General features: G+C 71.3%; 48 protein-coding genes (2 of these 48 only partly in view). 14 read left to right on the top strand and 34 right to left on the bottom strand.

The genetic code is table 11. The annotated features are described in order from the left end of the window. The 11 genes from AB0O93_RS15780 to AB0O93_RS15730 form a co-directional block, all read right to left on the bottom strand. A protein-coding gene (locus tag AB0O93_RS15780) for a branched-chain amino acid ABC transporter permease (protein WP_363344967.1) crosses the window boundary here: on the bottom strand, positions 1–795 show its 5' portion. 81 nt of this gene lie to the left of the window's left edge; only the first 795 of its 876 coding nucleotides appear in the window; the start codon lies at positions 793–795; its stop codon lies beyond the left edge, outside the window. Further along, the gene (locus AB0O93_RS15775) at positions 792–1,511 is read right to left on the bottom strand and encodes an ABC transporter ATP-binding protein (protein WP_363344965.1); all 720 of its coding nucleotides are present in this window, start codon (positions 1,509–1,511) and stop codon (positions 792–794) included. The genes AB0O93_RS15780 and AB0O93_RS15775 overlap by 4 nt, the downstream gene beginning before the upstream one ends. Continuing rightward, complete coding sequence (locus AB0O93_RS15770) at positions 1,508–2,272, bottom strand: ABC transporter ATP-binding protein (protein ID WP_363344963.1); 765 nt, start codon at positions 2,270–2,272, stop codon at positions 1,508–1,510. The genes AB0O93_RS15775 and AB0O93_RS15770 overlap by 4 nt, the downstream gene beginning before the upstream one ends. A 23-nt stretch (positions 2,273–2,295) precedes the next feature. Further along, entirely contained in the window at positions 2,296–3,495 is a 1,200-nt protein-coding gene (locus tag AB0O93_RS15765) for a substrate-binding domain-containing protein (RefSeq protein WP_363344961.1), read from the bottom strand. 233 nt (positions 3,496–3,728) lie between these two features. Further along, entirely contained in the window at positions 3,729–4,502 is a 774-nt protein-coding gene (locus tag AB0O93_RS15760; protein ID WP_363344959.1) for a carboxypeptidase-like regulatory domain-containing protein, read from the bottom strand. 153 nt (positions 4,503–4,655) lie between these two features. Next, the gene (gene rocD / locus AB0O93_RS15755) at positions 4,656–5,855 is read right to left on the bottom strand and encodes an ornithine--oxo-acid transaminase (protein ID WP_363345017.1); all 1,200 of its coding nucleotides are present in this window, start codon (positions 5,853–5,855) and stop codon (positions 4,656–4,658) included. A gap of 20 nt (positions 5,856–5,875) precedes the next feature. Beyond that, a complete protein-coding gene (gene ddaH / locus AB0O93_RS15750) occupies positions 5,876–6,778 on the bottom strand; it encodes a dimethylargininase (RefSeq protein ID WP_363344957.1) in 903 nt (300 codons plus the stop codon). Between the two features lie 131 nt (positions 6,779–6,909). Further along, a complete protein-coding gene (locus tag AB0O93_RS15745; protein WP_363344955.1) occupies positions 6,910–7,893 on the bottom strand; it encodes an NAD(P)-dependent alcohol dehydrogenase in 984 nt (327 codons plus the stop codon). 3 nt (positions 7,894–7,896) lie between these two features. Continuing rightward, positions 7,897–8,112: a helix-turn-helix transcriptional regulator gene (locus AB0O93_RS15740; RefSeq protein ID WP_363344953.1), complete on the bottom strand. Its 216-nt coding sequence runs from the start codon at positions 8,110–8,112 to the stop codon at positions 7,897–7,899. After that, positions 8,112–8,540 (bottom strand): hypothetical protein, encoded by a 429-nt coding sequence (locus AB0O93_RS15735; RefSeq protein ID WP_363344951.1) that lies wholly within the window; start codon positions 8,538–8,540, stop codon positions 8,112–8,114. The genes AB0O93_RS15740 and AB0O93_RS15735 overlap by 1 nt, the downstream gene beginning before the upstream one ends. Positions 8,541–8,641: 101 nt before the next feature. Beyond that, entirely contained in the window at positions 8,642–12,418 is a 3,777-nt protein-coding gene (locus AB0O93_RS15730) for a proline dehydrogenase family protein (protein WP_363344949.1), read from the bottom strand. Between the two features lie 137 nt (positions 12,419–12,555). Here AB0O93_RS15730 and AB0O93_RS15725 point away from each other — a divergent pair, with 137 nt between their 5' ends. Further along, positions 12,556–14,493: a diguanylate cyclase gene (locus AB0O93_RS15725; RefSeq protein ID WP_363344947.1), complete on the top strand. Its 1,938-nt coding sequence runs from the start codon at positions 12,556–12,558 to the stop codon at positions 14,491–14,493. Positions 14,494–14,540: 47 nt separating this feature from the next. Here AB0O93_RS15725 and AB0O93_RS15720 read toward each other — a convergent pair whose 3' ends face one another. Further along, complete coding sequence (locus tag AB0O93_RS15720) at positions 14,541–14,843, bottom strand: hypothetical protein (RefSeq protein WP_363344945.1); 303 nt, start codon at positions 14,841–14,843, stop codon at positions 14,541–14,543. A gap of 58 nt (positions 14,844–14,901) precedes the next feature. On the opposite strand from AB0O93_RS15720, the gene AB0O93_RS15715 reads away from it, so the two are divergent. Next, a complete protein-coding gene (locus AB0O93_RS15715) occupies positions 14,902–15,153 on the top strand; it encodes a hypothetical protein (RefSeq protein WP_053547045.1) in 252 nt (83 codons plus the stop codon). Here the strand turns inward: AB0O93_RS15715 and AB0O93_RS15710 are convergent. Then, the gene (locus AB0O93_RS15710) at positions 15,138–15,950 is read right to left on the bottom strand and encodes an EAL domain-containing protein (RefSeq protein WP_363344943.1); all 813 of its coding nucleotides are present in this window, start codon (positions 15,948–15,950) and stop codon (positions 15,138–15,140) included. The two genes, AB0O93_RS15715 and AB0O93_RS15710, sit on opposite strands and share 16 nt — an antisense overlap. Before the next feature lie 117 nt (positions 15,951–16,067). On the opposite strand from AB0O93_RS15710, the gene AB0O93_RS15705 reads away from it, so the two are divergent. After that, positions 16,068–16,406, top strand: coding sequence for an ATP-dependent DNA ligase (locus AB0O93_RS15705; RefSeq protein ID WP_363344941.1), 339 nt, complete (start codon positions 16,068–16,070; stop codon positions 16,404–16,406). A 63-nt stretch (positions 16,407–16,469) separates the two neighbouring features. After that, positions 16,470–17,837, top strand: coding sequence for a DUF222 domain-containing protein (locus tag AB0O93_RS15700; protein ID WP_363344939.1), 1,368 nt, complete (start codon positions 16,470–16,472; stop codon positions 17,835–17,837). A gap of 11 nt (positions 17,838–17,848) precedes the next feature. On the opposite strand, the gene AB0O93_RS15695 is transcribed toward AB0O93_RS15700, so the two are convergent. After that, complete coding sequence (locus AB0O93_RS15695; protein WP_363344937.1) at positions 17,849–18,388, bottom strand: GNAT family protein; 540 nt, start codon at positions 18,386–18,388, stop codon at positions 17,849–17,851. Between the two features lie 25 nt (positions 18,389–18,413). Then, complete coding sequence (locus AB0O93_RS15690; RefSeq protein WP_363344935.1) at positions 18,414–18,974, bottom strand: acyl-CoA thioesterase; 561 nt, start codon at positions 18,972–18,974, stop codon at positions 18,414–18,416. Positions 18,975–19,104: 130 nt separating this feature from the next. Between AB0O93_RS15690 and AB0O93_RS15685 the strand changes: the two genes are divergently transcribed. Both AB0O93_RS15685 and cofE read left to right on the top strand, forming a co-directional pair. Next, entirely contained in the window at positions 19,105–19,611 is a 507-nt protein-coding gene (locus AB0O93_RS15685; RefSeq protein WP_301133969.1) for a GNAT family N-acetyltransferase, read from the top strand. 16 nt (positions 19,612–19,627) lie between these two features. Then, entirely contained in the window at positions 19,628–20,431 is an 804-nt protein-coding gene (gene cofE, locus AB0O93_RS15680; protein WP_363344932.1) for a coenzyme F420-0:L-glutamate ligase, read from the top strand. 766 nt (positions 20,432–21,197) lie between these two features. Here cofE and AB0O93_RS15675 read toward each other — a convergent pair. From AB0O93_RS15675 to AB0O93_RS15655, 5 genes are all read right to left on the bottom strand, one after another. Next, complete coding sequence (locus AB0O93_RS15675; protein ID WP_363344930.1) at positions 21,198–21,872, bottom strand: response regulator transcription factor; 675 nt, start codon at positions 21,870–21,872, stop codon at positions 21,198–21,200. Continuing rightward, the gene (locus AB0O93_RS15670) at positions 21,860–23,137 is read right to left on the bottom strand and encodes a histidine kinase (RefSeq protein WP_363344928.1); all 1,278 of its coding nucleotides are present in this window, start codon (positions 23,135–23,137) and stop codon (positions 21,860–21,862) included. Before AB0O93_RS15670 ends, AB0O93_RS15675 begins: the two co-directional genes overlap by 13 nt. Positions 23,138–23,248: 111 nt before the next feature. Next, entirely contained in the window at positions 23,249–24,919 is a 1,671-nt protein-coding gene (locus tag AB0O93_RS15665; RefSeq protein ID WP_363344926.1) for a cytochrome b/b6 domain-containing protein, read from the bottom strand. 2 nt (positions 24,920–24,921) lie between these two features. Further along, entirely contained in the window at positions 24,922–25,896 is a 975-nt protein-coding gene (locus AB0O93_RS15660) for an electron transfer flavoprotein subunit alpha/FixB family protein (RefSeq protein WP_363344924.1), read from the bottom strand. A gap of 1 nt (position 25,897) precedes the next feature. After that, positions 25,898–26,686, bottom strand: a complete 789-nt coding sequence (locus AB0O93_RS15655; protein WP_363344922.1) for an electron transfer flavoprotein subunit beta/FixA family protein — start codon at positions 26,684–26,686, stop codon at positions 25,898–25,900. 75 nt (positions 26,687–26,761) lie between these two features. Between AB0O93_RS15655 and AB0O93_RS15650 the strand changes: the two genes are divergently transcribed. Continuing rightward, entirely contained in the window at positions 26,762–27,298 is a 537-nt protein-coding gene (locus AB0O93_RS15650) for a MarR family transcriptional regulator (RefSeq protein WP_363344920.1), read from the top strand. 22 nt (positions 27,299–27,320) lie between these two features. On the opposite strand, the gene AB0O93_RS15645 is transcribed toward AB0O93_RS15650, so the two are convergent. The 4 genes from AB0O93_RS15645 to pulA all read right to left on the bottom strand — a co-directional run bounded on the left by AB0O93_RS15645 (position 27,321) and on the right by pulA (position 36,442). Continuing rightward, entirely contained in the window at positions 27,321–28,097 is a 777-nt protein-coding gene (locus AB0O93_RS15645) for an enoyl-CoA hydratase-related protein (protein WP_363344919.1), read from the bottom strand. After that, a complete protein-coding gene (gene mmsB, locus AB0O93_RS15640; RefSeq protein WP_363344916.1) occupies positions 28,094–29,038 on the bottom strand; it encodes a 3-hydroxyisobutyrate dehydrogenase in 945 nt (314 codons plus the stop codon). The genes AB0O93_RS15645 and mmsB overlap by 4 nt, the downstream gene beginning before the upstream one ends. 1 nt (position 29,039) lies before the next feature. Next, a complete protein-coding gene (locus tag AB0O93_RS15635) occupies positions 29,040–30,221 on the bottom strand; it encodes an acyl-CoA dehydrogenase family protein (protein ID WP_363345015.1) in 1,182 nt (393 codons plus the stop codon). A gap of 152 nt (positions 30,222–30,373) precedes the next feature. Next, positions 30,374–36,442: a pullulanase-type alpha-1,6-glucosidase gene (gene pulA / locus AB0O93_RS15630; protein WP_363344914.1), complete on the bottom strand. Its 6,069-nt coding sequence runs from the start codon at positions 36,440–36,442 to the stop codon at positions 30,374–30,376. A gap of 337 nt (positions 36,443–36,779) precedes the next feature. Between pulA and AB0O93_RS15625 the strand changes: the two genes are divergently transcribed. Then, positions 36,780–37,805, top strand: coding sequence for a DUF1731 domain-containing protein (locus tag AB0O93_RS15625; protein ID WP_363344912.1), 1,026 nt, complete (start codon positions 36,780–36,782; stop codon positions 37,803–37,805). 103 nt (positions 37,806–37,908) lie between these two features. Continuing rightward, positions 37,909–41,358 (top strand): choice-of-anchor I family protein, encoded by a 3,450-nt coding sequence (locus AB0O93_RS15620; RefSeq protein ID WP_363344910.1) that lies wholly within the window; start codon positions 37,909–37,911, stop codon positions 41,356–41,358. A 59-nt stretch (positions 41,359–41,417) separates the two neighbouring features. On the opposite strand, the gene AB0O93_RS15615 is transcribed toward AB0O93_RS15620, so the two are convergent. Continuing rightward, positions 41,418–42,596: a thiolase family protein gene (locus AB0O93_RS15615; RefSeq protein WP_363344908.1), complete on the bottom strand. Its 1,179-nt coding sequence runs from the start codon at positions 42,594–42,596 to the stop codon at positions 41,418–41,420. A gap of 77 nt (positions 42,597–42,673) precedes the next feature. Between AB0O93_RS15615 and AB0O93_RS15610 the strand changes: the two genes are divergently transcribed. Further along, a complete protein-coding gene (locus AB0O93_RS15610; RefSeq protein WP_363344906.1) occupies positions 42,674–43,621 on the top strand; it encodes an ROK family protein in 948 nt (315 codons plus the stop codon). Positions 43,622–43,640: 19 nt separating this feature from the next. Here AB0O93_RS15610 and AB0O93_RS15605 read toward each other — a convergent pair whose 3' ends face one another. From AB0O93_RS15605 to AB0O93_RS15585, 5 genes are all read right to left on the bottom strand, one after another. Next, positions 43,641–44,834 (bottom strand): bifunctional 2-methylcitrate synthase/citrate synthase, encoded by a 1,194-nt coding sequence (locus AB0O93_RS15605; RefSeq protein ID WP_363344904.1) that lies wholly within the window; start codon positions 44,832–44,834, stop codon positions 43,641–43,643. 32 nt (positions 44,835–44,866) lie between these two features. After that, the gene (gene prpB / locus AB0O93_RS15600) at positions 44,867–45,766 is read right to left on the bottom strand and encodes a methylisocitrate lyase (RefSeq protein WP_363344902.1); all 900 of its coding nucleotides are present in this window, start codon (positions 45,764–45,766) and stop codon (positions 44,867–44,869) included. Positions 45,767–45,911: 145 nt separating this feature from the next. Further along, positions 45,912–47,432 carry an MmgE/PrpD family protein gene (locus AB0O93_RS15595; protein ID WP_363344900.1) on the bottom strand — a complete coding sequence of 507 codons (1,521 nt, stop codon included), beginning with the start codon at positions 47,430–47,432 and terminating at the stop codon, positions 45,912–45,914. Further along, the gene (locus AB0O93_RS15590) at positions 47,429–48,085 is read right to left on the bottom strand and encodes a GntR family transcriptional regulator (protein WP_363345013.1); all 657 of its coding nucleotides are present in this window, start codon (positions 48,083–48,085) and stop codon (positions 47,429–47,431) included. Before AB0O93_RS15590 ends, AB0O93_RS15595 begins: the two co-directional genes overlap by 4 nt. Before the next feature lie 106 nt (positions 48,086–48,191). Continuing rightward, positions 48,192–49,766 carry a DUF2252 family protein gene (locus AB0O93_RS15585; RefSeq protein ID WP_363344898.1) on the bottom strand — a complete coding sequence of 525 codons (1,575 nt, stop codon included), beginning with the start codon at positions 49,764–49,766 and terminating at the stop codon, positions 48,192–48,194. A gap of 89 nt (positions 49,767–49,855) precedes the next feature. On the opposite strand from AB0O93_RS15585, the gene AB0O93_RS15580 reads away from it, so the two are divergent. Together AB0O93_RS15580 and AB0O93_RS15575 are read left to right on the top strand one after the other, a co-directional pair. Continuing rightward, positions 49,856–50,782 carry an ABC transporter ATP-binding protein gene (locus AB0O93_RS15580; protein ID WP_363344896.1) on the top strand — a complete coding sequence of 309 codons (927 nt, stop codon included), beginning with the start codon at positions 49,856–49,858 and terminating at the stop codon, positions 50,780–50,782. Continuing rightward, entirely contained in the window at positions 50,779–52,410 is a 1,632-nt protein-coding gene (locus AB0O93_RS15575) for a polyketide antibiotic transporter (RefSeq protein WP_363344894.1), read from the top strand. The genes AB0O93_RS15580 and AB0O93_RS15575 overlap by 4 nt, the downstream gene beginning before the upstream one ends. Before the next feature lie 4 nt (positions 52,411–52,414). On the opposite strand, the gene AB0O93_RS15570 is transcribed toward AB0O93_RS15575, so the two are convergent. Further along, a complete protein-coding gene (locus tag AB0O93_RS15570) occupies positions 52,415–52,882 on the bottom strand; it encodes an NUDIX domain-containing protein (RefSeq protein WP_363344892.1) in 468 nt (155 codons plus the stop codon). Between the two features lie 35 nt (positions 52,883–52,917). Between AB0O93_RS15570 and AB0O93_RS15565 the strand changes: the two genes are divergently transcribed. Beyond that, a complete protein-coding gene (locus AB0O93_RS15565) occupies positions 52,918–54,447 on the top strand; it encodes a carboxylesterase/lipase family protein (protein ID WP_363344890.1) in 1,530 nt (509 codons plus the stop codon). A 27-nt stretch (positions 54,448–54,474) separates the two neighbouring features. On the opposite strand, the gene AB0O93_RS15560 is transcribed toward AB0O93_RS15565, so the two are convergent. From AB0O93_RS15560 to AB0O93_RS15550, 3 genes are read right to left on the bottom strand one after another with little or no spacing between them, the layout of a single operon-like run. Next, positions 54,475–55,488 (bottom strand): aldo/keto reductase family protein, encoded by a 1,014-nt coding sequence (locus AB0O93_RS15560; RefSeq protein WP_363344888.1) that lies wholly within the window; start codon positions 55,486–55,488, stop codon positions 54,475–54,477. A 52-nt stretch (positions 55,489–55,540) separates the two neighbouring features. Continuing rightward, the gene (locus AB0O93_RS15555) at positions 55,541–56,482 is read right to left on the bottom strand and encodes an aldo/keto reductase (protein ID WP_363344886.1); all 942 of its coding nucleotides are present in this window, start codon (positions 56,480–56,482) and stop codon (positions 55,541–55,543) included. Beyond that, positions 56,479–57,348, bottom strand: a complete 870-nt coding sequence (locus tag AB0O93_RS15550) for an aldo/keto reductase (RefSeq protein ID WP_363344884.1) — start codon at positions 57,346–57,348, stop codon at positions 56,479–56,481. The genes AB0O93_RS15555 and AB0O93_RS15550 overlap by 4 nt, the downstream gene beginning before the upstream one ends. Before the next feature lie 102 nt (positions 57,349–57,450). On the opposite strand from AB0O93_RS15550, the gene AB0O93_RS15545 reads away from it, so the two are divergent. Further along, positions 57,451–57,671: the 5' portion of a LysR family transcriptional regulator gene (locus tag AB0O93_RS15545; RefSeq protein ID WP_363344882.1), read on the top strand. The gene runs 760 nt beyond the window's last position; only the first 221 of its 981 coding nucleotides appear in the window; it begins with the start codon at positions 57,451–57,453; its stop codon lies off the right edge, out of view.

The following is a 57,671-nucleotide window of genomic DNA, read 5'->3' as shown; positions in this document are numbered from 1 at the left end:
GCCGTCGAGGTAGAAGTTGGCGAACTGCTGGAGCACCGCCACGAGGACGGAGGCGATCGCGGCGCCGGTGAGGGATCCGAGCCCGCCGATGACGGTCACGATGAACGCGAAGATGAGCAGCGTCGAGCCCAGGTGCGCCGAGACGAAGGTGAAGTAGTGCATCGCGAGCACGCCGCCGATGCCGGCGGCCGCTCCGCCGATGGCGAAGACGAGCGTGAAGGAGCGGCGCACGTCGATGCCGAGCGCGGTGACCATGGAGCGGTTCTCCACCCCGGCGCGGATGATCATGCCGTAGCGCGTCTTCTGCAGGAACAGCACCAGCGCGGCCAGCACGAGGACGGCGGCGATCATGAGCACCCAGTAGGTGTTGGGGATGCGCGCGCCCAGCACCTCGGTGGTCTCGCGCAGCCAACCCGGCCCGTTGATGTTGATCGGGTCGGTGCCCCAGATTCCTTCGAAGAGCGCGACGGCGGCGAACGAGAGGCCGACCGTGATGAGCACCTGCTCGATGTGGCGCTCGTAGAGCGGCCGGATGAGCACGAGCTCGGTCAGTGTCGCGAAGACCGCGCCGACGACGGCGCCGACGGCGACCGAGGCGAGGAACGACCCCCACGAGTCGGTGCCGAGGGTCCGCGCCACCTGCCAGCCGATGAACGCGCTGAGGGTGAGGAACGCGCCGTGCGCGAAGTTCAGCACGTGCATGAGGCCGTAGATGAGGCTGAGTCCCGAGGCGACGAGGAAGTACAGGGCGCCGAGGCCCACGCCGGTGATGAGGATGAGGACGACGCCGCTCATGCGTGCACCTCCCCACTCACGCCCAGCAGACGCATCGTGAGCGCCCGGTCGTCGAGGATCGACGCCGCGGTGCCGGTGTGCACGACCCGGCCGCCGGCGATGACGACGGCGTCGTCGGCGAGCCGGCGGACCACCTCGAGGTTCTGCTCGACGAGGAGGATCGGTACGGTCTTCGCCGCCTCCCGGAGGGCGTCGGCCACCTGGGCGACGATCTTCGGGGCGAGGCCCTTCGTGGGCTCGTCGACGAGGAGGATGCGGTTGTCGTTGAGCAGAGCGCGGGCCACCGACACCATCTGCTGCTGGCCGCCCGAGAGGGTGCCGGCCATCTGGCCGCGGCGCGCGACGAGGTCGGGGAACAGTTCGGCGACGAACTCCCGCCGCGGATTCTTGGTGCGCTCGGCGAGGGCGAGGTTCTCGGCGACGCTGAGCTTGGCGAAGACCTCGCGGTCCTCCGGGACGTAGCCGACGCCGCGCTGCACGATGCGATGCGTCGGGAGGGTGTCGATCCGCTCGCCGGCGAGGGTGACGGTGCCGCGTCGGGAGATGAGCCCCAGGATGCCGCGCAGCGTGGAGGTCTTTCCCACGCCGTTGCGGCCGAGGACGGCGGTGATGCCGACGGAGGGCACCGAGAAGGACACGTCCTGGACGACCTGCTGCCCGGCGATCGATCCGGAGAGGTGCTCGACGGTGAGGATGGGCTCGGCGGCGGCGCTCACGCGGCGGTCCCGAGGTAGGCGCTCTGCACGGTGGGGTTCTCCATGATCCGCTGCGGGGTGTCGAAGGCGATGATCGAGCCGGAGTACATCACCGCGACCCGGTCGACGAGCCCCATGAGGACGTCGATGTGGTGCTCGACCATGAGCACGGTGGCGCCGGTCTCGCTCTGCATCCGTCGGATGGTGTCGACGAGCCCCGGGACGTCGCCCGACCCGACGCCGGCCATCGGCTCGTCCAGCAGCACGATCGAGGCGTCGGTGGCCAGCAGCACCGCGATCTCGAGCTTGCGCTTGTCGCCGTGCGAGATGTCTCCGGCGGCGGTGTCGCGCTTGTGCTCGAGGCCGACGAGCGCGAGCTTCTCGAGCGCCGTCGCGGTCGCGGCATCCGTCCGACGGGGAAAGCGCAGCAGCGAGTAGCTGCCGCCGCGCCTCACCTGCGCGGCGAGCCGCACGTTCTCGAGCACGCTCAGCCGCGGGAACAGGCTCGAGGTCTGGAAGGTGCGCCCCAGCCCCGCCCGCGCCCGCTGGGGCACGGACAGACCGGTGATGTCCTCGCCGTCCATGAGGACGCGGCCCGCGGTGGGGCGCGCGATTCCGGAGAGGACGTTGAACAGTGTCGTCTTCCCGGCGCCGTTGGGGCCGATGACCCCGACGAGACTGCCGGCGGGGACGTCGAGGTCGACGTCCTCCAGGATGGTCGCGCCGCCGATCTGCAGGCCGAGGCCTTCGACACGGAGCGCGGACGGGACAGGGGCGTTCATGATGCTCCTCGGAGGGCTTCAGGTCACGGGGCTTCGGCGGGCGCGACCGACTCGGCGTCGACCGTGCCTACGAGCTCAGGGACGAGTTCGCCGTCCTCCGTGACGAGCTTGACCTGGTACATCTCCTGGATCAGCGCGTGGTCGCTCGCCCGGACCGTGGTCTCGCCCTTCGGTCCGTCGAAGGTCCAGCCCTCGAGCGCCGCGATCATCGCGTCGACGTCGCCCTGTCCCTCGCCGACGGCCTGCACGAGCATCAGCGCCGCGACGAAGCCGTCCGGGGTGAAGAGGTCGGGCGTGCCGCCCTCGGCTTCGACGGCCTCGATCATCGCGTCGTTGACGTCGTTGTCGGGACCGCCGGGGAAGTAGTGGTTCAGGAAGCTGATCTGCTCGGATGCCGCGCCGTAGGCGCCGAACGTGGCGGCGTCGCCGAGGCCGGTGACGACGGGGATGTCATCGAGCACGCCCTGCTGGCTCATCGCCTGCCACATGGCGCCGGAGGTCGCACCGGCCCAGGCCACGAAGACGAGGTCGGGGTCACCGGAGAGCACCTGCTGCGCGAACGGCGTGAACTCGGTGACGTCCTCGGCCACGAGCACGCTGTCCACCTCGGCCCCCATGCCGCCGAGGATCGCGGTGACGGCCGCCTCGTTGCCCTGGCCGAACGCATTGTTCTGCGCGAAGACGGTGACCTTCTTGCCCTCGATGTCGTCGAGGAACCCGCCGGCGGTCGCCACGTCCTGCGCGGACTGGCGACCGGTGCGGAAGGTGTACTCGTTGATGCCGGTGACGGCGTCGGCCGCGGCGGGTCCCGAGAGGAAGAGCACCTGGTTCTGCGCGGCCTGCTCGGCCAGCGCCAGGGCGACGCCCGACGACGCGCTGCCCGCGAGGATGTTGACGCCTTCGCCGATCAGCTCCTTGGCGATGGTGACGGCGGTGTCGGGGTCACCGGCGTCGTCGCGGTAGACGACGTCGAGCGCGATGCCGTTCACCTCGTTCGTGCCGTCGGTCGCGTAGTCGAGGCCCGCGCGGAAGCCTTCGAGGTACTGCTCGCCGTAGCCGGCCAGCGGGCCGGTCTCGCTCGTGATCACGCCGACGGAGATCGACGCGGGTCCCTCTTCGCCGGCCTCGCCGCCGGGCGCGGCCGTGGTCGGCGCGCACGCGGCCAGTGCGAGGGCGGCCGTGGCGACCAACGACCCCAGGAACAGCTTCTTCGGAACGCGCATGGCACTCCCCTTTCACCTTTGAAAGCAAGACATGAGACCCGATTCAGGTCTCTCCCATCATGAGGTGTCCAGGTCGACGTGTCAATCGGCGTATCGTGCCGCGAGCGCGACGAAGGTCCCCGAGACGCGGATGAGCGCGGCGGGAGGAGCGTCGTTCGAGGGTCCGATCACGCGTCGCTCCGCGTCGAGATCGGCGGGACTGCGCGTGACGCGCGTTGTCCGAACGCCTCGTCTCACCCGGTGACGGGAAGCGGTGCGGGTGTCCGGACGGTGAACTCCGCCACCGCCGTGTGGCCGCTCTGGCCGGTGACGACGATCTCGTAGGTGCCCGGCGTCGTTCCGGCGGGGATCGTCAGTCGCTGCGACAGCGAGCCCGCGTCATCCGTCGTCGCCGACAGCGGGGGGATCGAGGAGGGTCGCACCTCGATGCGCACCGTGTCGCCGACCGGGAACCCGGCTGCGGTGAGCTGCAGGGATTCGGACGGGGCCACCGTGGACCGATCGAGTCGGAGCTCGACGATCGCCGGGGTGAGCGGCACCTCGATGCTCGTCGTGGTGTTCGTCCGGACGAGCGCCCTCGTCTCCGACGTCTGGAATCCGCGCAACTCCACCCGCACCCCGTAGTCGTCGATCGACAGCTGAGGGAAGCGGAAGACGCCCTGCGCGTTCGTCACGGTGACCAGATCGATGCCGGGCTCCGTGGGGATGATCGTCACCTCGGCGCCCGGGAGTGCCGTACCGGTGCCGGCGATGACGACCGTTCCCGTGAGGTTTCCCTTGAGGGGGCTCTCGTCCTCAGGGTCGGGTGCCGCGGTCGGCTGCGTCGACGGCGACATCGACGGCGAGGCGACCGGGGTCGGCGACGCAGTGCTCGTCGGGTTCGCGTCGGCGGAGGCCACGCTGCCGGCCGTTCCGACCGTGAGGATCGCGGCCACGGCGGACGCGGCGGCGATCACCGCCCATCGGCCGCGTCGCTGGGCGGGCACGGGGAAGAACGGCAGTCGCACGGGTCGGGCTCCTTCGGCGGTCACGCGGCACAGGTGCGTTCGACCCTACCGGGCGGGTGCCGCGTCGGGCCTGACCTCCCCGGTCAGGCGCACCCGGAACCGCGCGTCGCGGATCGTTCGCGCGCTGCCGCCGGACCGGTCTCTCGGGCCGGCTCAGTCGGCGAGGACGTGCCGGAGCTGCTCGACGGCCCAGTCGAGCTCGGTGGCCCGGATGACCAGCGGCGGGGCGATGCGGATCGTCTGCCCGTGGGTGTCCTTGACCAGCACTCCGCGACCGAGGAGCTTCTCGGCGATCTCGCGACCGGTGCCCCGCGCCGGGTCGATGTCGACACCGGCCCAGAGTCCTGCCACGCGGATGCCGGTGACGCCCGCGCCGACGAGCTCACCGAGCTTCGCCTCGAGGTGTTCGCCGAGCGCCGCCGCGCGGGTCTGGAACTCGCCCGTGGCGAGCATCTCGACCACGCGCGTACCGACCGCGGCGGCGAGGGGGTTCCCGCCGAAGGTCGAGCCGTGCTCGCCGGGGCGGATCACCCCGAGCACGTCACGGTCGGCGACCACCGCGGAGACGGGGAGGATGCCGCCACCCAGCGCCTTGCCGAGGAGGTACACGTCGGGAACGACATCCTCGCGCTGGCACGCGAAAGTCGTGCCGACCCGCCCGAGCCCGGACTGGATCTCGTCGGCGATCATCAACACACCGCGGCGCGCGGTGATCTCGCGGACCGCGCGGAGGTAGCCCTCGGGCGGGATGACGACGCCGGCCTCGCCCTGGATGGGCTCGAGCAGGACCGCGGCGGTGGTCTCGTCGATCGCGGCCTCCAGGGCGGCGGCGTCGCCGAACGGCACGGTGACGAAGCCGGGCGCGTAGGGCCCGAAGTCGTCGCGGGCCTGCGGATCGTCGCTGAAGCCGACGATGGTGGTCGTGCGTCCGTGGAAGTTGTCGCTCGCCACGACGATGGTCGCCCGGTCGGCGGGGATGCCCTTCACGCGGTAGCCCCACGCGCGCGCGACCTTGATCCCGGTCTCCACCGCTTCGGCGCCGGTGTTCATCGGCAGCACCATGTCTTTGCCGCAGAGGTCGGCGAGCGCTGCGGCGAAGGTGGCGAGCCGGTCGTTGTGGAACGCGCGGCTCGTGAGGGTCACGCGGGCGAGCTGCTCCCGGGCGGCGGCGACGATCGCCGGGTGGCAGTGCCCGAAGTTGACCGCGGAGTACGCCGCCAGGAGGTCGAGGTAGCGCTTGCCCTCGATGTCGGTGACCCACGCCCCCTCGCCGCGGGCCACCACGACGGGAAGCGGGTGGTAGTTGTGCGCGACGTGCGCGTCCTCGTCCGCGATGAGGGCGGCGGACGACATCTCGCCGGCGGAGGGGAGGCTCACGATCCCGCTCCGCGGAGCTCGAGCGTGCAGCACTTGATGCCGCCGCCGCCGAGGAGCAGCTCGGAGAGGTCGATCATGATCGGGGTGTACCCGCGCTCGCGCAGCTGCGCCTCGAAGCCGGTCGCCCGCGGCGAGATGATGACGTTCCGCCCGTCGCTGGCAGAGTTCAGCCCGAACACCGCGCCGTCGGCATCCGCCACCTGGATCGCGTCGGGATAGCGCTCGGCGAGCACGCGACGGCTCTCGGCGTCGAACGCGCCCGGGAGGTAGGCGATGTTCGCCCGCTCCACGCCGCCCGGTCCCTCGACCGGGTCGAGCACCGAGATGGCGGTGTCGAGGTGGTAGAACCGCGGATCGGTGAGGGTGAGGCTCACGACCTCCTTGCCGAACACGTCGCGGAGCTCGCGGTGGCTGTCGCCGGTGGAGCGGAAGCCGGTGCCGGCGAGGATCGTGTCGCCGACGAGGAGGAAGTCGCCCTCGCCCTCGTTGACCTCGACGGGGTCGACGACGTCGAAGCCCTGGGCGCCGAACCACTCCATGAACGCCGGTCCCTCGGGCGCGCGCTCGGGGAAGCGGAAGCGGGCTCCGTACGCGACGCCGTCGATGACGAAGCCGCCGTTGGCCGTGTAGACCATGTCGGGAAGTCCCGGGATCGGGTCGATCAGCTCGACCTCGTGGCCGAGCGCGAGGTAGGTGTCGTACAGCGTCTGCCACTGCGCCACGGCCTTGGCGGTGTCGGTCGGTTTCGCCGGCTCCATCCAGGGGTTGATCGAGTAGGTGACGGTGAAGTGCTCGGGGCGGCACATGAGGTACCGGCGGTGCTGCTGCACGCGCTCCGTGCTTCCGGATGCCGCGGCGGTGGCGGCGGGGATGGTCGGCGTCTGGTGTCCAGTGGTCATTTCGCTCCTCAGCGGAGGGGATGGCGGACGCTGTCCTCGAGGCCCGGCGGGGTCGGAGACCATCGACCCGGGCACGCCGGGGATCATTCTCGCACGCGCGTCCCCGCGGACCCTGACGGCACCGCCGGGTCTCAGGCGACGACGACGACCTTTCCGACGGTGCGCCCCTCTTCGACGTGGGCGAGGGCGGCGGCGGCATCCGTCAGCGGCACGCGGCGCTGGATGACGGGGGTGAGGATGCCGCGGGCGAGGAGGCCGACGAGCTCGGCGGTCACGGCGCTCTTCGTCGTCGCGGTGACCGGGCGGAAGCGGCGTCCGCGACGGCGCGCGAACACCGACCGCACGAGGCGCGGGATCGGACCGAGGATCGCGCCGCCCTCGCCGCCGACGAGCGCGACGACACCGCCCGCGCGCAGGCGCTCGCGCAGCACCGGGAGCGGCGTGAGACCGGCGATGTCGACGACGAGATCGAAGTGGTCGCGCGGGAGGTCGCCCACCGGCACCGTGCGGTAGTCGGCCGTGTGCGCCGCACCGAGCCCGGCGAGGGTGTCTTCCGCGCGCGCCCCGCAGGTCGCCCACACTTCGGCGCCGCGAGCGACGGCCAGCTGCACGGCGAGGGTCCCGACTCCGCCGCCGGCGCCGACGACGAGGACCCGGCCCCCCGCGAGGTCTCGGCCGGCGAGCGCGACGACGGCGGTGTTGCCGGCGACCGGCAGGCACGCGGCATCCGCGGGGTCCACGCCGTCGGGCAGGACGGTGAGCGCGGACGCCGCGACCACGACGTGCTCGGCGAGCGTCTCGGTCCCGGCCCCGACCACCCGGTCGCCCACGGCGAGGGCGTCGACCCCCGCACCGACGGCCACGACGACGCCGGCAAGGTCCATCCCCCGCCCGCGGACACGGGGGCGGCGCAGGCCGAAGAAGAGCCGCACCATCCGGGGCGAGCCCTCCATGAGGTGGATGTCGCCGGAGTTGATCGAGACGGCCTCGGTCCGCACGAGCACCTCGCCCGGACCGGGGGCGGGCGTCGGGACGGCGCGGGCGGTGACGGCGGCGGCGGTGCCGTAGCGGTCCTGGCGCCAGACGGTCATCGTCGCGGGCACGGTCGCGGTCATGGGTCAGTCCTCCGGGTAGTGAAAGAGCTCGTCGAGCGTCGCGTCGAAGACGCGCGCGAGCTGGAAGGCGAGTTCGAGGGTGGGCGAGTACTTGCCCTGTTCGATGGCGATGAGGGTCTGGCGGGTCACGCCGACGCGGCGTGCGACGTCGGCCTGGGTCAGCTGCTGCGCCTCGCGGACGGCCCGCAGCGAGTTGGTCACGCGGGTGGGCTTGACCATCAGGCGAGCCCGCGCCGGTACAGGATGACGCTGGCGACGCCGCCGACGATCGACGACAGCGCGAAGCCGTAGAACATCGTCTGCGCGATCCAGAACCAATCGACCCGGAACGCGCACAGGACGATGACCCCGAGCCCCGCGAGCACGAGGAAGGCCTGCCCGACGCGCGAACCCACGTGCGCGATGTCGCGGTCGCGCTGGTCGCTGACCACTCCCCCGTCGCGCCGACGGACGAGGAGCCCCCACGTGACGCTCACGACGATGGCGGCGACGATCCCGAGGCCGATCGTCCAGAGCATCAGCGGCACCCAGTCGACCTGCGCCATCGGTCCACCCGCGGCGGCCGCGAGCAATAGCGCCGTGTAGATCCCCACCGCGATGATCGACAGCACCAGGCCCGACCACGCATTGCGCTCTTCGTACCCCACGACATCCTCCGATGTAAAGAAAACCTGACACCGTCACGGTAGACCCGTCGCGGCTACGACGTCAAGAATTTTTAACATGCGGAGGTCGCGCGCCACGGCGCTCAGATCACGTCGGCGCTCCAGGGGTCGGGCGTGCCGAAGCGGTGCGCGGTGATCGTGACCGACTGCTCGCGGAGGAACGGCAGGAGCTCGAGCCTCCCCGCCGTGGTGACCTCGTCGGCGTAGACGGCGATGTCGGGATCTCCACCGGTCGCCGCCGCGAGCGCCCGACGCGCCGCGTCCACCGCCTCCGCCGAGCCGATCAGGCGCACGCGCTCGGGACGCGGTCCGGCGAGCGCGTCCGCGACGGCGGCCTCGGCATCCGTCGCCTCCGCCTCGCCCTGCGCGACCTGCTCCGTGGCGCGACCGGCGGTGCGCCGGACCCACTCGTCCTCGGTCTCGACGAAGACCGTGACGTCGAGGTCGCCGAGCGCGCGGCGGACCGCCGCGGGGAGCCCGACCGGAGCGCTGACGGTGAACGCGGAACCGCAGCGGATGCCGGCCACCACCACGCGCAGCAGGGCGTGCCAGGAGGCATCGCCGGCGGCACGGATGCCGATGCGGGCGACCGGGCGGTAGCGGAACAGGTTCCGTTCGACGCCGAGTCCCGAGACGTCCTTGACCCGGCCGAACTCGCGATCCCACCAGATCGCGTCCGAGAGGGCCGCGCGACGCAGCCACTCGAACGAGGGATAGTCCAGCGACGGCTGGGCCGCCTCGATGAGCGTCGTGATGCGCGAGTCGAGCCCGCGCAGGTGCAGGGTCGTCGACGCCGGCCCACCGGACGTCGCGCGCCACGACCCGAGACCCACGAGGTAGTTCGGACCGCCGGCCTTCGCGCCCGCGCCGACGGACGAGCGCTTCCATCCTCCGAACGGCTGGCGCTGGACGATCGCGCCGGTGATGCCGCGATTGACGTAGAGGTTCCCGGCCTCGACGCTCTCGAGCCAGCGGCGGAGGTCGCGGGCATCCTGCGTGTACAGACCCGCGGTGAGCCCGTACTCCACGGCGTTCTGCAGCTCGATCGCCCTGTCGAGGTTCAAGGCGTGCATGAGCCCGAGGACCGGACCGAAGAACTCCTCGAGATGGAAGCGAGATCCCGGGCGGACGTTCGTGCGGATGCCGGGTGTCCACAGCCGCCCCGCATAGCCGCCGTCGAGATCGACGGGCGGGCGGAGGGTCGGTCGGACGAGCCACTTCTCGCCCTCGTCGAGAGTCCGCAGCGCCCAGTCGAGCTTGCCGTGCGGGGGCTCGATGACGGGACCCATCTCGCTCCGCGGATCGGTCGGCGGCCCGACGCGGAGAGAGCGCGTGGCGTCCTCGAGCTGCCGGAGGAAGCGCCGCGAGCGCGCGACGGGACCGACGAGGATCGCCAGCGACGCCGCCGAGCACTTCTGCCCCGCGTGCCCGAAGGCACTCTTGACCAGGTCGCCGACGGCGAGGTCGAGATCGGCGGAGGGCATGACGATCATCGCGTTCTTGCCGCTCGTCTCGGCCAGGAGCGGGAGGTCCTCGCGCCACGAGCGGAAGAGCGCCGCGGTCTCGAACGATCCGGTCAGGATCACCCGATCGACGTCGGGGTGGGCGATGAGGGTCTGCCCGAGCTTCTTCTCATCCAGGTCCACCAGGGCGAGCACGTCGCGCGGGACTCCGGCCTCCCAGAGCGCCTCGGCGATCACCGCGGCGCAGCGCCGCGCCTGGGGCGCGGGCTTGAAGACGACTCCCGACCCCGCCGCGAGCGCGGCGAGCACGCCGCCGGCCGGGATGGCGAGGGGGAAGTTCCACGGCGGCGCGACGACCGTGAGCCGAGACGGGACGAACACCGCACCGCTCACCCGGTCGAGCTCGCGGGCGGTCGCGGCGTAGTAGGCGGCGAAGTCGACCGCTTCGCTGACCTCGACATCCGCTTCGGCGAACACCTTGCCCGTCTCGCTCGCGGCAACCTCGATCAGAAGACCCCGGCGCGCCTCGAGCTCGCGCGCCGCGCGGGCGAGGACGTCGGCGCGCTCGGTCGCGGGGAGCGCGCCCCACGACGCGCCGGCCTCGCGCACGCGCGCGATCGTCGCTTCGAGGTCGGCCGGGTCGTCGACGCGGGCGGCGGCGACGGTGTCGTCCCCCGCCCGGGAGCTCGAGACGCGGGCGAGGATCGACGCGGCCCACTCGCGGTTCGCCGGGAGCGCCGGGTCGCTGTCGGGGGTGTTGCGGAAGCCCGGAGCCCCGGCGGTCGACCCACCCGACTCGCGCTCGGAGAACACCGCGGTCTCCACGAACGCCTCGCCGCCGAACATCAGCTCGGCCCCGACCGGCACCACCGGCGCGGTCTCCCCCGGGTCCGCGGCGGCGCCGCGCGAGATCCCGAGCACGACCTGCGTCAAACCCTGGGGATCCAGCGGCGTGTCGGCGGCCGAAACGGCCCGGGAGACCGCATCCGTCCCCGGCGTTTCACCGGCGTCGACCGCCGCCTCCGCCCCGCGGTCCTGCCGGCGGGCGGGCCCGACCGGTAGCGTCTCGTCATCGGCCCGCACCAGGGCGGCCTCGAACCGCTCGCGCTCGCGCGTGAAGAGGGCGGGGTCGTCGGCGAGGTCGAAGGCGGCGGAGAGGAAGTTTTCGCTCGACGCGTTCTCCTCCAGGCGCCGCACGAGGTAGCTGATGGCGACGTCGAACTCGTCGGGGCGGACGACGGGGACGTACAGCAGCACCGGACCGACCTCGCGGCGCACGGCTTCGACCTGTCCCTGGGCCATCCCCAGGAGCATCTCGAACTCGATGTCGTCGCGGACTCCGCGCTCGCCCGCCAGCAGCCAGGCGTAGGCGATGTCGAAGAGGTTGTGGCCGGCGACCCCGACCCGCACCGATGCCGTACGCGCCGGATCGAGGAGGAAGCGCAGGCACCGGAGGTAATTCGCGTCGGTGTCGAGCTTGGACGCGTGGGGAGCGGGGGTCCAACCGTGGAGGACGGCATCCACCCGTTCCATCGCGAGGTTCGCCCCCTTGACCAGGCGGACCTTGATGCGGGCCCCTCCCGCGGCGACGCGGGTCTTCGCCCACGCCGAGAGCTCCGCCAGCGCGCCGAGGGCGTCCGGCAGGTACGCCTGGAGCACGATCCCGGCCTCGAGATCCGCCAGCCGCGAGTCCTCGAGCAGGCGCGTGAAGACCGCGACGGTGAGGTCGAGGTCGCGGTACTCCTCCATATCGAGGTTGATGAAGGTGCCGTCCTCCGCGGCGCTCAGGTAGAGCGGGAGGAGGCGCTCGACGACCGTGTCGACCGTCTCGGCGAACGCCCACATCGAGATGTGGCTGACGATGGCGGACACCTTCACGGAGACATAGTCGACGTCATCGCGGCGGATCAGCTCGTGGATGCCGTCGAGCCGGCGTCGCGCCTCGGCTTCGCCGAGCACCGCCTCGCCGAGGAGGTTGAGGTTCAGGCGCGCACCGGATGCGCGCAGATCCGCGATGGCGGGACCGAGTTTCTCGGGGCGGGCGTCGATGACGAGGTGTCCGACCATCTCGCGCAGCACGCGTCGCGCGATCGGCACCACCGGCGCAGGGAGCACGGGCGCGACCACGCCACCGGCGCGCACCGCCTGGCGCAGGTACCACGGCAGGAAGTCCGGCACGAGCGGGGCGACCTGGTGGAGGCGGGATGCGGCGGCGCCGAGGCTCTCGGGGCGCATGACACCGTCGACGAAGCCCATCGTGAAGGGCAGGCCGCGCGGGTCCTTCAGCACCCCGGCGAGCCGCGCAGCGGCTGGGTCCACGACCGCGTCCGCGGCCTCGTGGACCCACCTCTCCGCCAGAGCGACGACCTCGTTCGTGGACACGGCATCGGACGACACGGGCGCTCTCCTTCCGCGGAGGATTCGGGGACAGACCCCACCTCATCACACCTCCCGGCCGATTCGCGGGAAACGCGCTTACCATGGAAGAGCCTTGCGGGTGACGCCGTTGAGCTCGACCCCCCTAAGGAGGTGCGGTGACGGATTCACCCGCCCTGTCATTCCCCGATCTGCCCGCGTTCGACGAGGCGGAAGCCCGTCGCCTGCGCGAATGCAGCACCGAGGAGCTTCGCGAGATCGGACGCATCCAGTCGTTCGGCTCGCTGATCGGCATCGACGAGGAGACCGGAACGATCGTCGTCGCGAGCGACGATCGCGCGCACTGGCTCGGGCGTCACATCCAGGACGCCGACGACGAGCGGCTCGCGTGGGCCGTGACGAACGGTGCCGCGATCGATCCCATCCGCGTCACGGTCGACGGCCGTGAGTTCGACGCCATCGTCCACCGCGGGAGCGACCCGCTGCTCGTCGAGCTCGAGGCCGTGCCGGACTGCGAGTACGCGCGACTCCCCGTCATCAGCGCCATCCAGCGTCTGGCCACGATCAAGGATGCCGAGCATCTCCGCCAGCGCGCCGTCGAGGAGCTCAAGACCATCACCGGCTTCGACCGGGTCATGTGCTACCAGTTCCACGGAGACGGTCATGGGCAGGTCGCCGCGGAGGCCCGCGAAGCCGATATGGAGCCGTACTTCGGGCTCCACTTCCCTTCCTCCGACATCCCTCCGCAGGCGCGCGCCCTGTATTTCGAGAAGCGCTCGCGCGTCATCGCCGACACCCTCGATCCGGGCCAGGGGCTGCAGAGCCTTCCCGGCGTCACCGAGGAACTCAACCTCGGGCCGGCCGAGTTGCGCGCCGTGTCGCCCCACCACCTGCAGTTCATGAGGAACATGGGTCAGGCCGCGACGGTGTCGTTCGCCCTCATCGCCGACGACACGCTGGTCGGACTGATCACCTGCGCCCACCGCACCCCGCGCCGCCTCCCGGTGCTGCTGCGCCGGTCGATCGAGGTACTCGCCAGCCAGGTCGCCCTGCAGCTGAGCGCGGCCGATCAGATGACGGATCTGCGCCGCCAGCTCGAGGTGCGCGACCAGCGCGCCGCCCTGACCGCTCCGCTCTACGGCTCGTTCGAGATTCCCGAGGTGCTCTTCGAGCGCTCCCGCACGGTTCTCGATCTGATCCCCGCCGACGGCGTCGCTCTCATGCTGAACGACCGGGTGCACACCCTCGGCATGGTGCCGCCGCCCGAGCGGCTGCTGCCGGTCGTCGAGGCCGTCGGCGACGGCTTCGTCACGGAGGCGCTCTCTCTCACCCACCCCGATCTGGCACTGCAGGTTCCCGAGGTCGCCGGGCTCATCGTGGTGGCCATCGGCGACGCCGGCCATCTGGCGTTCGTGCGCGGCGAGGTGTCGCGCACCGTCGACTGGCTGGGCGACCAGTCCGCGTCGAACCGCGACACCCCGCTGTCGCCGCGCCGCTCCTTCTCCTCGTGGCGGGAGAGCGTCACCGGTCGCTGCGCCCCGTGGGGCCCGCACGTCTCGGACGCCTTCGCCCTCGCCGCCGACATCCACACCGCCATCGGTGCCCGCAGTCAGGCCGAGCTCGCCGAGCTCGCGCTCCGCGACTCACTGACCGGGCTCCACAACCGCCGGTTCCTCGCTTCGCGCCTCGACGATCTCCTCCGGTCCGCGAGCGAGCCGGTCTCCGTGATCTTCCTCGATCTCGACAACTTCAAGCTGATCAACGACACCCACGGCCACGAGGTCGGCGACGTCGTGCTGGCCACGGTCGGCAAACGACTTGCGGGACTCGCCCGTTCCAGCGACATCATCGCGCGCCTCGGCGGCGACGAGTTCGTCATGGTGTGCGTCGACGTGGAGGAGGCCACGCCCATCGCGTCGCGCCTCATCCGCGCGATCTCGCGCCCGATCTCCGTCGGCGATCTGCGCGTGACGGTGTCGGCGTCCGCGGGGACCGCGCCGGCGGAGTCCGGCGTGAGCGCGGCCGATGTGCTGTCGTCGGCGGATGCCGCGATGTACCGCGCGAAGCGGGACGGACGCGGCCGCACCTCGCGCTGAGATCTCGCGCACGGCGATCGCGAGGGCGGGCTGTCGAGCCCGCGGTGTCAGGCGTTCGGGAGCGGGGGCTCCGGGGTGATCTTCAGCCCGCCCGGGGAGTTCGCCGTCTCGACGAGCTCCTGCAGCCACAGGCGGTTGATCTCGGGCATCGGGCCCTCGTACTCGAACCGCACGTCCGCGGCCGGCGAGATCCACATGGCCTGGCGGCGCCCGGTGACGTCGTCGACGACGGCGAAGGCCACGCTCTCCTGTCGGCGGAGCTTCGCGAGGATCACCAGTTCCAGGTGTGCCAGCGCGCGGTCGTCGATCGGGAACTCCGTCGAGGGAGAACCGTAGTGCAGAATACCCATCGCGTCGATACTACGGCGATACCGGGACGGCACGCACGACGCTGGGTAGGCTGGAACGATGGCGATTGTGAACCGACTGACCGTCGACGGCCGCGACTACTTCCTCCCCGAGCCGGTGACCCGGCTGAAGGAGGAGATCCTCAAGGCGATCCAGGCCGGCGGCGGATACGTCAACATCCCGCCGCTGCGCGGAGGACCCGGCATCGACATCCTGTTCTCCCCGGGGATGCCCGTCACATGGAGCCAGATCGACGTCGGCGACAGCGTCGGTGGCGACGAGGACGACCTCGAGCCCTATCCCGCGCTGTAATCGCGGAGCGGCAGGCCCGCAAGTAGCCGGTCGACGCCCTCGGCCGGCATCGGCCGAGCGAGCAGGAATCCCTGACCGCGGTCGCAGCCGCAGCGCAGGGCCTTGTCGAGGTGAGCGGCCGTCTCGATACCCTCGGCGACGACGCGCATGCCGCGCCGGTGGGCCACCTCGACCACGGCGGAGATGATCTCGTCGGCCTCGGCATCCTCACGGATGATCAGGGACCGGTCGATCTTGACCTCATCGACGTCGAGTCGCTCCAGCATCTCGAGCGTGGTGTCTCCGGCACCGAAGTCGTCGACGGAGATCGCGACCCCGGCTTCCCGCAGCCGCGCGAGCCCATCGGCCATCTCGGTGATGAACTGCGGCGCGGGTGCCTCGATGATCTCCACCGTCACCAGGTGCGGGGGGATCCGCAGCGCGCGCAGGTGCGTCAGGACGATCTCGACGTAGTCGGGCGAGTCCGCCCGTTCGAGGAAGTGGATCGCTGCCGCGTTGATGGACAGACCCACCTCGTGACCGGCGGTCCGCCACGCACCGACCTGCCACCCCGCAGTGGTCACCACGTGCGTATCGACCTCATCCAGGAACCCGCGATCGTGGGCGATCTGGATGAACCGCGAGGGCGGGACGTCGCCGACAGCCCGGTGCCGCCAGCGCGAGAGGGCTTCGACGCCGACGGGAAGCGCGATCGGCGACCACGTCGCCAGGTCGAAGATCGGCTGGTAGAAGACCTCCACGCGCTTGTCCGCGAGCGCCGAGCGCAGATCGCGAGCGAGCAGGGGCGTGTTAGGCATGCATCCACAGTGGCAAGACGGTCGGGATCCGAGCAACACCAGACAAATGGGAATCGAGCAGGTATCATGCTCACCCGTGTCGCGTCCTGACGCGCGTCGGCAGGATAATCTGGGGAGATGGGCACGTTCACGTATGACTCGAAAGTCACTGTCTCCTTCGACGATCGAGTCCTCGCCCATCTGCAGGCCGTGATCTGGAGCAAGCTCCGGCGCAGTGAGACCTTCTCCTTCACCTGGACCGACCCCATGCGCAGTGGCATGGGGCGCACGTCCGTCTGGCTGAGCCCGCACGTGTCGATCGTCTTCGAGTACTTCGGCAGCCGCTCCCCGAAGCTGAACCCGGTCTGGCTGGATGCCCTCTCCAAGGCCGCCAACTCGCCTGCCGGACTCACCGTTGTTCCGGAGCCGGACGAAGCCGCAATGGCGGCCGCCGCTGCGGCGGCGCGTGCCGGATAGTCGCACGTATTCATCGGAGCGAACTTCGCTCTGAATGTCGGAGGCTGCCGCTAGTCTTCGAACATGAGTACGAGCCGGTTGATCGAGTTCAGCGAAGAAGACCTCGCCGAACTCGACGAGGTCGCGTGTGCTGCCGAGCGGATCACCCCCGCGCTCGGGGCAATGGAGGTCGAGAACGTCCGGAACCAGGCTCGGGCGGGGGCGATTGCGGAGCGGGTGTCGCGGCGTTTGCCGGCGTCGGTGCGGTCGCAGGAGATGGTTTACCGATCCGTTGCCGCGGAGTTGGCGGGGGTGACGTTCACCACCGACCGGTCGATGCAGGCGCAGATCACCCAGGCGGTGGAATGGGTGGAGTGCTACCCCGTGACGTTGGCGGCGTGGGAGGCGGGGCGGATCACCCGCGGGCACGCGACCGCGGTGTTGCGGTGCGGGACGGTGTTGCCGCGGGAAGCGCGGGCCGAGTTCGACGCGGCCGCAGCGGAGCTCTGTGTCGGGCAATCGGTCGGACGGGTGAAGGATCGCCTCGATCACTTGGCGCAGGAGTTGCACCCCCGCACCCTGGCGGAACGGCACGCGAAAGCGCGGGAAGAGCGGCGGGTGAGTGTCACACCCCTGCGGGACGGCATGTCAGAACTCGTCGCAACTCTCCCGACACTGCTCGCGGAGGGAATCAGCGACCGACTCAACGAACAAGCCGCCTCCGTCATCGACGCCCGCAACGCCCCCGCCGACAGCGGGGCGGAACCGGACGCTGACGCTAACGTGGAGCCGGACTGTCGGACGCGAGAGCAGATCCGCGCCGACATCCTCTGCGACACGTTGTTGAGCGCCTCCCCGCTGGTGGATCCCACGAGGGACGGGGACGGGAACGGGACGCTGGGGATGATCCGCGCCAAGGTGCAGGTCGTCGTCCCCGCAATGACGCTCCTCGGGAAAGACGAAGACCCGGCGAACGACACCACCACCGCCGACCTCGTCGGATCCGCCCCCATCGATCCCGCCACCGCCCGCGCACTCGCCGGCGCCGTCGCCACGTGGGAACGCCTCGTCGTGCACCCCGTGTCCGGGCAGGTTCTCTGCACCGACTCGTACCGGCGCACCGCGTCGATGGCGCGTTTGCTCCGGGCACGGGACCGGCACTGCCGGTTTCCCGGATGCCGACGCCCCGCCATCCGCTGCGAGCTCGACCACACCTTCGACTGGGCCGAAGGCGGCCCCACCGACGTCCGGAATCTCTGTCATCTCTGCCAGAGACACCATTCGATGAAGCAATTCACGTCCTGGGGCGTCCGACAACTCGGTGGCGGGGTTCTGGAATGGACCTCACCGACGGGGCGGGTCTACGTCGACCACCCACCGGCACCCTTGGTGAGATTCATGCCCTCCGGAGGTGGAGCACCGCCACCCGACCCCTCGCCGCCGCCGTTCTGAGCTCGAAAGGGTCACAGCGACAGCAGAATCTTCTCACCCCCGGCGTCCGGCTCCGGATCCTTCGCCAGACGGGCGTGCGTCTCGACGTCGAAGCGTTCGTCGCCGTAGCGAAGCTTCTCTCTCTCGATGCCTTCGGGGGCGTACCCTGCCGCGCACGCCACGCGGCATGACGCCGGATTGTTGACTCGATGTCCGAGCTCGAGCCTGTGCAGCCCGTCTTCGAACGCCCAGGTGCTTACGGCACTCAGGGCCCGCACCGCGTACCCCTTTCCTCTCGCGCGCGGCACCAGCCAGTAGCTCATCCATGCGGTCCCATGCCGACGCTCGATTGCCGTGGCGCCGATGTTGCCGACGGCGACTCCATCCTCGACGATCGCCCAGTTGCGCCGACTCTCGTCGTAGGCAAGGGCTGTCGCTATGAAGGCCTCAGCGCCTGCAAGATTCTCCAGCGTCGCGTCGCCGAACTGAGACTGCAGGTCTGGAACCGCGGAGGCGGTCTCCACAAGCACGGGAGCGTCTCGTGCCGACCACGGGCGAAGGACCAAAGGCATGCCCCACCTCCTTTCCGACGCCGGGTCAGGACCAGACGCTCGGCGCGTCGGCACGCGTGGAGGGCAGCGCGGACGCGCGCGCCCACTCGTGCACCCACGGCTCCACCTCGCCGAGATCATCCGGCCGCCCGGTCGCCGCGAAGAGCTCGTCGTGCGACAACGTCCCACCCGAGCGCTTCAGCATCCGCGCACGCACCAGTGCTCGGGCGTAGACCTCGCCCTCCACGACCGCACGATGTTCGACGTAGAGCCCCCGCTCGTCGTGTCCGACCAGCCGCGTCTCGACGTCGAAGCGCTGCCCGAGATCCAGCGACTTCCGGAACGTGATCGTCTCGCTCGACACCACGGCGTACCAGCCGTTCCGCCGCATCGTCTCGAGAAGCCCGGTCCGCGTCAGCAGATCCCACCGCCCGAGGTCGAACAGCGACAGGTACCGCCCGTTGTTCATGTGCCGCAGCACATCGACATCGGTGGGGAGCGTCCGCAGCCGGATGCGGCCGATCGCACCGGTCGGCACGGCGCCGTCACGACGCAACGCCCGTCGCGCGCGCCAGATCACCAGAAGAGTCCGCCAGATCACATTCACGAGCAGTGATCGTAGTGATCGACGAGAGGATGCCGGATTCGTTTGTCGATCGGCGACAACCGCCCCGACGCCTCGCGCGACGGCATCCGGTCGATTTCTCCCGCCGTCGCGGCGAGCGTAGAGTCGCCGCATGGAAGCAGAAACCCAGACCGACATCGTCGTCCGTCCGGTGCGCGACGTCGACGCCGAAGCTCTCGGTCGCGTCCACGCCACCTGCTGGCACGAAACCTACGACCACCTCATCAGCAAGGCCGCGCTGGAGAAGATCTCCCCGCGTCGCATGGCTGAGCTCTGGACCCACTGGGCCGTCCAGGGACCCGACTTCCGGATGTTCGCCGCGCTCGTCGACGGCGAGATCGTCGGCTTCGCCGGATCCGGTCCCGCGCGCGACAAGGACGCCCCGCGCAACCGCGAGCTGTACTTCATCTACCTGCTCGACGCCCACCACGGCACCGGCATCGGTCAGAAGCTGTTCGACGCGGTCATCGGCGCCGACGAAGAGGTCTACCTCTGGGTCGCCGACGACAACCCGCGCGCACACCGCTTCTACACGCGCAACGGCTTCAGCCTCGACGGCGCCAGCCACACGGAGCCGTTCCTCGGTGAGACGCTCACCGAGGTCCGCTTCGTCCGCTGATCCACCCGCCGACCCCGTGCTGCAGGTCTGGGCTCTCGACGGTATCCCCGAGATCGCCGCAGGCACCGACCTGGTCGAGACGATCGCGGCGTGCGTCGGTGACACCCTCGACGACGGCGACATCCTCGTCGTCACGTCGAAGATCGTCTCGAAGGCCGAAGGACGCTTCGTCACCGCGGACGACCGCGAGGACGCGATCACGGCGGAGACGGTCCGCCTCGTCGCGCGCCGCACGGCGCCGAGCGGGCACGTGACCCGCATCGTCGAGAACCGGCTGGGGATCGTCTCGGCCGCCGCGGGCGTCGACGCATCGAACACCCCCGAAGGCACCGTCCTGCTCCTCCCCGAAGACCCGGATGCCTCGGCCCTCGCCCTCGCCCGGGGTCTCCGCGCGCGCCTCGGGGTGCAGGTGGGTGTCGTGATCTCCGACACCCTCGGACGGGCGTGGCGCGAGGGCCAGACCGACCACGCCATCGGCGCCGCCGGCATCCGCGTCTTCGAGGATCTGCGCGGACAGACGGATGCCGAAGGCAGGCCGCTCGTCGTGACGATGCCCGCCGTCGCCGACGAGATCGCCGGAGCCGCCGACCTCGTCAAGGGCAAGGCGACACGGCGCCCGGTCGCGGTCGTCCGCGGTCGCGGCGACCTCGTCGGTCCCCTCGACCTCCCCGGCGCACGCTCGATCGTCCGCCCCGCGGAACGCGACATGTTCCGACAGGGCGCGGACGAGGCGTATGCCGACGGATTCGCCGCCGGCGTCGCCTCCGCCCGGGCGGAAGCGGCGGACGGCGCCGACTTCTCCGCCCGCAGCACGACCTGACCGGCAGTCAGCTGCACCGAGACGGTGCGCGCGGCATCCGCTCCGGTCGAGAGCCGGTTGTCCAGCGTCCCGGCAGACACGTCGGACGTCACGCGGTAGGCCTCGTCCGGCAGGGTGAGTTCGAGGGAGCCGGCGCTGACGTCGATGTCGACTGTGCGGGGCGCGGAGCCGGTGAAGGTGCCCTCGAGCCCGCCCGCCGACACGATCAGGTCGGCGTCCTCGACGTCGGCGAGCGTCAGCGTCGCGCGGCCGGCGGACACGTCCGCCTCCACCTCGCGTGCGGACCCGTCCACGCGCGCCTCGCCCGCGCCGAGCGAGATCTCCAGAGCGCCGAAGTCGCCCTCGACGTCCAGGTCGCCCGCGGCGAGGTCGAAGACGCCGTCGACGCCGGAGAGCTCGCGCGGGAGGGTGAGCACCGCAGAGCTCTCCTCAGTGTCCCATCCCCAGGTCCACCGCCAGGGTCCGCCCCACGACGGCGACGCGACGCGGAGGGTGTCGCCGTCGCGCTCGAAGGTCCACCGGTCGGCACCCACGGCGCCGTCCACACGGAGCTCGGCCCGCGCGGCATCCGTGAACTCCACCCGCATATCGCCGGCGGCGAGGTCCAGATCGATACGGTCGACGCCAGCCACCGAGAGGTCCTGCGTGGACGACGAGGTCGATGCCGACGCGACCGTCGACATCGCGGTGGTGGCGACGGCGCCGATGACGACGGCACCACCCAGGGCGGCGGTGAGGATCGCGATCACACGCGAGGTCGAGGTGGTCATGAGGGGTCTCCTGTCTGAGTGGGCGCCCCGTGGGCGATGTGGGCGAGCGCGGCGAGGACCCGGCGGTTGCCCGCCTCGTCCTGCTCGAGATCGAGCTTCTGGAACACCGCGGTGATGTGCTTCTCGACGCTGCCCTCGCTGACGTGCAGCGTCCGGGCGATCGCCTGGTTGGACCGACCTTCGGCGATGAGGGCGAGCACCGTGGACTCGCGATCGGTGAGGCGCTGCATCCGCTCGTCGCGGGTGCGGCGGCCGAGGAGCTGGGCGACGACTTCGGGGTCGAAGATCGTCGCGCCGGACCCGATCGCCTCGACGGTCTCGAGGAACTCCGCCACGTCGGCGACGCGGTCCTTCAGGAGGTAGCCGAGGGCACCGCCGCGGCCCGCGATGAGCTCGCTGGCGTAGCGCTCCTCGACGTACTGCGACAGGACGAGCACCGGGAGTTCCGGCCGATCGCGTCGGAGCGCCAGCGCAGCGCGGATCCCCTCGTCGGTCCCCGTCGGCGGAAGCCGCACGTCGAGGATGCAGAGGTCGGGATTCGCGGAGGCGACCGTCGCTTCGAGGTCGGTGGCGTCGGGGAGCGCAGCGACGATGTCGTGTCCGGCATCCGCGAGCAGGCGCGAGAGTCCCTCGCGGAGGAGGACGGAGTCCTCACAGATCAGGATGCGCACGGAATGCTCACCTCCAGGGCGGTCGGACCGCCGACGGGACTGTCGAGACGGAATTCCCCGCCGGCGCCGAGTGCGCGGTTGGCGATGCCGTCGAGGCCGCCTCCGGGGACGATCTGCGCACCGCCGATGCCGTTGTCCTCGACGCGGGCCCACAGGATGCCGCCCTCGCGCTGGCGCACCACCACGCGGCATGCGGAAGCCCGCGAGTGCTTCGCGGCGTTGGTCAACGCCTCCGCGATCACGAAGTAGGCCGCGGTCTCCGCCGTCTTGCTGCAGCGCTCGTCGATGCGCACGTCGAGGGCGACGGGCACGTGCGAGCGGGCGGCGAGCGCCGAGAGGGCGGCATCCAGTCCGCGATCGTCCAACACGGAGGTGTGGATGCCGCGGGCGAGCTGGCGGAGCTCGGTGATGGCCGCCTTCGTCGAGGTGTGCGCCTCGGCGAGGAGGGTCTTGGCGGCATCCGGATCGGAGTCGATCTTCTGCTGCGCGAGTCCGAGTGTCATCCCCACCGAGACCAGGCGCGGTTGCACCCCGTCGTGGAGGTCGCGCTCGATGCGGGTGCGCTCGAGGTCGGCGGCACGGACGGCGCCGGCGCGCTGGGCGGAGGAGGTGCGCGCCTGCTCGGCGAGCGCTCCCTCGCGCGAGGGGATGAGGATCGCGCGGGCGATGACGCCGTGGAGGAGCGCGACGCCCACGATCGCGACGGCGGAGAGCAGGACGGCGAGGAGGCCGAGCGGGACGCCCAGCGAGACGGGGATGTCGAAGGGGGTGCGCTCGAGACGGACCGAGTCGGCACCATCGGCGTAGAGCGGGGAGAAGACGACGGCGATTCCGGAGACGAGGACGGAGGCGGCGGCGAGGACGATGAACCCGAGGACGGTCGCCACCGCGGCGCTCGCGACCCCGCGCCACATGAGGGGATCGGTGAACTGCGCCCAGATCGTCCGCAGGAATCCGCCGAACCCGGGGCGTCCGCTCGTGCGCGGTCGGACAGCGGGGAGCGACAGGTCGTACAGCCCGTCGACGCGCGCGTATTCGAGGAACGCCAGCGCGAAGAGTCCGTAGACGAAGCCGAGGAGGAGGAGGAGGCCGACTCCGATCACGGGGACGAGCCCGATCCCGACGCCCAGGAGCACGCCGAGGATCGTGAACACCACCGGTCCCACGACACCGAGGGCGGCCAGCTGGAGGGCCGCGCCGGTCACGCGCAGCGGACGCACGGCGCGTGGGGGTCGAGCGGGCGGGAAAGCGGCGATGTCGGTCATACCTTCACGGTAGAGCGGCGTGCGCTGACGCGCCCCCGAGGCATCCGGAGACTCCGATTCGGGTTATCCCCCGCACCGGGAAGCGGAGTCTGGTCAGCGCGACGAGCCCGGTCAGCGCGACGACACCGTGCCGAACAGTCGGGCGATCGGGGCGAGCACCATCGGGCGGGCGGCGACCCAGGCGGCGGCGATCACCGCCATCGACAGCGTGAACAGCCAGAAGCCGGTCCAGTTCGTCGCGTACGCGTCGGGGTCGACCGACCCCTGCGCGGCGTACATGTGGTTCAGGTTCCGCAGCGCCCCCGTGGCGAAGACGAGCGCGACGTGGATGATGATGAACACCACGAAGTACAGCATCACCGGGAAGTGGAGCTTCCGCGCCCATTCGACCGGGTATGCCTTGTTCAGGCGCGAGGCGTTCTTCGGCCACCACATGCTCATCCGGATGCCGGTGATGATCGCGAGCGGCGCGGCGATGAACACCGTCGAGAAGTAGGCGAGCTGCTGCAGGCTGTTGTAGTTCACCCACCCGTTCTCGGTCGGCCAGTCGAGCGAGACGTACTGGAGCCCGGCCGAGACGAGGTTGGGGAACACCTCCCAGCTCGTCGGCACGATCCGCATCCACTGGCCGGTCGCGAACAGCAGCACGACGAACACGACGCCGTTGATGACCCACAGCACGTCGAGGCTCTGGTGGAACCAGATGTTCAGGCTCGTCTTGCGCTTCTTCGCGCCGCGCGGCGACCAGAAGGCGTCGGGCCGCTTCTCGGTGCGCACGCGCAGGCCCGTGCGGATGATGAGCACCATCAGGAAAACGTTGAAGAAGTGCTGCCAGGCCAGCCACGCGGGGATGCCGACCGGCGCCCCCTCGGGGAGGTGGTACTCGCCGGGGTAGCGGACGAGGAACTCCTGCACCGGCGCCGTGCTCACCAGCCACCGCACGGCGACGACGAGCATGCCGGCGACGTAGATCAGGCCCGCGCCGCCGACCACGACCGCGCCGAGCCACTGCAGAGCGGTGAACGGGCCGAACCGGCGGGGTTCGGGGCGAGGAGCGGGGCGCGCGGCGGCCGATGCTCCCGCCCACACCGTCGGGGTGAAGGGCAACGGAACGGACAGGTCGCGCGCCGGGGCGGCGCCGTCGAGTGGCGGGTGTGGCCGCGTCGCGGCATCCGATGCGGCCACACCCGCCACCTCAGGTGCAGAGGGCGTCCCGGGCGCAACGGGTGCGGGCGCGGCCGTCGGGGCGGGTTCGGGGGTCTCGGGTGCGGCGACGCGGGACGCGGATGCCGGGGGCCACGGCTCGCCACCCGGTACGCGCGGGAGCCCGCGGCGCAGCCCGGCATCCGTCATCGGCGCGCCGGACTCCGCTTCGGGTGTCGCTTGCGGCCCCGTCACGGGCTCGGAGGGGGCCGGAACTGCCACCTGAGAAGCGACAGACGCCGGCGCGGGTGACAGTGCGGGCGCGCTCGTGGGCGCGGGCGTCGGCGCAGCGGATGCCGGAGGCCACGGCTCGCCGCCGGCGACGCGCGGCAGCCCTCGCCGCAGCGGGCGTTCGGGTGTCGCTCGTGGCCCCGTCCCGGGCGCGGAGGGGGCCACGAGCGACACCTCAGCGAACGCGGGCGCGGGCGCGACGTCGGCGTCGACGGGCGGCGCGGGCGCGAGGTCAGGCGCCGGCGCGGGCGCGACGTCGGGCGCGAGCGGCGCGACGGATGCCGGAGGCCAGGGCTCCCCGCCGACCACGCGCGGCAGTCCCCGCCGCAGGCGTCGGGTCGTCGTCATCCTCAGCCCCTCTTCGCCTGCAGCGCCGTGATCAGCCGCGGCACGACCTCGAAGAGATCGCCGACGACGCCGAAGTCCGCGATCTCGAAGATCGGCGCATCGGCGTCCTTGTTGATCGCGACGATCGTCTTCGCCGTCTGCATCCCCGCCTTGTGCTGGATCGCGCCGGATATGCCGAGAGCGACATACAGCTGCGGCGAGACCGAAACGCCCGTCTGACCGACCTGGTAGGTGGCGGGGACGTACCCGGCGTCGACCGCCGCGCGCGACGCTCCGACCGCCGCGCCGAGGCTGTCGGCGAGTTCTTCGACGAGCGCGAACTTCTCACCGGAACCCAAGCCGCGTCCACCCGACACGACGCGCGCAGCACCGCGCAGCTCTGGACGCGCGGACGTCGCGACCGCCGCCTCGACCGACTCCACGACCGCGGCCCGGCGACCCGAGGAACGCACCTCCAGCGCGTGCACGGCCGGCTCCGCAACCGCTTCCGCCCGCGCATCGACGGCCCCGATCCGCAGGGTGATGACGGGCGCGCCCCACGTCACTGCGGAGTCGACGAGATACTCGCCGCCGTACACCGAGTGCTGGGCGAGGATGCCCTCCTCGTCGCGCGACACCCCGACCGCGTCCACGCACAGGCCCGAGCCGGTCCGGGCGGCGAACCGTGCCGCGGCCTCCCGCCCTTCGACCGAGTGCGCCGCGAGGACCGCGGCGGGCCGCACGAGCTCGGATGCGGCGGCGAGCGCGTCGGTCGCCGCGACGCCGAGTCCGTCGCGCGGGGCGGCGACGAGCACGATGCCGGCACCGAGGGCCGCGGCATCCGCCTCCCGCGCGGTGTCGCCGACGACGAGGGCGACCGGGGTCCCGATCGACGCCGCGGCGCCGATCAGGCCGGCGCCGGAGGATGCGAGCGCACCGTCGGGCGTCGTGTCGAGGAGGACGAGGATCGCGTCGTCCGGGAAGGTCGTGTCCGCCATGTCACACCAGCCGATTCTGTGCGAGGAAGTCTGCGAGCTGCTCGGCCGCCGTGCCGTCGTCGACGATCTTCACGCCGGCCTCGCGCGGGGGCTTCTCGGCGAGGCCGATCACGATGGACCGCGCGTGCTCGTGAGCGTGCGGGTCGACGCCGAGGTCGGCACACGACAGGGTCTCGAACGGCTTCTTCTTGGCCGCCATGATCCCCTTGAAGTTCGGGAAGCGGGCGTCCGGCAGCGCCTCGGTGATCGAGATGACCGCCGGCAGCGGCGCCGTCACGCGCATCGTCGCGCCGTCGGACGAACGGATGCCGCGCACCGCGCCGCCGTCCCCGCCCTCGGTGATCTCGACCTCGGTCAGCGACGTCGCCGCGGGGACGTCCAGAAGCTCCGCGATCATCGCCGGGAGCACGCCGCCGGCACCGTCGGTGGAGAGGTTTCCGGCCACGACGAGGTCGAAGCCCGTGCGGCGGAGGGCGGCGGCGAGGACCTCGGCGGTGAGGCCCAGGTCGGCCCCGAGGAGGCCCTCGTCGACGATCTGCACCGCGGAGGCGGCGCCCATCGCGAGCCCCTTCCGCACGGTCGTCGCCGCGGAATCCGGCGCCATCGACATCACGACGACCTCAGTGCCCTCGTGGGCATCGGCGTACGACAGCGCGACCTCGAGCGCTCGCTCGCCGATCTCATCGAGCACGGCGTCGCTCGCGGCACGGTCGGCGAGCCCCGTTCGCAGATCGAGGCGGCGCTGCCCCCAGGTATCCGGAACCTCTTTGACCAGGACGACGATCTTCATGATGCTCCGCTCCTTCGTGCCCTCGAGTCTAGGATGCCGCGAGGGCTAGCGTGGTGGGTGAGACGGGAGGTGCGCATGCCCAGGAACGGACCGCTCCCGGTCGATCCGATCGCGGAGGCCAAGCGGCAGTGGATCGACCACGGCTGGACGGATGCCGCTGCCGGCATGTCCGCGGTGACCTCCGTCATCCGTGCGCAGCAGCTCATGTTCGCGCGCATCGACCAGACGCTGAAGCCCTTCGGCCTCTCGTTCGCGCGGTACGAGATGCTGCGCCTGCTCGGCTTCACCCGCGAGGGACGGATGCCGATGTCGAGCGCCATCGCGCGCCTGCAGGTGCATCCGACGAGCGTCAGCAGCACGGTGGATCGGCTGGTGCGCGACGGCCTGGTGATGCGGGAGCAGCACCCGACCGATCGCCGGGCCGCGATGCTCGTGCTCACCGCATCCGGGCGGACGGTCGTCGAAGACGCGACGGCGGCACTGAATGCGGAGGTCTTCGCGCAGCCGGGGCTGGACGAGCAGGATGTGACCGACCTCGTCCGGATCATCGCGCGACTGCGGCGCTCCGCGGGGGACTTCACCGATCCGCGGCCGCTACCGGAACCCCTCTGACCCGCCTCACCTCTGACGCCTCTCACCGGTGCCGGAACTCCGCGGCGCGCTTCTCGCGGAAGGCGGCCATGCCCTCCTTCTGGTCCTCGGTGTCGAAGAGACCGGCGAAGATGTGGCGCTCCAGGCGGAGCCCCTCGGCGAGGGTCGTCTCCTGCGCGGCATCCAGCACCGCGGTGGCGGCATAGAGCGACGGGAGCGATTTCGCGGCGATCTGCTCCGCCACCGCGCCCGCCTCGATCAGGAGGTCGGCGGCGGGGACGACCCGCGAGACGAGGCCCGCGCGCTCGGCCTCCGCGGCATCCATCATCCGACCGGTGAGGATGAGGTCGGCGGCCTTGTAGGGGCCGACCGCGCGGACCAGGCGCTGCGATCCGCCCATGCCGGGGATGACGCCGAGGTTCACCTCCGGTTGCCCGAACCGCGCGGTGTCGGCGGCGAGGATGATGTCGCACATCATCGCCAGCTCGCACCCGCCCCCGAGGGCGTACCCGGCGACGGCGGCGACGACCGGCGTCCGCAGCGCCGCGAACCGCGCCCAGCCGCCGAAGTGGTCCTCCATGACCATGTCGAGCCCGGTCTTGTCCTCCATCTCCTTGATGTCGGCACCGGCGGCGAAGGCCCGATCCGATCCGGTGACGACGATCGCCCCGATCCCGAGATCGGCGTCGAAGCGCGTCGCGACGTCGACGACCTCGTGCATGAGACGGCCGTTGAGGGCGTTCAGCGCCTCGGGACGGTTCAGCGTGATCCACCCCACGCGTCCGCGCGTGTCGACCAGGATCGTGTCGTACTCGGTCATCGGGGTGCTCCTCGTGCGTCGTCGGGCGATTCGGCTCCGCGGCTGTGCGCGCGGATGGTCTCGATGATGCCCGAGAAGTCCCGTCCGGCACCCTCCCCCTCCGCGAAGCGACGGTACATCTCGTGCGCGGCCGATCCGAGGCGCGCCGAGACGCCGGCGTCCGCGATCGCCCGGGCGGCGAGCGTGAGGTCCTTGTCCATGAGGGCACCGACGAACCCGGGGGCGAAGTCGCGGTTCGCGGGGCTCGACGGCACGGGGCCCGGGACGGGGCAGTTCACCGTCAGCGCCCAGCATTGACCGCTCGCGTGCGCGGCGACGTCGTACAGCTCCGCGTGGCCGAGGCCGAGGCTCTCACCGAGGACGAACGCCTCCGCCACGGCGATCTGCGACACCGCCAGGATCATGTTGTTGCAGATCTTCGCGGCCTGTCCGAGGCCGGGTCCGCCGCAGGGGACGACGCGTCGCCCCATGGTCTCCAGGAGCGCGCGGACCTCGTCGAGATCGGATGCCGCACCCCCGATCATGAAGGTCAGGGTGCCCGCCTCGGCCCCCACGACCCCGCCGGACACCGGGGCGTCCAGCGCGCGGTGACCGGCGGCTTCCGCGATCTCGTGCGCGTTCCGGGCGTCGTCGACGGCGATGGTGGAGCAGTCCACGAACAGCGTCCCCGGCGCCGCGACGTCGCAGAGCCCCGGGTCACCGACCGCCCCGGCGTAGGCCGCGAGCACCTGCGCGCCGTTCTGGAACATCGTCACGACCACCTCGGCCTCCGCGCGGCGGACGGCATCCGGGGCGGAGCCCGCGACCTCCAGGCCCGCCTCCCGCGCGGCACCCCGAGCCCGATCCGCCACGTCGAAACCGACCACCCGGTGTCCGGCGCGATGGAGGTTCACCGCCATCGGGAGTCCCATGTGACCGAGGCCGAGGAAGGCGACGCGCACGTCAGGCTCCGAGAAGGTGCCGGCCGATGACGACCCGCATGATCTCGTTCGTACCCTCGAGGATCTGGTGGACGCGGAGGTCGCGCACCACCTTCTCGATGCCGTACTCGTGCAGGTAGCCGTACCCGCCGTGGAGCTGGAGGGCGTCGTTGGCGACGCGGAACCCGACGTCGGTGGCGAAGCGTTTGGCCATGGCGCACTGCATCCCCGCATCCGGTTCGCGGGCATCCAGCGCCGCCGCCGCATCGCGGACGAGCGCACGGGCGGCGCGGAGCTCGGTGGCCAGGTCGGCGAGGGTGAAGACCACCGACTGCTTCTCGGCGAGGGGGTCGCCGAACGTGAACCGCTCGTGGACGTACCGCGTCGCGCGATCCAGCGCCCACTGCGCCCCGCCGAGCGAGCACGCGGCGATGTTCAGCCGCCCGCCGTCGAGCGCCGACATCGCCATCGCGAAGCCGCGCCCCTCGGTGCCGAGCAGCGCATCGGCCCCCACGCGCACCTCGTCGAGGATGACCTGCCGGGTGGGCTGCGCCTTCCACCCCATCTTCCTCTCGTGCGGCCCGAACGAGAGTCCCTCGGCGTCGCCCGGGACGAGGAACGCGGAGATGCCGCGGGCACCCGGCTCGCCGGTGCGGGCCATCACCACGTAGACGGATGCCTCCCCCGCGCCGGAGATGAACTGCTTGACGCCCGTGAGCACGTAGTGCGCGCCGTCGCGGATCGCGCTGGTGGTGATGGCGGCGGCATCCGATCCCGCACCGGGCTCGGTGAGGCAGTAGCTCCCGAAGCCGCGCATCGCGGTGAGCTCGGGGAGGAACCGGCGGCGCTGCACCTCGCTGCCGTACGTGTCGATCATCCAGGCGACCATGTTGTGGATCGTCACGAAGGCCGCCACCGCAGGATCGCCCTGGGCGAGCTCCTCGAAGATCGCGACCGCATCACTGCGGCCGAGGCCGGTGCCGCCGACATCCTCGCGGACGTAGATTCCGCCGAGCCCCAGCTCGCCCGCGCGCTCGAGCGTCTCGCGCGGGAAGTGCCCGGCGAGGTCCCACTCCAGCGCGTGCGGCGCGAGCTCGGCGGCGGCGAAGTCCCGTACCGCCTCCAGGACCGCAGCGCGGTCCTCTGCGGACAGGGTGGGGGCGGATTCGGTCGCGCCGGATGCGGCGGCGACGGACATCTCCATGGTCATGATGCTGCTTCCTCGTGGGACGACATTGTCACTGTGGAGATTTTACATGGACGTCCTACTTTTCGGCAGGGGATCCAATCTAACGAGAACACCTCGGCCCCCTCACCATCGCGGTGAGGGGGCCGAGGTGTTTCCGGCGGAGCGCGTCAGCGCGCGATGACCGGCAGCGGAACCACCATGCGCGAGTCCTCGTAGCCCGAGGCCCCCGTGAACGACACCCGCAGCAGATGCAGGCCGCGCGAGAGCGGCGGGAGCGTCACGCGGAAGCGGCCGTTGGTGTCGGCCGTCACCGCGACGGTCGCCACGGTCTTCCCCGCGTCGGTGATCGTCACGGTGCCGACGGGCGCGGTCCGGTCGCGGGCGAAGACCGCACCGCTGACCGACACGGACTTGCCGACGGGGACGACGAACCGATCCGGTACCGCCACGACGGTCGTGGCGACCGGCACGATCTCCGCCTCGGTGAGCACCGCGACCGAGCGCGCGGGCACCGTCACCGTTCCCGTGGCGGCATCCCACGTCGTGGTCTTCACCACCGGGTCGGCGCCGTTCGCGAGCGCCGGAGTCAGGGCGAAGTCCCGACCGGCGAGCGCGTCGACGGTCTGGGTGACCGGCTCCGGCGAGGCGTTGAAGACCACCAGCGCACCGGCGAGCTCGTCGTCGACTCCCGCGCCGATCCGGTCGTCGATCACCATCGTGATCACGCCGGGTGCGGCATCCGCTCCCCCACCGGGGAACGAGACCTTCTCGGTGATGAGATCCGCCGACCCGAGGCGCAGGAGTCCGACCTCCGACCGCACCCGCAGGAGGTCCAGCGCCGCCGACTCCGCCGCGGCGATGTCGGATGCCGCGGGCTTCAGCGCCGGGTTCGCCAGGAGCGGCGCCATCAGCGGCCACTTCTCCTCGTTGTCGGCGCGAGGGGGGAGGCCCGACCCGAAGGTCGACTCGGTCCCGGTCCAGTCGATCCGGTTGAACCAGTCGCCGGAGTTGTAGCTGTTGCGATCGAGCGACTTCGAGCGCAGCAGCTCGGTGCCGGCGTGCCAGAACGCGGGCGTCTGCGCCAGGGCGACGGTCGCGAGCGAGACGGTGTTCATCCGCACCCGGTCGGCCATCGACGTCTCGACCGGCAGCTTCAGCACCGACAGGTCGTAGAGCGTCTCGTTGTCGTGCGCGTCGACGTAGGTGATGACCTCGTCCGGCTGGTCGGCGTAGCCGGCGGCCGAGCCGTTGTAGTCGACCTCGTCGCCCCGCTTCACGGACCCGTCGGATGCCGTGAACGTGAAGTCGCGGAGGTTTCCGGCGAGCCCGAGCTTGACGAGGTCGGTCTGCTGACCGAGCGTGCGGTCGGCCGGGTCGACGGGCGAGCCGTTCGGATCGGTGCCGAGGCCCGTGCCGAAGCCCTGGTCGAGCGTCGATGAGCCGTCGACCGGGCTGCCGCCGTGCACCCCGTCGCGGAGACGGTCGTTGAACGTGCCGATGCCGGTGCCGCCGAGCTGCCCCTGCGTGGCCTGCTCGAAGAGGGCGTTGTCCGCCACCTCGCCGAAGTTCCAGCCCTCGCCGTAGAGGTAGACGCTCTTCCCGTCGACGCCGTCCTTCTTCAGCGTCAACTCGTCGAGCGCGGCGCGCACGGCGAGCATGTTGTCGCGCGAGTGGTGCCCCATGAGGTCGAAGCGGAATCCGTCGACCTTGTAGTCGCGCGCCCACAGGACGACCGCATCGACCATGAGCTTCTCGGCGACCTCGTGCTCGGTGGCGACGTTCTCGCAGCAGGTCGAGGTCTCCACGCCGCCCGCCGCGTTGAGGCGGTGGTAGTAGCCGGGGACGACGCGGTCGAGGACCGAGCGCTCGCCCTGACCCGACTGGGCGGTGTGGTTGTAGACCTGGTCGAGCACGACCTGCAGGCCCGTGGCGTGCAGCGCCCCGACCATGTCGCGGAACTCCGCCACGCGCGCCCCGCCCTCGGGATCGGTCGCGTACGACCCCTCCGGTGCGAAGAAGTGGAACGGGTCGTAGCCCCAGTTGAAGCCGTCGGCGTCGCGGACGGCGTCGATGCAGGCCTGTTGCTGATCCGAATCCGGCGCGAACGAGGCCAGGTCGCAGTCCGGCACGGCCTGCGCCGCACGGTCCTCCTCGATCGTGGCGATGTCGAACGAGGGCAGGAGGTGCACGGTGTTGATCCCGGCATCCGCCAGCTGGGCGAGCTGGGTCATGCCGGCGCTCCCGGCCCGCGTGAACGCCCGGTACGTACCGCGCTCGTCCTCGGGGACGGTGGTGTCGGTGATCGAGAAGTCGCGGATGTGCAGTTCGTAGATCGCACGGTCCACGGGGCGGTCGATCTTCGGCGCCGCCGTCTTCTCCCACGCCTTCGGCCGGAAGGCCTTGTCGGCGAGGTCGATCGCGACCGAGCGCTCGGAGTTCGTCGTGAGGGCCACCGACGAGGGGTCCGTCACGAGGTTCGTCTCGATCGCCCCCGTGGTCGGGGCGTAGACGACGACCTCCCACAGGTATTCGTCGCCGCGCAGCTTCGCTCCGCCCTCGACGGTCCAGGATCCGGATGCCGCATCCCTGCGCGCCTCGTGCCGGACGGGGTCGCCGGTGGCTCCGGCCTCCCACGTCAGCAGCGTCGCCGACTGCGCCGTGGGGGCCCAGAGGCGGAACGTCGGCTTCTTGCCCGAGAACGTCACCCCGAGGGGCAGGTCGCGCACCGCATCCGCGTAGAGGTCGTCGAGGACGCCCGGGATCTGGATGCCGGTGAACGCCGACACCGCACCGTTCGCCGTCCGCTGGGCGAGGGCGAGCTGCCCCGTCAGGAGCGCGGCGACGGTCTCGCGATCGACGTCGTCCACCCGCAGCGCGGTGTACGCGGCGAGCGCCGGGAACCGGGAGCGCTGCTCCTCGGTGAGGCCGCCCTCGATCACCGAGAGCGTGAGGGGGTCGCCCCCGCGGATCTCGGTGCCCTCGAGCGAGAGACCGGCATCCGTCGAGCCGTAGAGCTCCCACACCGCGCCCGCGGCCGAGGACCCGAGGTCGCTCGGGACCGCGATCGTCGCCTGGTCGATCCAGTGGGCGCGGAGCTCGCCGAGCCCGTCGACCGCGCTCTCGGTGGAGCGGACGGTGAGGCGGTGCGAGGCGATGTCGTAGCGGAACGTGGTGACCTTCCCCTCGGTGGCGCGGAAGGTGATGTTCGACCCGCCGGGGGCGCCGTCCGCCCCGTAATTCTCGTCCCAGCTGCGGTCGTGGGCGACCTTCACCTCGTACGAGCCGGTCGGCAGGTCGTCGGTGGTGAACTGGAAGACGCCGTCGCCGTCGCGATCGAACATCATGCTCGCCAGGCAGGCCGGCGACCAGTCGGCCGGGCAGCCCAGCTCGCTCTGGAACGAACCGGGGAGGGTGATGACGGGGCCGTCCGCGGTGGAGGCGACGTTCTTCGTCCGCGGGTCGAAGAAGAACTCGATCGGTCCGCCCGCGTGGGCGAGGGTGATGTTCGGGCCGTTGAGGACGCCGCCGGCGCCGTAGTTCTCGTCCCAGCTCTTCTCGGTGGCGATCTTGTACTCGTAGTCGCCGGCCGCCAGGTCGTCGAGGCGCAGCGTCCAGATGCCGTCGACCTGGGTCATCTGCACCGCGTCGCACCCCGGCTGCCAGTCGTCCGGGCATCCGGCCTCACTGTTGAGGCTTCCGGGAACACTGACCGCGCCGTAGACGGTCGGCTCCTGCGGCTCGACCTCGCCGGGGCCCTCGGGCTCCTCCTCGACGACGCCGAGATCGACGCGGTTGCCGACCGAGGCGTAGGTCGATGCGGCCGACCGCGCACCCGCGGCATCGGTCGACACGGCACGGTACTCGATGAGCGTTCCGGGTGCGAGGTCGTCGACGTCGTGGAAGACGCGCGGGTCGACGTCCTCGGCTACGCCGAGCGGCTGCCAGTCGCCGCCGCCGACGACGCGCCACGCGAACGCGGTCTGACGCCACGCATCGTCCGCCGTCGCGGCGATCGGGGCGCTTCCGGAGAGACCCGCCCCCGCGGCGGGGACCGACACCGTCAGCGGCGCGGCCTCCGCCGGTGCCGACACGGTGCGATCGGCCCGCCACACCACGGCGGACAGCGGCGGCACGGTCAACGACACTTCGGCGGCGGCATCCGTGGCGAGAGTCTCGGCGTCGCCGTAGACCGGGGCGTAGGAAGCGTCCGCGGTCAGGGTGGACAGGGCGACGGATGCCTCGGTGGTGGCGTTGTTGATCGCGACGAGGTACTCGACACGCTCGGTGGGGTCGACGCGGGAGAACGCGTAGATCCCCGCGGCGTCGGCGGCGTGACGCTCGATCTGCGCACCGGTGGTGAGGGTCGGGTGCTCGGCCCGCAGCTGCGAGAGCGCCGCGATGTCGGTGTAGAGCGGAGCCTCCGTGTCGTAGCGGTCCTGCGTGCCGACGGTCTCGCCGGTCACGAGCGGCTGCTCGGTGTACTCGGCGACCTGGCTGGCGAAGAGCGACTGACGCGCGGCGCGGTCGCCGCCGTTGCCGGCGAAGCCCTGCTCGTCGCCGTAGTAGATCACCGGCTGGCCGCGGGTGAGGAACATCAGCTCGTGCGCGAGACGGTCGCGCTGGAGGACGTCGCCCTTGCCGCTGAGGAAGTGTCCGATGCGGCCCATGTCGTGGTTGCCGAGGAAGGTCGGCAGCGCCGTCGCGGAAGAATCCGGAGTCGTGTAGCGGTCATCGCCCGCGAAGAGCGTCGACAGGCCCGTGGGCTTGCCGCCGCCGGCGAAGGAGGAGGCCGCGCCCTGGAAGGCGAAGTCGAGGACGGAGTTCATGTCGGTTCCGCGGACGTAGGGCGCGAGCTTGGCCGGGTCTCCGTCGTACACCTCGCCGAACATGAAGAAGTCGGGCTTACCCTGCGCGCGGGCGTAGTCGAGGACCTCCGTGGTCCAGGTCTCCCAGAACTCGGTGTTGACGTGTTTGACGGTGTCGATGCGGAACCCGTCGATGCCGAGGTCCACCCAGTCCTGATACACCTCCACGAAGCCGTTCACCACGGTGGGGTGCTCGGTCATGAGGTCGTCGAGACCGACGAAGTCGCCGTACGTGACCGACTCCCCCGCCCAGGTCGAGTCACCGCGGTTGTGGTAGAGCGTCGGGTCGTTCAACCACGCCGGCACCTTGACCTCCGCCTCCTCCGGCGCGATGACGGGGGTGTACGGGAAGGAGGTCGCGGGGTCGAGCGCGGGGAAGGAGTCGGTGCCCGCATACGTCGCCGGGTCGAAGTCGGCGCCTGCGGCATCCCGATACGGACGCGTCGCCTGATCGACGTACGAGTACCGGCCCTCGGCGTAGGTGATGACGTCGGCGGTGTGGTTGGTGATGATGTCGAAGTAGACCTTGATGTCGCGCGCGTGGGCCTCCTCGATGAAGGCCGCGAGCTCCTCGTTGGTGCCGAGGTGCGGGTCGATGCGCGTGAAGTCCGTGATCCAGTACCCGTGGTAGCCGGCCGAGGCGTCGGCGCCGGAGCCCTGGACGGGCTTGTTCATGAAGCTCGGGGTCAGCCAGATCGCGCTCGTGCCGAGCCCCTCGATGTAATCGAGGTTCTGGCGGAGACCGGCGATGTCACCGCCGTGATAGAAGCCGGAGTCCGACGGATCGAGGCCGGTGGCGAGGCGGTCGCCCTCGAGGCCACCGGTGTCGTTGGAGGGGTCGCCGTTGGCGAACCGGTCGGTCATGACGAAGTAGAACTGCTCCTCCGCGCCCGGCTGGCGGACCGGCTCAGCCACGAGCGCGTCGTCGGCGTCGCTGTAGCCGCCGGTGAGATCGAGGGCCTCCACACCCACGCGCTGGAGGGTCGCGTCGAAGACGAACCGGAGCCGCGCGGGACCCGCGATGGTCACGGGGATGTTCGCGTCGGTGCCGTCGAGTCCGTACGCCTCGTCCCAGGCGTCGTCGAGGGCGACCTTGTACTCCCACGTGCCGGCCGGGACCTCGAACTCGGCGGCGTAGCGGCCGTCGTCGCCGGTCGGGGCGAGCTCGGTGGCCTCGCACTCGGGCTGCCAGTCGGCGCTGCAGCCGAGCTCGCTCTGCAGCGACCCGACGAGGGCGACGGTGCGGTCCGCGGCGGCGGCCGCGGGCGCGGCGAGCGCGGGCACGGCGAGGGACGAGACCCCCGCGGTCAGGACGAGCGCGGCGGTCGCGAGGGAAGCGAGGGCGCGGCGCGCGCGCGAGGGGGTCGTCATCGACACAGAGACTCCTGGGGAGCGGTGGGAGCGGAAGCGGCGGCACGGCTGCGTGACGTCGGCTGGGAGCGACCGTATCCCGGCGTCCCGCAGAGTTGCAAGCGCTTACATCATGAGAAGCCTCTCATCCCGCGATGTTCTCGCTCACACGCCCGCCCCCGCGCGCCACCGCGCAAACGCTTGCATCCCGAGGCCCGTCGCGGCGGCGCGGGCCGAACTCCTCAAAACCAGCCCGGTCAGGCCGGACTTGGGCCTCCCGGGCGCCGCAACACGACGTTCTTGAGGAGTTCGGGTCGGGGCGGGAGTGCATCCACCGGGCGCGGGGCAGGATGGGGGGATGAGCGAGACCGACCGACCCCGAGCCGACCGACCTCGCGCCGTCGTCGCCGGCGCGAGCGGCTTCATCGGCCGGGCCCTTGTGACCCATCTGCACAAGGCCGGCTACGACGTGCTGACGATCGGCCGCTCCGGGCCGGTGACGTGGGCGGACCCGGCGGCGGTCGCCCGCGCGGTCGACGGCGCCGAGGTCCTCGTCAACCTCGCCGGGAAGTCGGTGAACTGCCGGTACACCGACGCCAACCGCGACGAGATCCTCCGCTCACGGGTCGAGACGACCACGGCACTCCACGACGCGGTGGCCGCGGCATCCGCTCCTCCGCGGTTGTGGCTGAACGCCTCGACCGGCACGATCTACCGGCACGCGATGGACCGCCCGCAGACCGAAGTCGACGGCGAGCTCGGTACCGGATTCTCGGTGGATGTCGGTCGCGAGTGGGAGCGGGCGTTCTTCGCCGGCGACCTCCCGGCGACCAGGCGGGTGGCCCTTCGGATGGCGATCGTCCTCGGCGACGGCCCTGCGACGGCGCTGCTCCTGCGCCTCGCGCGCCTGGGTGCCGGCGGTCCGCAGATCGACGGATGGTGGTTCCCGCACCGCCGGTACCGCGGCATCGGCACCACCCCGTCCGGCGGCACCGGCTTCGCGTGGCACCGCACCCGCGGGCGCCAGCGGTTCAGCTGGATCCACCTCGACGACGTCCTCGGCGCGATCGACCTCCTCATCGACCGGGACGACATCGCCGGGCCCGTCAACCTCACGAGCCCTCGCCCGAGCGACAACCGCACGCTCATGCGCGAACTCCGCCGGGCCGTCGGGATGCCGATCGGGATCCCCGCCTGGCGGTTCATGCTCGAACCGGCGATGTGGGTGCTGCGCACCGAGCCCGAGCTCGTCCTCAAGAGCCGCTGGACGCTCCCGGGCGTGCTCGAGCGCGCGGGCTACCGGTTCCGGCATCCGCACCTCCGCGCGGCGATCGCCGACGTCGCGCGGACCGGCACCACCACCCGGGGCGGCGCCGTCACCTGACGGCCCCCGCTCGTTCACCTGATCGACACCCCTGCCCCGTAGGACGGGACGGCGCCTCACCGCGCCCTTCCCGACGCACGAACGAGCAGAGGATCCCTCCCTGATGAAGACACCGAGACGAGCCGGAGCGCTCGCCGCGGCCACCGCCGTCACCGCCACCCTGGCCCTCGCCCCCGCGGGGGTCGCCACCGCCGGGATCGTCGCCGATCCCATCGTCTACAGCGCGGACGACGCCGCGCTGACCCTCACCCCCGTCGGCACGTACGAGAGCGGTGTGTTCGACGCCTCGGCCGCCGAGATCGTCAAGGCCTACGGCGATCGCCTGTTCGTCGTCAACGCCCAGGCCGGCGCGGTCGACGTGCTCGACTACGCCGACCCGACCGCACCGGCCAAGGTGCACACCCTCACCTCCGCCGGCGTCGCCAACTCGATCGCCATCCGCGAGGACGGTCTCGGCGTCGTCGCGTTCGAGGCGCCCACGAAGACGGATGCCGGAACCCTGGTGTTCTTCGACGCGAACGCCGCGACCCCGAGCATCCTCGGAACGGTCACGGTCGGCGCCCTCCCCGACATGGTCGCGATCTCCGAGGACGGCGCGTACGCGGTCGTCGCGAACGAGGGCGAGCCCGCCGACGACTTCTCCGCCGACCCCGAGGGCTCGGTCGGGATCGTCGCCCTGCCCGGCACGGTGGCCGCTCCCGCGCAGGAGGCCGTCCGCACGGCGGACTTCCACGCGTTCGAGGAGGGCGGCTCGATGCCCCTCCCCGAGGGCGTCCGCGTGTTCGGCCCCACCCCCGAGGCGGACTTCCCGGTCTCGCGCAACCTCGAGCCGGAGTACGTCACCATCTCCGGCACGACGGCGTACGTCGCTCTGCAGGAGGCCAACGCCGTCGCGGTCGTCGACATCGCCGCCGGCGAGGTGACCGACATCCTGCCCCTCGGGTTCCAGGATCACAGTGTCGTCCCGCTCGACCCGAGCGACCGCGACCCCCGCGACGCGCCGACCCACAACCCTCGTACCTTCCCGGGCCTGAAGGGCATCTACATGCCCGACGGCATGGAGTCCTACCAGGCCGGCGGTGAGACCTACCTCGTCACCGCGAACGAGGGCGACGCCCGCGAGTGGGGCGAGTACGCCGAGCCGGTCCGCGCGAAAGACCTCGCCGCCGACGGCCTCGGCCCGGTCTGCGCCGACAGCCCGCTCGCCGGCCTCCTCGGCGACGCTGATCTCGGACGCCTGAATGTCACGATCGAGAACGGCTTCGACGCGGCCGCCGGCTGCTACGACGAGCTCTACTCGTTCGGATCGCGCTCCTTCTCGATCTGGGCGACCGACGGCACGCAGGTGTTCGACTCGGGCAACGACTTCGAGGAGATCACCCACGCCGCCGCGCCCGACTTCTTCAACTCCAACCACTCGGAATCGAACCTCGAGGGCCGCAGCGACGACAAGGGCCCCGAGCCGGAGAACCTCGCTATCGGCGAGGTCGACGGGCGCACCTACGCCTTCATCGGCTTCGAGCGCGTGGGCGGCATCGCGGTCTACGACATCACCGACCCCTCGGCATCCGACTTCGTGACGTACCTCAACAACCGCGACTTCTCGGTCTCGGTCGAGGACGGCGGGGCACTCGCGGATGCCGGGGACCTCGGCGCCGAGGGCGTGGAGTTCATCCCCGCCGACGCGTCGCCCACGGGCGAGCCGATGATCGCCGTGGCCAACGAGGTCTCGGGAACGGTCACCCTCTTCGCCATCGGCGCGGAGTCGTCGACCACCGACATCCAGGTGCTGACGATCAACGACTTCCACGGTCGCATCGAGCAGAACCTCGGAAACCGTGAAGCGGGCGCGGCGGTCATCGCCGGCGCGATCGACACGTTCGAGGCGGAGAACCCGAACACGCTCTTCGTCTCCTCCGGCGACAACATCGGCGCCTCGACCTTCACGTCCTTCATCCAGCAGGACAACCCGACGATCGACGCTCTCGTGGCCGCGGGCCTCGACCTCGGCGCCGTGGGCAACCACGAGTTCGACAGCGGGTTCGCCGACCTGACAGACCGCGTGTTGCCGCGCTACGGCGACGACGTCTTCGGTCTGGGTGCGAACGTGTACGAAGCCGGCACCACCACCCCGGCGCTGCCGGAGTACACGGTACGTGAGGTCGACGGCGTGCGCGTGGCCTTCATCGGCACCGTCACCCCCGACACCGCGACGATGGTGAGCCCCACCGGAATCGCCGACATCGCGTTCGGCGACCAGATGGAGGCGGCGAACCGCGTGGCGGCCGAGCTCACCTCGGCCGATGCCGCGGACGTCATCATCCTGCTCACGCACGACGGCGCCCCGACCTCGGACTGCGCCACGCTCTCGCAGGGCGACTCGGACTACGCCGCGCTGGTGAACGGCGCCTCGGCGGAGATCGACGCGATCGTCTCGGGCCACACGCATCAGACGTACGCGTGCGAGGTGCCCGTGAATGGCGTCGCCGGAACGGAGCGCCCGGTCATCCAGGCGAACCAGTACGGCACGACCCTCGGCAAGCTCGACATCTCGGTGGATGCCGACACGAAGGAGCTCGTGTCGGTGTCGGGTGCGACCGTTCCGCTCGTCGTCGACGGCGTCGCGGCATTCCCCGCCGACCCGGCGGTGGCCGAGATCGTCGCCGCGGCGGTCGAGGTCGCCGAGGTCGAGGGCTCGGTCGAGGTCGGGGCGATCAGCGCCGACATCCTCCGCGGTGGCACTCCTCCGGGAGATGACCGCGGGGTGGAGTCGACGCTCGGCAACCTGGTCGCCGACATGTACCTGTGGGCGACGTCCAACGACGCGTACGCGGGGACGCCCGCCCAGATCGGCCTGATGAACCCCGGCGGACTCCGCGCGGACCTGCTCTTCGGCGCCGACGGCACCCAGACCTACCGCGACGTGGCGAACGTGCAGCCCTTCGCCAACACGCTGGTCACCGTCACCCTCACCGGAGCACAGCTGAAGGCCGTGCTCGAGGAGCAGTGGCAGCCCGCGGGCTCGTCGCGTCCGAAGCTCCACCTCGGCGTCTCGGAGGGCTTCTCATATGAGTACGACCCCGAGGCGGCATCCGGCGAGCGCGTCCTGTCGATGACGCTCGACGGGGCGGAGATCGCGGCGGCCGACGAGGTCACCGTCGTGACCAACTCGTTCCTCGCGGCCGGCGGTGACAACTTCTTCACCTTCGCCGAGGGCACCGACCGCACCGACACGGGGCAGGTCGACCTGGTTGCGACCGTGGAGTACTTCGAGGCGTTCGACGTCGTCGACCCTGCGCCGCTCGGCCGTGCGGTCGTGGCGGATGCCGTCACCCCGACGCCGACCCCGACGCCGACCGACCCGGGCACGACCCCGGGCGCCGGCAACGGCAACGGCTCCGGCAGCGGCTCGGGCTCCGGCTCGGGCTCGGGCGGTGACCTCGCCGTCACCGGTGTGGAGCTGCCGTGGGGCATCGCCCTGGTCGCCGCCGTGATGGCGGCCCTCGGTGGCTTGCTCGTCGTGACGCGCCGGAGCGTGCGTCCGGGAGCCTGATCCGCCTCCGACGTCGACGCCCCGGGACCGCTGCGCGCGGTTCCGGGGCGTCGCGTTTCTCAGAGCCGTTCGATGATCGTGGCGTTCGCGAGCCCGCCGCCCTCGCACATCGTCTGCAGACCGTAGCGTCCGCCGGTGGCCTCGAGGTGGGCGAGCATCGTGCCGAGGAGCCGGGTGCCGGAGGCGCCGACGGCGTGACCGAGGGCGATCGCGCCGCCCCACGGGTTCAGGCGCGCGGGATCGGCGTCGAGCTCGCGCTGCCACGCGAGCGGCACGGAGGCGAACGCCTCGTTGACCTCGTACACGTCGATGTCCGACAGTGTCAGACCGGAGCGCTCCAGGATGCGGCGGGTCGCCGGGATCGGCCCGGTGAGCATCATCAGCGGGTCGTCGCCGACGACGGCGAAGGTGTGGAAGCGGGCCCGCGGGGTCAGGCCGAGGGCGAGCGCGCGCTCCTCGGACATCAGCAGGACCGCGGATGCGGCATCCGTCAGCGGCGAGGAGTTCCCCGCCGTGACGTGCCAGCCGATCTCGGGGAAGCGCGCGGCCATTTCGTCCGTGCGGAATGCCGCGGGGAGGCCGGCGAGGGTGGCGGCGGTCGTCCCGGGCCGCACCGTCTCGTCACCGTCGATGACGCCGCGGTCCGTGGCGACGGGGATAACCTCGCGGTCGAAGCGCCAGGCCGCCCACGCGCGCGCGGCCCGTGCGTGGGACTGCGCGGCATAGCCGTCGAGCTCGTCGCGCCCCAAGCCCCAGCGCGCCGCGATGAGCTCGGCGGCGACGCCCTGGTTCACCAGGCCCTCCGGATAGCGGCGTCGGATCCCCTCCGACGGCGCCGCCCCCGCGGTCGACGACCCGAGCGGGACGCAGCTCATCGACTCGACCCCGCCGGCGATGACGACGTCGTAGGCGCCGGCGATGATGCCCTGCGCCGCGAAGTGCACCGCCTGCTGGCTCGATCCGCACTGCCGGTCGATCGTCGCCGCCGGCACGCGCTCATCGAACCCCGCGGCGAGCACCGCCTGCCGGGCGACGTTCATCGACTGGTCGCCGACCTGGCTGACGCATCCGAGCAGAACGTCGTCGACCTCACCGGACGGGATGCCGTTCCGCTCGAGCACCCCCGACAGGACCCCCGCGGCGAGATCGACCGGGTGCACCCCGTGCAGCGCCCCGGAGGGCTTGCCCCGACCGGCGGGGGTGCGGACGGCGTCGACGATGACAGCGGTTCGGAGCATGACCCCATCGTCGCTGAGCGGCACGCGGACGTCCAGGCGCGCGGCCATGCGGTTCGGGCTCGGCCAGGATGGACCGCATGAACGCACGCGACCTGGTCCTCGCCGTCGATGTCGGGGGAACGAAGCTCGAGACGGCGATGGTGGATGCCGAGGGCGGCGTCGTCGCCGGCACCCGCCATCGCGCCCCGACGGGCCCGGCGACGGACGCCGGGTCCCTCGACGCCGCCCTCCGCGACGCGATCGCGCGGACCCTGGCGTCCTCGCCCGCAGCGCCCGTGGCCGCCGGGATCGGCACCGCCGGACCGGTGGATCTCCCCGCGGGCACGACGAGCCCGCTGAACCTGCCCCGAGCCGCGGGGTTCCCGATCGTGCAGACCGTTGCGGCGGCATCCGGCGTCTCCGACCTCGCCCTGCGGCTCGACGGCGCGTGCATCGCGCTCGCCGAGACGTGGGTCGGCGCCGCCCGCGGCGCCTCGGACGCGCTCGTGTTCGTCGTCTCCACCGGGATCGGCGGCGGCATCCTCAGCGGCGGTCGGCTGCTCGCGGGCGGTACGGGCAACGCCGGCCACCTCGGCCAGCTCGTGGTCGCGGCATCCGTCGACGACAACGCGGGTCTCGACACGGCCGGCGGCGCCGCGGGCTGGACCGCCGAAGGGCTCGGCTCGGGACCGCACACCGTGGCCTGGGCGCGTCGGCAGGGCTGGAACGGAGACACCGGCGAGGACCTCGCCGCGGATGCCGCCGGCGGCGACGCGATCGCCCGCCGCGCCGTCGAACGATCGGCGCGAGTCGTCGGCATCGCGGTGACGAACGTCGCGATGCTCCTCGACATCGACCTCGCGGTCGTCGGCGGCGGGTTCGCACGCGTCAGCGCCGACTACACCGAGCTCGTCGAGCGCTCCGCCCACGCGCACGCGGTGAACGCGTACGGGCGTCGCGTACGCGTCGTCCCCGCCGCCGCCGGAGCGGATGCCCCGCTCATCGGCGCCGCCGCCCTGCACTGGCGCTCCGACCTCCTCCGCTGAACCCGCACGCGGCCCTCGCTCAGCCGGCGGCCTCCTCGGGGCGCGCCGCGACCTCGGCGGCCGCGGCATCCGGAACATAGCCCGCGACATGCCGCTCGGCGGGACCGACGTACTCCGACAGCGGGCGGATGAGGGCATTCGCCCCGAACTGCTCCATGACGTGCGCGGTCCACCCGGTCACGCGCGCGGCGACGAACAGCGGCGTGAAAGTGAGCGTGTCGAAGCCCATCAGCGCGTAGGCCGGGCCCGAGGGGTAATCGAGATTGGGGTAGATCCCCTTCCGCGCGACGAACTCGGACTCGAGGGCGTCGTAGAGCTCGGCCACATCGGGACGCTCGTAGTGCTCGACGAGGGTGTCCAGCGCCGCCTTCATCGTCGGCACGCGCGAGTCGCCCCGCTTGTAGACGCGGTGCCCGAAGCCCATGATCTTCCGCTTGTTCTCGAGGGCGTCGTCGAGCCAAGCAGAGACGTTCGCGGCCTCGCCGATCTCGTCGAAGACGTGCAGCACGGCCTCATTGGCCCCGCCGTGGAGCGGTCCCTTCAGGGCGCCGACGGCCCCGACGACCGCGGAGTACAGGTCGCTGAGCGTGGAGGCGATGACCCGGGCGGTGAAGGTCGAGGCGTTGAAGGAGTGCTCGGCGTAGAGGATCATGGACCGGTTGAACGCGTCGACGACGACGTCGTCCGCCTCTTCGCCGAACGTCATCCAGAGGAAGTTCGCCGCGTAGTCGAGATCGTCGCGCGGCGCGACGATCTCTAGCCCTCGCCGGCGACGCTGCCCGTACGCCACGATCGCGGGGAGGGCGGCGAAGAGACGGATGCTGCGCCGCAGGTTGTCCTCCGCGCTGCCGCTCGCCGCCAGCACCGACCCCGAGCCGGCGAGATCCTGCGCGCCCAGGAGGCTCACGGCGGTCCGCACCTCGTCCATGGGGTGCGCGTCGACCGGCACCAGGTCGATCACGGCACGCACCTCGTCGGCGAGCGCTCGGTACTCCCGCTCGGTCGCACGCAGGTCGGCCAGGGCCGCGGCATCCGGGAGCTCTCCGGTCCACAGCAGGTGCGCGACCGCCTCGAACGGCTGCGTGGCCGCGAGCTCCTGCACGGGGTACCCGCGGTACAGCAGCGAATTGGTCTCGGGGTTGACCTTCGAGATCGCGGTGACGTCGGCGACGACGCCCGCGAGCCCCTTCTTGATGTCGGTGGTGTCGGTCATCGTCTCTCCTCGCGGGTGCGGGTCTGCCGGGGTCAGCGCTCGACCTGGAACGTGAAGACGTCCTGGTCGAACCGGGTGTACTGCTCGTAATCGACCAGGTCGTACAGGTCGGCGCGGTGCTGCATCTCGCCGAGGCGGGACGTGAGGCGCCCCTCCTCGGTGAGGGTCTCGAGGGCGCGGGACGACGCCCCCATCGCCATCCGCAGGAGCGACACCGGCCAGATGACGATGTTCACCCCGACGTCGCGCAGCTGGTCGACGGTGAAGAGGTCGCTCTTTCCGAACTCCGTCATGTTCGCCAGGATCGGCACGTCCACGGCGGCGCGGACGGCGGCGAACTCCTCGAGGGTGCGCATGGCCTCGGGGAAGATCGCGTCGGCTCCGGCATCCACCAGCGCCTTGGCCCGGTCGATCGCGGCGTCCACCCCGTCGATCGCGCGGACGTCGGTGCGCGCCATGACGAGGAAGTTCTCATCGCGTCGGGCGTCGGCGGCGGCACGGATGCGGCGGATCGCGGTGTCGAGATCGACGACGGACTTGCCGTCGAGGTGACCGCAGCGCTTGGGGTTCACCTGGTCTTCGATGTGCATGCCGGCGAGCCCGGCATCCTCCAGGGTCTGGATGGTGCGCGCGACGTTCATGGGCTCGCCGAAGCCGGTGTCGGCGTCGATCAGGGCCGGGAGGTCGGTCATCCGCGCGATCTGCTGCCCGCGCCCGGCGATCTCGCTGAGGGTCGTGAGCCCGATGTCGGGAAGCCCCAGGTCGGCGGACAGCACGGCGCCGGAGATGTACACACCCTCGAAGCCGTGCCGCTGGATGAGCTTCGCGCTCAGGGGGTTGAACGCCCCGGGGAAGCGCAGCAGCTCGCCCGAAGCCAGCCGTTCGCGCAGGACCCGCCGCTTCTCGGCCGCGCTCGTCGTCGCGTACAGCATCAGCGGCCGCCTTCCGCGCGTCGCGCCAGGGCCCGCCGTGAAACCCCGGGGCGAATTCGACCCCGCACGGCGCCCGAAGGCCCCGAGACGTCGATTTCTCCCCACGCTTTCACGCGCACGTCCCTCACCACGGCCGCCCGGGCCATCAGAACAGGCCCTTCGGCGCGGGAGCGGTGGCCAGGACCCCGGGGAGCGCGACGATCGACAGCTGTCGAACCTCGTCGACGGACAGTTCCGGCAGCCGCTCGGCGAGCGCGAGGAACCGGTCGATCTCCTCCGGCGACAGCACGGGCTCGGCCAGCAGCCGGAACTTCGCGACGTAATCGGCGCGCGCGAACGGGCGTGCGCCGAGCGGGTGGGCGTCGGCGACGGCGATCTCGTCCTCGATGACGGTGCCGTCGTTCAGCGTCACGACCACCCGACCGCCGAAGGCCTTCTCGTTCGGGTCTTCCGAGTGGTAGCGACGCGTCCACTCGGCATCCTCGGCCGTGGTGATCTTGTGCCACAGCGCGACGGTGTCCTCGCGGCCCGCGCGCTCGGGGGTGTACGAGTCGACGTGGTGCCAGCCGCCGTCCTGCAGGGCGACCGCGAAGATGTACGGGATCGAGTGGTCGAGGGTCTCGCGCGACGCGGTCGGGTCGTACTTCTGCGGGTCGTTCGCGCCGGATCCGATGACGTAGTGCGTGTGGTGCGAGGTGTGCAGCACGATCGAGGCGACGTCGGCGGGGTCGAAGGCGGCCTCCCCGTGCAACTTCCGCGCCAGGTCGATCCACGCCTGCGCCTGGTACTCCGCCGAGTGCTCCTTCGTGTAGGAGTCCAGGATGCCGCGCTTGGCCTCACCCTCAGCGGGCAGGGGCACCTCGTACGCGGCGTCGGGCCCGTCGAGCATCCAGGCGATGACGCCGTCCTCGCCCTCGTAGATCGGCGACGGAGACGTCTCGCCGCGCATCGCGCGGTCGACGGCCTCGATCGCCATCTTCCCGGCGAACGCGGGGGCGTGCGCCTTCCAGGTCGAGATCTCGCCCTTGCGCGACTGCCGCGTCGCGGTGGTGGTGTGCAGCGCCTGCCCGACCGCCTGGTAGATGGTCTCCGCGGGAAGACCCAGGAGCGTGCCGATTCCGGCCGCGGCCGAGGGCCCGAGGTGCGCGACGTGGTCGATCTTGTGCTTGTGCAGGCAGATCGCCCGGACGAGGTCGATCTGGATCTCGTACCCGGTGGCGAGTCCGCGCACGAGCGCGGCGCCGTCGACACCGACGTGCTGGGCGACCGCGAGGATCGGAGGGATGTTGTCGCCGGGATGCGAGTAATCCGCCGCGAGGAAGGTGTCGTGGTAGTCGAGCTCGCGCACCGCCACACCGTTGGCCCACGCCGCCCACTCGGGCGACGTGCGGCGTTCGAGCGCGCAGCCGAAGACGGTGGCGCCGGATCCGCCGACCGACACGGCGTGGTCGAGGGCCTGCTGGCGGGCGGCGCTCACCGGCGCGCGTCGCAGCGACGCCGCGGCGACGGCGGCGTTGTCGATGACGCGGTTGATGATCATCTCGGTCACGTCGTCGTCGACGCCGACGGGGTCGGCGGCGATCTCGGCGATGCGCGACGCGAGCTGCCCCTCGCGCGGGAGGTGCTCGTCGCTGCGGTGGACGCGGAGGTGGTGCGTGACGGTCATGGCGTGCCTTTCACGGGGGCGGGGTCGGCGGAGAGCGCGGTCAGCACGCTCGTCAGGGCGTGGTGGAGGTGCAGGTGGGTGGCGTGGGCGGCGAGTTCGGGGTCGCCGGCCGCGATGGCGTCGGCGATGACCCGATGCTCGGCGACGGATGCCGCGAGACGCTCGGGGTTGTCGCGGGCGAGGCGGCGCACGCGTCCGAGGTGCGTGCGGACGGTCCGGAGGGCCGCGGTCAGGTAGTCGTTGGCGGCGGCGGCATCCACCGCCGCGTCGAACCGGGCGATGAGCGCGTAATAGTCCTCGCGCTCCGACCCCTCCGCGGGCGCGGCGCGGGCGAAATCCGCAGACAGAGCAGCGAAGACCGCAGGATCGCCGTGGCGTGCCGCCAGCCGCGCCGCCGTCTCCTCCAACGCGCGGCGCACCTCGAACAGCGAACGGATGTCGTCCACGTCGATGTCGCTGACGACGGTCATGCGCGGCGACTGCTGGACGACGAGTCCGTCCGACGCAAGACGCCGCAGCGCTTCGCGGAGAGGGGTCCTGCTCACCCCGAGCCGCGAGGCCTGCTCGACCTCGCCGAGGACGGTTCCGGGCGGGAGTGCGCCGACCTGGATCTGACGGAGCAGCTCGGTGTATGCGCGATCGCTCGCCCGCACCGTTGCTCCCTCGCGCCGCATCCCTCCACTGTATACAGAATTACGCCCTACCGGCGAGAATTCAGCAGAACGACCCCATTACGTATACAAAGCGCACCTGCTCATCTCAGCGGTACACGTGATCGATGGCCGTGAACGCTCCGAGGGCGTGGTCCGCCCGGAAGTGCTCGTGATCGATGCGGACCCGGTCTGCCGCCTCGATCGCGAAGCGCACGATGTCGTCCACGAACAGCGCCTCGCGTCCGATGGCGCTCAGGATCTCCGGTTCGGCGTCGTGATCGATCAGCCCCGATTCGTCCGAGAGCGCGTGGGACTGGGCGAGGGAACGGCCGCAGATCCGGGCGTACGACATCCACTGCTTCTTCGACAGCTTCTTCAGATTGATCGAATCCCGGTACGGCGCCCGTTCACGCACCATGAAGCTCAGACCGTCGAGACGAGCGGCTCCGTAGAACCGATCGCCCGCGACGAGGTGGACCCCCTGGGCGTGGCTGATGCGCTCGGCGTAGCCGTCCACGACATAGGGCGAGGGGGGCACGGGCCCGTCGAGCGCCGAGCGTCGCGCCTGTTTGAACTCCAGCACGACATCGTCGCTTCCGTCACCACGCGCTCCCTCGATCATGAGGTAGTAGCGCGGGAGCCCCAGCGACGCAGTGCCCTGGCCGAGCCTCATGCAGACGTCCTTGACCCTCATGGCGGGGGTCCGGTCCTCGGGCACGTCGACGTCGTTGTCACGCAGGTACGCGTCGAGGGCCGTCTGGAACTCTTCTCGACGCCCGCTGACCGGCACCAGCTGGTCGTCGGCGCGGAAGCCCCTGCGGAACTCGTCGTGATACTTCCGCGCCAGCCAGGTGGACCGATCCTCGAGAGAGTTCTGGATGAGGTTCGCGATGATCTCGGGCGCGTTGTCCATGCGCAGTTGCGAGGTGGTCTCGTCCTTGCTTCCGGCATAATCCCGCACGCCATCGATGTAGCCCTCGACGAACGCGGCGGCGATCTTGGCCTGACGCGTCCTCCCGTGATCGCCCTTCTCCTCTGCGGCGAGCAGGAAACCCGTCGCCCCACGCTTGAGATCCCACGTGAACGGCGCGTAGTAGGCCTCGTCGAAGTCGTTGACGCCGAAGATCGGCACGTCGTCGCGGCTCGGCATGACTCCGAAGTTGTCGGGGTGCACATCACCGAGGGTCAGAACGGTCGGCATCCACGCGTCCTCACCCGCCATATCCCGGTAGAAGAGCAGGCACGTACCGCGGAAGAAGGAGAACGTCGAACCGGCGAGCTTGTCGAACTTCGCGATGGCCTCTTCGTCGGCGTTCGCGATGCGGGTCTGATGGTCCTCGCGGATCGTCTGCCGAACGTGGCTGCGGCGCTCACCGCCGTGCAACTGTCGCGGCAGGAAGACCATCTCGCCGCGGGATCTGGCTTCAGCGAGGAGACGGAACGCCTCGACCCTTGACGCGGCCGGGTGGACTCCGTGGTCGAGGCCGCCACCGCCCCCCGCGGGAGAGTCCGAGTCGTCGGACGGCCGCGACTGATCCGACAGCGCTTCGACGAGCTGCGCCTTCGTCATCCCGGATCGGCCCGTCACACCTGCCGCTCGAGCCCTGTCGCGCAGCTCGGACGCCGTGCGTCTCATGAGGGCGGAACGGTCGATGTCCTCGGGCATGTCGATATCCGGCATAGGCCCTTCCTAGCAGCCCTCGACGTCCGACTCTGCCGCGGGAAGGAGAGTCATCGCGACAGTGGCGCCCCAGGCGTACCATCACCGCCATGACGACCGTCATCCGCACCACCGGTCTCACGAAGTCCTACGGGCGCACCGCGGCGCTCGACGGCCTCGACCTCGATGTGGGAGCGGGCGAGGTGCACGGCTTCCTCGGCCCGAACGGGGCGGGGAAGACCACCGCCATCCGCATCCTGCTCGGGCTCGCGCGCGCGACCTCCGGCACGGCGACGGTCTTCGACCGCGACCCCTGGAAGGATGCCATCGACCTGCACCGCCGCATCGCCTCTGTGCCCGGGGATGTGAGCGTGTGGCCGAATCTCACCGGAGGCGAGACGGTCGATCTGCTCGCCCGGCTGCGGGGCGGCGGGCGCACCGCGGCCGGTTACCGCGCAGCGCGGGATCGGCTGATGGCGGACTTCCAGTTCGATCCGCGGAAGAAGGGGCGGGCGTACTCGAAAGGCAACCGTCAGAAGATCGCCCTGGTCGCGGCGTTCGCCGTCCCCGCCGACCTCTACATCATGGACGAGCCGACGAGCGGCCTCGATCCCCTCATGGAGATGGTCTTCCAGGGCGAGATCGCCCGTGTGCGCGCCGAGGGTGCCACGGTCCTGCTGTCGAGCCACATCCTGTCCGAGGTCGAGCAGCTCTGCGACCGTGTCAGCATCATCCGCGCCGGCCGGGTCGTCGAGACGGGGACACTGACCGACCTCCGCCACCTGACGCGCACGGCGGTGTCGTTCACCGCGCCGCGCGAGGGCGGAACACCCACGATCCCGGGCGGGCACGACCTCCGCGTCGAGAACGGCCGCGTGCACCTCACGGTCGACAGCGACCGCGTCGCGACCATCCTGCCGACCCTCGGCGCGATGGGGGTGGAGGGTCTGCGAATCGAACCGCCGTCGTTGGAGGAGCTCTTCCTCCGCCATTACGACCGCGTCGATCCGGCGGCGCGCGGGGGTCACCCGACATGACCGATCTCCCGCGTGCGGCCGCACTGGCGAGTCAGCGCCTGCGCAGAGACGGGGTGCAGCTCATCCTCTGGATCGTGGGCGCCGCGGTCCTCGCCGCGGCCGCCTACGCGGGCGTGCAGAGCGCGTTCGACTCGGACGCTGCGCGCCGCTCACTCCTGGCCGCGGCCCTCGCCAATCCCGTCATCCTGCTCTTCCGGGGGCTCCCGTCCGGCGCCGGCGAGGGCGCGTTCGTCGCCTTCCTGATCGTGCCGTTCCTCTGTCTCCTCGCGGCGCTCATGAGCACGTTCCTCGCGGTGCGCCACACGCGGGCGGAGGAGGAGTCCGGGCGGGCCGACCTCGTCGGAGCCACCTCGGCGGGACGGATGCTGCCCGTCGCCGTCGCGCTGCTGCACGGCGCGGCGGCGAACACGGTCTTCGCGACCCTGGTCGCGCTCGGGCTGATCGCGGTGGGCCTTCCGGTACCCGGCGCCCTCGTCACCGGCGCAGCCGCGGGCGGTGTCGGGCTGGTGTTCCTGGGATTCGGGCTGATCGCCGCCCAGGTCTTCCGCACCTCGCGGGCCGCGAACACGGCGGGGGTCACGGGAATCCTCCTCGCGTACCTGATCGCCGGCATCGGCAACGCGCTCGGAACCCCCAGCGCGGACCTCCAGCGGATGGAGAGTGCGTGGCCGACCTGGCTCTCCCCCTTCGGCTGGGCGGAGAACACGCGCCCCTTCTCCGACGACGCACTCGCACCGCTTCTGCCGGCGCTCGGTGTCGCCCTCCTTCTGAGCCTCGGCGCGCTCGCCTCCTCCCATCGGCGGGATGTCGGCGCAAGCCTCCTCGGCGAGCGCACCGGTCCCGCCGAGGCGCACGCGACCCTCCGGTCGCCGGCGTCCCTGCTGTGGCGGCTCTCGGCGGGAGCCGTCCTCGCCTGGTCGGCGGGCGCGGCCCTGGCGGGACTCCTCTCCACGACTCTCGGCTCGGTCGTCGAGGAGATCGGGGCCGACAACCCCGCGCTGGAGGCGATCCTGGCGCAGATCTCCGCGGCGGACGGCTCTCTCGATCAGGCCGTCCTCACCACCTTCTTCGTGATGATCGGGATCTTCGCGGCGTGCGCCGGTGTCCAGGGGGTCGTGCGCATCCGTCAGGAGGAGGTGCATGGGACCGCGGAGCCGGTGCTCGCGACCGCCGTGGGCCGAGTGCGGTGGCTGGGAGCCGCCGCCGCCGTCAGCGTCATCGCGATCGCCCTCGTCCTGACCGTCGGGGTCGCCGGCGCATGCCTCGGAGTCGTGGGAACCTCGGGCGCCCCCGACCTGTACCGCAGCGCCGTCGTCGCCGCGGGCGGCCAACTGGTCGCGGCGACCGTCTTCACCGCCCTCGCCGCCCTGGTGTTCACCCTGTCGCCGCGCGCGACGCTCCCCCTCGGGTGGGGCCTCGTCGCCGTCGCCGCGGTCCTGGGGCTCTTCGGTCCGATTCTCGGACTCCCCGACGACCTCGCCCGACTCTCCCCCATCGCGGCGGCACCCATTCCCGTCGGCGACGGGACCGACATCCGCGGACTGTGGTGGATGCTCGGGACCACCGCTGCGGCGATGACCGCGGCTCTCACGCTGATGCGGCGCCGCGAGCTCGCCCCGGACGGGTGAGGGGTCAGGCCTCGCCGATCGCCGCCCGCAGCGCGTCGATCGCGGGCCGCTGACCCGCCGACAGCAGGTCCCGGGCGGCGACGACGGGCACCCACGCGACCCGATCAACTTCGGGAAAGGACCGCCGCTCCCCCGACCGCGGCGGCCACTCCATCTCGAACTCACCGAAGACCGCGTCCGCGACATCGAGATCCGCCTCCACCGCGAAGAAGTGCAGCACCTTCCGGGATGCCGCGACCGGGGCGAGGGCGACCATCGGCCCGTCGGGCGGCGTGAGCCCCAGCTCCTCGCGGAACTCCCGCCGTGCGGCATCCGCCGCCTCTTCCTCGGCGGGGTCGAACTCGCCCTTGGGGAAGGTCCACGCCCCGGCGTCCTTCCGGGCCCAGAACGGACCGCCCATGTGCGCGATGAGCACCTCGCGCCCCTCCGCGCCGCGACGGTGGACGATGAGTCCCGCACTGGTGACCGGCATCCCTCGATGATGGCACCAGCCCCTACGCTGGGGGCGTGCCCGACCACACAGCGAACGCACCGGCCGGCCGCTTCCGCGGCGAAACCCTCCCGAGCGGAGCACGCGTCTGGCGCGGCATCCGCTACGCAGAGCCCCCGACCGGCGACGCGCGGTGGCGGGATCCGCGCCCGGCAGCCCCCGCGGACGGCGTCGTCGACGCTGTGCGCTTCGGCGCCGCCGCACCGCAGAACACGAACCCGGCGATCGACCTCGGCCCCGACGCGGTGTTCGCGGAGGACTGCCTGTTCCTGAACGTCTGGTCGCCGGCGGATGCCGAACCGTCAGGCCTTCCGGTCATGGTGTGGGTGCACGGCGGCGCCTACACGTTCGGCTCCGGCTCGCAGCCGCTCTACGACGGCGAGGCCCTCGCCGCGCGCGGCACGGTGATCGTCACGATCAACTACCGCATCGGCGCGCTCGGTTTCCTCGACCTCTCCGCGAAGAGCACCGACGCGCACCCGTTCGACGGCAACCTCGCGCTGAAGGACGTGCTGTGCGCGCTGGAATGGGTGCGCGAGAACATCGCCTCCTTCGGCGGCGATCCGGAGCGGGTGACCGTCTTCGGCGAGTCCGCCGGCGCGGGGCTGGTGGCCACGCTCCTCGCCGTCCCGCGCGCGGAGGGTCTGTTCTCCCGCGCGATCGCCGAGTCGTCACCGGTCTCCAGCGTCTACGACGCCGCCCGCGCGGCATCCGTCACCGACCTCTTCCTCGAGCTCGTCGGCGAGCCCGACCCGGCAGCCCTGCGCGACGTCGCGGTGGACCGGATCGTGCAGGCCGGGACGCGCGTGTTCGCCGAGATCCCGGCGCGCCACCCCGGGACGATCGCGTTCGGCCCGGTCATCGACGGCGACCTCCTCCCCGAGGCACCGGATGCCGTGCTCGCCGCCGGACGCGGACTCCCGGTGCCGCTGCTCATCGGCACGAACCACGACGAGTCATCGCTGTTCCGCATGATGAAGTCGCCGTTGCTGCCCATCCACGAGGACGACATCGACCGCATGATGGCCGATCTCGCCGCCGAGCGTCCGGACGTGCCGATCCCACCGAAGGAGCAGATCCTCCAGGCGTACGAGGGCGTCCGCCACCGCGAGATCGGACTCGGCATCGCGCGTGACATCGGATTCCGGATGCCGACCCTCTGGGCCGTCGAGGGTCACGCGCGTCGCGCACCGGTGTGGCTGTACCGCTTCGATCACGCCACCCCCATGCTCCACGCGCTGCGGATCGGGGCGACCCACGCCACCGAACTCCCGTACGTGTGGGGGACCTTCGGACGGCGCGCCCACGACCTGACCTTCCGGCTCGGCGGTCGCCGCACGGCCGAGGCGATCTCGCACCGGATGCAGCAGCGCTGGGTCGCCTTCGCCGCGGGCGAGGAGCCGAACGCCGACACCGGGCCGGCATGGCCGGCCTTCGACGCCGAGGAGCGCGCCACCCTGGTCATCGACACCCACGATCGTGTGGTGCCGGACCTGGATGGCGCGCTCCGTGCGGGATGGGGCGGGACGCCGCTCGCCTTCCCCTGACAGTCGCCGGCTGCTCGCCGGCGGGTCTCAGACCAGGCGGGTCTTGGGCGAGACGCCGTCGGTGTGCGACGGGTCGTCGAAGACGACGCCCGACAGCGCCCGGTCGATCGCGGCCAGCGTGTCGGCGTCGAGGGTGACCCCCGACGCCTTCACGGTGTCGGCGAGCTGCTCGGGGCGCGAGGCGCCGACGAGCGCGGCGGCGACGTTCGGGTTCTGCAGCACCCATGCGATCGCCAGCTGCGGCATGGTCAGGCCCGCCTCCTCCGCCACCGGCTTCAGGCGCTGGACGGCCTCGAGGACCTCGTCACGCAGGAAGCTCTTGATGAAGTTCGCGCCGCTCTTCTCATCGGTCGCGCGGGAGCCCTCCGGAAGCGGCTGACCGGGGAGGTACTTGCCCGACAGCACGCCCTGCGCCATCGGCGACCAGACGATCTGCGAGATCCCCAGCTCTTCCGACGTCGGGACGACCTTGCCCTCGATGACACGCCAGAGCATCGAGTACTGCGGCTGGTTCGAGATCAGCTGGAAGCCGAGATCGGTGGCGAGGGCGTGGCCCGCGCGCAGCTGCTCCGCGGTCCACTCCGAGACGCCGATGTACAGCGCCTTGCCCGCGCGGACGACGTCGGCGAAGGCCTGCATCGTCTCTTCGAGCGGGGTCTCGTAGTCGAAACGGTGCGCCTGGTAGAGGTCGACGTAATCGGTGCCGAGGCGGCTGAGCGAGCCGTCGATCGACTCGAAGATGTGCTTGCGGCTGAGTCCGGTGTCGTTGGGGCCGCCCGGGCCGGTCGGGAAGTACACCTTCGTAAAGATCTCGAGCGACGCGCGACGCTGGCCGGCGATGGCCTTGCCGAGCACCGCCTCCGCGGCGGTGTTGGCGTAGGTGTCGGCGGTGTCGAAGGTCGTGATGCCGGCATCCTGTGCGGCGTGGACCGTGGCGATGGCGGCCGAGTCGTCGACCTGCGAGCCGTGGGTGACCCAGTTGCCGTAGGTGATCTCGGAGACCTTCAGGCCGGAGTTGCCGAGGTAGCGGTAGTTGACCATACGTCTTCTCTCTTTCGGGGGATCGGGGGTCTGCGGGCGGGCGCGGGCCGACTCAGGGCACGCGGTGCCCGGCGGCGCGGAACAGCTCGTACCACTGGGCCCGTGTGAGGGGGATGTCGGATCCCGCGGCGGCGCCGGCGACCCGCTCGGGGGTGGTCGTCCCGAGGACGACCTGCATGTTCGCCGGATGCCGGGTGATCCACGCCGTCGCGATCGCGATCGCGGGGACGTCGTACTCCTTCGCGAGCCGGTCGATCACCGCGTTCAGCTCGGGGTGGTCATCGGATCCGAGGAACGTCCCGGTGAAGAAGCCCGACTGGAACGGCGACCAGGCCTGCAGCGTGATCCCGTGGATGCGGGAGTACTCGACGATCCCGCCGCCGTCGAGCGTGACCGACTGGTCGAGCCCGGCCATGTTCGCCGCCACGCCCTGCGCCACGATCGGCGCGTGGGTGATCGACAGCTGCACCTGATTGGCGACGATCGGCTGTCGCACCGCGGTGCGGAGCAGGTCGATCTGGCGCGGGGTGTGGTTGGAGACGCCGAACGCGCGCACCTTCCCCGCGGCCTCGAGCTCGTCGAACGCGCGGGCGACCTCCTCCGGCTCGACGAGCGCGTCGGGCCGGTGGAGCAGGAGCACGTCGATGTAGTCGGTCTGCAGGGCACGGAGGGAGCCGTCCACCGACCGGACGATGTGCTCGTACGAGAAGTCGAAGTACGGACCTTCGCGGACGATGCCGGCCTTCGTCTGGATCGTGATCTCGGCGCGCTCGGACGGCGTGAGCGCCATCGCCTCGGCGAACCGCGCCTCGCAGCCGTGCAGATCGGCGCCGTACACGTCGGCGTGATCGAAGAAGTCGATGCCGGCGTCGCGGGCCGTGCGGACCAGCTCGCGCACCTCGTCGTCGGTCTTCTCCTGGATCCGCATGAGCCCGAGGGTGACGTTGGGAGCGTCGAGACCCGCGGGTCCGAGCGGGACGCGCCGCACGGTCACTGCGCGGCCTCGTCCGAGAGAGCGGCGATCTCGTCCGCGGTGAGCTCGAGGTCGGCGGCCCGGACGGAGTCCTGGATGCTGGCCGGACGCGAGGCTCCCGGGATCGGGATGACCACCGGCGCGAGGGCGAGCTCCCACGCGAGGGCGATCTGCTGCGGGCTCACGCCGCGGGCATCCGCGACCCGCTGGAACGCACCGTGGTTCTCCCCGACCGCACCGGCGCGCGAGATGCCGCCGAGCGGTGACCACGGGAGGAACGCGATGCCGAGCTCGGCGCAGTGCTGCAGCTCGCCGAGGCTGGAGCGGAACGCGGGCGAGAACTGGTTCTGCACCGAGACGAGCCGTCCACCGAGGATGGCGTTCGCCTCGTCGATCTGCGCGACGTCGGCGTTGGAGATCCCGGCCATCCGGATGACGCCCGCATCGAGCAGATCGCGGATGGCGCCGATCGAGTCGGCGTAGGGGACCTCGGGGTCGGGGCGGTGGAACTGATAGAGGCCGATCGCCTCGACGCCGAGGCGCGACGCGGAGGCCTTGGCCGCCTCGCGGAGGTACTCGGGCCGGCCGTTCTTCGTCCAGGACCCGTCGCCGGGGCGCAGGTGGCCACCCTTGGTGGCGACGAGCACGCCGGACGTGTCGCCCCCGTAGCTGCGGAGGGCGCGCGCGATGAGTTCCTCGTTGTGTCCGACCTCGTCGGCGTCCCGATGGTACGCGTCCGCGGTGTCGATCAGAGTGACGCCCGCGTCGAGGGCGGCGTGGATGGTCGCGATCGAGCGGTCCTCGTCGGGACGGCCCTCGATCGACATGGGCATGCCGCCGAGGCCGAGGGCACTGACGGTGACGTCGCCGATTGTTCTCTGCTGCACAGCACTTCCTTACGTCGTCGTGTGTTGCGTGTCCACGGTAGGAGCCCTCATCCTAGAAGTCCAACAACTATGTGTTCTGTGATTCAGAAGAGAAGGCGATAAATGGATCTGCGGCAGATGGAGTACCTCGTCACACTCGCCGAGGAGCAGCAGTTCACGCGCGCCGCCGCGGTGTGCGGGGTCTCGCAGTCCGGCCTGTCGGCCGCGATCCGCAGCCTCGAGGAGGAGTTCGGCACGAGCCTGTTCACCCGCACGACCCGCCGCGTCGTCGCCACCGACGCCGGTCGCGCCCTCCTTCCCTTCGCGCGCGAGATGCTGACGCA

Source organism: Microbacterium sp. NPDC077184 (genome assembly GCF_040687055.1).
Taxonomy (GTDB): domain Bacteria; phylum Actinomycetota; class Actinomycetes; order Actinomycetales; family Microbacteriaceae; genus Microbacterium.
Note: the sequence above shows the minus strand (reverse complement) of the source record. Positions and strands in the feature narration are given on the sequence as shown.

Coding starts and splice junctions, on each gene's coding strand:
- AB0O93_RS15770 (WP_363344963.1), bottom strand. CDS start 2,272: ATGAACGCCCCTGTCCCGTCCGCGCTCCGTGTCGAAGGCCTCGGCCTG.
- AB0O93_RS15765 (WP_363344961.1), bottom strand. CDS start 3,495: ATGCGCGTTCCGAAGAAGCTGTTCCTGGGGTCGTTGGTCGCCACGGCC.
- rocD (WP_363345017.1), bottom strand. CDS start 5,855: ATGTCGTCCGCCGCCCTCATCGCGGACGAGGACGCGCACGTCGCGCAC.
- ddaH (WP_363344957.1), bottom strand. CDS start 6,778: ATGACCACTGGACACCAGACGCCGACCATCCCCGCCGCCACCGCCGCG.
- AB0O93_RS15745 (WP_363344955.1), bottom strand. CDS start 7,893: ATGACCGCGACCGTGCCCGCGACGATGACCGTCTGGCGCCAGGACCGC.
- AB0O93_RS15740 (WP_363344953.1), bottom strand. CDS start 8,112: ATGGTCAAGCCCACCCGCGTGACCAACTCGCTGCGGGCCGTCCGCGAG.
- AB0O93_RS15720 (WP_363344945.1), bottom strand. CDS start 14,843: ATGGGTATTCTGCACTACGGTTCTCCCTCGACGGAGTTCCCGATCGAC.
- AB0O93_RS15715 (WP_053547045.1), top strand. CDS start 14,902: ATGGCGATTGTGAACCGACTGACCGTCGACGGCCGCGACTACTTCCTC.
- AB0O93_RS15710 (WP_363344943.1), bottom strand. CDS start 15,950: ATGCCTAACACGCCCCTGCTCGCTCGCGATCTGCGCTCGGCGCTCGCG.
- AB0O93_RS15705 (WP_363344941.1), top strand. CDS start 16,068: ATGGGCACGTTCACGTATGACTCGAAAGTCACTGTCTCCTTCGACGAT.
- AB0O93_RS15700 (WP_363344939.1), top strand. CDS start 16,470: ATGAGTACGAGCCGGTTGATCGAGTTCAGCGAAGAAGACCTCGCCGAA.
- AB0O93_RS15695 (WP_363344937.1), bottom strand. CDS start 18,388: ATGCCTTTGGTCCTTCGCCCGTGGTCGGCACGAGACGCTCCCGTGCTT.
- AB0O93_RS15685 (WP_301133969.1), top strand. CDS start 19,105: ATGGAAGCAGAAACCCAGACCGACATCGTCGTCCGTCCGGTGCGCGAC.
- AB0O93_RS15670 (WP_363344928.1), bottom strand. CDS start 23,137: ATGACCGACATCGCCGCTTTCCCGCCCGCTCGACCCCCACGCGCCGTG.
- AB0O93_RS15665 (WP_363344926.1), bottom strand. CDS start 24,919: ATGACGACGACCCGACGCCTGCGGCGGGGACTGCCGCGCGTGGTCGGC.
- AB0O93_RS15660 (WP_363344924.1), bottom strand. CDS start 25,896: ATGGCGGACACGACCTTCCCGGACGACGCGATCCTCGTCCTCCTCGAC.
- AB0O93_RS15655 (WP_363344922.1), bottom strand. CDS start 26,686: ATGAAGATCGTCGTCCTGGTCAAAGAGGTTCCGGATACCTGGGGGCAG.
- AB0O93_RS15650 (WP_363344920.1), top strand. CDS start 26,762: ATGCCCAGGAACGGACCGCTCCCGGTCGATCCGATCGCGGAGGCCAAG.
- AB0O93_RS15645 (WP_363344919.1), bottom strand. CDS start 28,097: ATGACCGAGTACGACACGATCCTGGTCGACACGCGCGGACGCGTGGGG.
- AB0O93_RS15635 (WP_363345015.1), bottom strand. CDS start 30,221: ATGGAGATGTCCGTCGCCGCCGCATCCGGCGCGACCGAATCCGCCCCC.
- pulA (WP_363344914.1), bottom strand. CDS start 36,442: ATGACGACCCCCTCGCGCGCGCGCCGCGCCCTCGCTTCCCTCGCGACC.
- AB0O93_RS15625 (WP_363344912.1), top strand. CDS start 36,780: ATGAGCGAGACCGACCGACCCCGAGCCGACCGACCTCGCGCCGTCGTC.
- AB0O93_RS15620 (WP_363344910.1), top strand. CDS start 37,909: ATGAAGACACCGAGACGAGCCGGAGCGCTCGCCGCGGCCACCGCCGTC.
- AB0O93_RS15615 (WP_363344908.1), bottom strand. CDS start 42,596: ATGCTCCGAACCGCTGTCATCGTCGACGCCGTCCGCACCCCCGCCGGT.
- AB0O93_RS15610 (WP_363344906.1), top strand. CDS start 42,674: ATGAACGCACGCGACCTGGTCCTCGCCGTCGATGTCGGGGGAACGAAG.
- AB0O93_RS15605 (WP_363344904.1), bottom strand. CDS start 44,834: ATGACCGACACCACCGACATCAAGAAGGGGCTCGCGGGCGTCGTCGCC.
- prpB (WP_363344902.1), bottom strand. CDS start 45,766: ATGCTGTACGCGACGACGAGCGCGGCCGAGAAGCGGCGGGTCCTGCGC.
- AB0O93_RS15595 (WP_363344900.1), bottom strand. CDS start 47,432: ATGACCGTCACGCACCACCTCCGCGTCCACCGCAGCGACGAGCACCTC.
- AB0O93_RS15585 (WP_363344898.1), bottom strand. CDS start 49,766: ATGCCGGATATCGACATGCCCGAGGACATCGACCGTTCCGCCCTCATG.
- AB0O93_RS15580 (WP_363344896.1), top strand. CDS start 49,856: ATGACGACCGTCATCCGCACCACCGGTCTCACGAAGTCCTACGGGCGC.
- AB0O93_RS15575 (WP_363344894.1), top strand. CDS start 50,779: ATGACCGATCTCCCGCGTGCGGCCGCACTGGCGAGTCAGCGCCTGCGC.
- AB0O93_RS15570 (WP_363344892.1), bottom strand. CDS start 52,882: ATGCCGGTCACCAGTGCGGGACTCATCGTCCACCGTCGCGGCGCGGAG.
- AB0O93_RS15560 (WP_363344888.1), bottom strand. CDS start 55,488: ATGGTCAACTACCGCTACCTCGGCAACTCCGGCCTGAAGGTCTCCGAG.